Source organism: Streptomyces sp. NPDC023157 (genome assembly GCF_055560575.1).
On sequence record NZ_JBVHIL010000002.1, the window covers coordinates 1,126,864 to 1,183,508 of the forward strand.

Here is a 56,645-nt window from a genome sequence, read left to right on the forward strand (position 1 = left end):
CTGTCCGGAATGCCTCCGTACGCAGAGATACGCGCCACCCGTCTTCCCCTGCGTCTGCGGCACCCCGATCGCGCCCCCGGTGATCCACGGCGCGACCGCCCGGCCCGTCACCCACCGCAACTGGTCCGAGGAATGGGTCACCGTCCTCTGCCCCACCTGCGCCCACCCCTCCGACTGGCCCCACCCCGAGCTGGGCTGCGCGTGCGGGGCGGTGCTGCGGGTGCCGGTGAGGGGGACGGGGTACGCGGAGGGGGCGGAGGGGACGGACGAGGCGGGTGGGCCGGAGGGGCCCGGCGGGCCGGGTGAGCCGGGTGGAGCCGGCGGGACGGACGGTGCGCGCGGGACGGACGGTGCGCGCGGTGCGGATGGCGGGTACGACGGGGGCGGGGCGGACGGTGCGGACCGTGCGGGCGGCGGGGGCCCGGCCGGCGGGTCCGCCGTCGCACCCGCCGACGCCGATGACGGCCGGTCCGCCGCCGACACCACCCCGACCGCCGCACCCGCCACACCCGGGTCGCGGTCCCACGACGCCCCCGAGGCCACCCTCCGGCCGACCGCACGCAGCGGCACCCCGGCGCCCGCCCCCGCCCACTCCCCCGTACCCGACATCGATACCGACGCAGACGCCGACGCCGACACGGACACCGACGCCGACGCCGACATCGACGCCGATGGCTACCCCACCTTCACCCAGCGTCACCCCTCTCCCCCGCACCACACCCTCCCCAGCGCCCAGCAGGCCGCCGCGCTCCCCGCCAGGCCCGCCTTCCGGCCCGTGACGATCAGGACCGCGCGGGACGCGGTCGCGGCGTCCGCCGGATATCTGCGCTGGCTGGGGTTCCGGGACGTCGTGCAGCCGGAGGAGCGGTCGACGGTGGCCGTGGACCTGCGGGGGCCCGGGCTCGTCGCGCAGGTGGACCCGAGCACCCGGCCGACGGGACTGCGGGCCGTGGAGTGCCTCTGGCTGAACGGGCTGAGCAACGGGGCGACCAGCGTCTGCTTCTCCCTCGCGGGCTACACCCCCGAGGCCCACGAGCGCGCCGAGGGCCTGGGCGTCCCGCTCTTCGTGCTCGACCTCACCGGGACCCCGCAGCCCGTCAACGCCCCCGCCGACACCCTCGTCGACACCGGAGCCGCCTAGCATTTCCGGCCATTCACGGGTGACGAGCGGCCCTCCTCCGGGAACAACACACTCGGGGGGTGAACACCATGACGACGGGGACGTGGTGGTTCTTCGGAGTGACACTCGGTCAACTGGCACTCGCGGTCGTGCTGTTGCGTACCCGCAGCAGGGGGCGGCCCGAACTGCCCCCGCAGGCCCTGGCGCTGCTGCGCGGCGGCCCGCGGGCGGCCGTCACCGTCGCACTGGTCGCCCTGCACCAGCGCGGGGCGGTCGCGGCCGGGCGGCGGGGCACGATTCGCGCCAACGGCGGGGCCGGGCGGACCCGCGACCCGCTCCAGCTGGGCGTGCACCGCTCGCTGCAACGAGCGGTCGGTCTGAGGGTGTTGGCCACGCGCCCGAAGGCCCGCCAGGCGCTCGACGCGCTGCGCGCGGAGCTCGGTCGAACGGGCCTGCTCCGCCCGCCCGGCCGGCTGTGGGCGGCACGGATCCTGCTGGCCTGCGTGCCGGTCACCGTGAGCGTGGGCCTGCTCGCCACGGGGGTCACCGCGCCGGCCGTGCTGCTCGGTGCCGTGACGGTGCTCGCCGCCGCGCTGCTGCTCTGCGTGCCGCCGACCACCCGGGCCGCCCGCCGTCTCCTCGCGGGCCTGCGAGCACGGCACCCGCTGCCCGCGCACCGCCGCGAGGTCACGGACGGCAGGGACGTCCTGCTGTACGTGGCGCTGTACGGCGACCCCGCCCTGGCGCTCTTCCTGCCGCACTTCTCCCGTGACGGCGGCCTGCTCGTCCGCCGCGGCGACCGGGACGACGGCTACGCGACCGGCCGCGGCTGGAACCCGGAGAACGGCCCGACCTGCACGAGCGGCGCCCCGGACTGACCGGGTCCCCGCCGATCCGCCGCCACCCGGTTGACGCCTTCTTCACACCGGCGGGGCCATACTGGCGTATGCGCATCCGAGCGGCCGCACCGGCCGAACTCCCCCTGCTCCAGGACATCGAACGCGCCGCGGGCGAGGCATTCCGCCCGCTGGGCATGGAGCACATCGCCGACGACGAACCCCTGCCGCTGGACGTCCTGGAGGGCTACCGCAGCGCGGGCCGGGCCTGGGTCGCGGTGGACGCGGCCGACCGGCCCGTCGGGTACCTGCTGAGCGACACCGTGGACGGCGCCGCCCACATCGAACAGGTCTCGGTCCACCCGGACGCCGCCCGGCGGGGCGTCGGCCGGGCGCTCATCGAGCATCTGGCGTCGGCCGCCCGGGAGCAGGGCCTCGCGGCGCTGACCCTGACGACGTTCACCGAGGTCCCGTGGAACGCCCCGTACTACACCCGGCTCGGCTTCCGCCGCCTGGAGGAGAGCGATCCGGAGCTCAGCGAGGGCCTGCGGGAGATCAGCCGCGCGGAGGCGGCGCACGGACTGGCCGCCTGGCCCCGGGTCTGCATGCGCCGCGAGATCGCGGAGCCGCAGGCCCGGGAGCGGACGCGTTCCGAGGAAGGCCCGGCGGAAGGCCGCGAGGCGCGCCCCGAGGAACGGGCGCGCCTCCGGGAGCAGGCCCGTCCCCAGGAGCAGGCCGTTCAGCCCGCCCCGTAACGCTCCCGCAGCTCCACCTTCCGTACCTTCCCGCTCACCGTCATCGGGAACTCGGCCAGGATCTCCACGCGCCGGGGGATCTTGTAGTGCGCGAGGCGGTCGCGGCAGAAGGCGGTGACGTCGTCCAGGGTGGGCGGGTCGGCCGGGTCGCGCGGGATCACGCAGGCCAGGATCTCCTCGCCGTAGCGTGCGTCGGGGACGCCGACGACCTGGACGTCCGCGATCTTCGGGTGCGCGTAGAGGAACTCCTCGATCTCGCGCGGGTACACGTTCTCCCCGCCCCGGATGATCATGTCCTTGATCCGGCCGACGATCTGGACGTAGCCGTCCTCTCGGAGCACGGCGAGGTCGCCGGTGTGCATCCAGCGGCCCGGGTCGATCGCCTCGGCGGTCTTCCCGGGCTCGTCCCAGTAGCCGAGCATCACGCCGTAGCCGCGGGTGCACAGTTCGCCTGCGGTGCCGCGCGGGGCGGTGAGGCCGGTGCCCGGGTCGACGACCTTCACCTCGACGTGCGGCATGACCCGGCCGACCGTGCCCGTGCGGCGCTCCAGGTCGTCGTCGCGCCGGGTCTGGGTGGAGACGGGCGAGGTCTCCGTCATGCCGTAACAGATGGACACCTCGGCCATGTTCATCTCGGCGACCACCCGCTTCATCACCTCCACCGGGCACGGCGAGCCCGCCATGATCCCGGTGCGGAGGGTGGAGAGGTCGTACGAGGCGAAGTCGGGCAGGCCGAGTTCGGCGATGAACATCGTCGGCACGCCGTACAGGGAGGTACAGCGTTCCTCCTGCACCGCGCGGAGGGTGGCGGCCGGGTCGAAGGACGGGGCCGGGATCACCATGCAGGCGCCGTGCGAGGTGGCGGCGAGATTGCCCATGACCATGCCGAAGCAGTGGTAGAAGGGCACGGGGATGCAGATCCGGTCCTGCTCCGTGTAGGCGATCATCTCGCCGACGAAGTACCCGTTGTTGAGGATGTTGTGGTGGGAGAGGGTGGCGCCCTTCGGGAAGCCCGTCGTCCCCGAGGTGTACTGGATGTTGACGGGTTCGTCGCAGGACAGTGCGGCCGGCCGGACGCCCTCCGGCGCGGTGCGTGCGAGGAGTTCGTCCCAGCTCGCGTCGCCGAAGTAGACCACCTCGCGCAGCTGCGGGCACGCCGGCCGCACTTCCTCGACCATCGCCCGGTAGTCGCTGGTCTTGTGCGCGAGGGAGGCGAACAGCAGGGTGATGCCGGCCTGGTCGAGGACGTACCGCAACTCGTGGGAGCGGTAGGCCGGGTTGATGTTGACCATGATGGCGCCGAGGCGGGCGGTCGCGTACTGCACGAGCACCCACTCGGCGCGGTTGACCGCCCAGATGCCGACACGGTCGCCCTTGCGCACCCCGCTGCCGAGGAGCGCGTCCGCCAGCCGGTCGACGTCGGCGCCGAACGCCGCGTACGTCCAGCGGCGGCCGGTCGGCACGTCGACGAGCGCCTCCCGCTCGGGCCAGGCGGCGACGGCCCGGTCGAGGTTGCCGGCGATGGTGTCGCCGAGGAGGGGCGTGGGGTCGGCGCCGTGCGCGTACGAGAGCGGGGTGGTGGAGGACGGGGCGGGGGCAGAGGAGGGGGCCGGACCCGCAGGGCCGGAGGACGGGGCGGCGGCGGTCACGTGAGGTCCCCCTCGGCGTACTCCGTGCCGCCCTGGCCCTCGGCGGTCAGCCGGCGCAGCTCCACGCGGCGGATCTTGCCGGACACCGTCTTGGGCAGGTCGGCGAACTCGATGCGGCGGATGCGCTTGTAGGGCGCGAGGACCTCGCGGGAGTGCGCGAAGAGCGCCTTCGCCGTGTCGGCGTCCGGCCGCCAGCCCGCCGCGAGGACGACGTACGCCTTGGGGACGGCGAGCCGCAGCGGGTCGGGGGCGGGGACGACGGCGGCCTCGGCGACGGCCTCGTGCTCCAGGAGCGCGCTCTCCAGCTCGAACGGGGAGATCTTGTAGTCGCTCGCCTTGAAGACGTCGTCGGCGCGCCCGACGTACGTGATGTAGCCGTCGGCGTCGCGGGAGCCGATGTCGCCGGTGCGGTAGTAGCCGCCGGCCATCGCCTCGGCCGTACGCTCCGGGTCGCCGTGGTAGCCGGTCATCAGGCCCACCGGGTGGGCGGAGAGGTCGAGACAGATCTCGCCCTCCTCGACGCCGGCGCGCCCGGTGACCGGGTCGACGAGGGTCACCCGGTAGCCGGGGCTCGGCCGGCCCATCGAGCCTTCCTTGAGCCGCTGCCCCGGGCTGTTGGAGACCTGCACGGCCGTCTCGGTCTGGCCGAAGCCGTCCCGGATGGTGACGCCCCAGGCCCGCCGCACGGTCTCGATGACCTCGGGGTTGAGCGGTTCGCCGGCGGCGACGACCTCGCGGGGCGGGGTGGCCAGCTGCCCGAGGTCGGCCTGGATGAGCATGCGCCACACGGTGGGCGGGGCGCAGAAGCTGGTGATGCCGTGCCGGTCCATCTCGGCCATCAGGCGGGCCGGGTCGAAGCGGCTGTAGTTGTGGATGAAGACGGTCGCCTCGGCGTTCCAGGGGGCGAAGAGGTTGGACCAGGCGTGCTTGGCCCAGCCGGGCGAGGAGATGTTGAGGTGCACGTCGCCGGGCTGGAGACCGATCCAGTACATGGTCGCCAGGTGCCCGACGGGGTACGAGGTGTGGGTCTGCTCGACGAGTTTGGGGCGGGCTGTGGTGCCGGAGGTGAAGTAGAGCATGAGCGTGTCGTCGGCGAGGGTGACGCCGTCCGGGGTGAAGTCGGCGGACTCGCGGTAGGCGTGCTCGTATCCGAGCCAGCTCACGCCGTCGCCGCCGACGGCGATCCGGGTGTAGTCGCCGGGCACGTCGTCGAACTTGGCGGTGTCCTCGGCGCGGACCAGCACATGCCGGGCACGGCCGCGCTCGACCCGGTCGCGCAGGTCGGCGGGGCCGAGCAGCGGGGTGGCGGGGATGACGACGGCGCGCAGCTTCATCGCGGCGAGCATGGTCTCCCACAGCTCGGCCTGGTTGCCGAGCATGACGACGATCCGGTCACCGGGCCGGACGCCCTGGGCGCGCAGCCAGTTGGCGACCCGGTTGGAGCGGGCGGACATCTCCGCGAAGCTCAGCCGCGTCTCGGTGCCGTCCTCCTCGACGATGTGGAGGGCGGTGCGTTCGTTTCCGGCGGCGATGACGTCGAACCATTCGAGCGCCCAGTTGAAACGGTCGGGCCGGGGCCAGCTGAACCCCTCGTACGCCGTCTCGTAGTCCTCACGGTGCTGGAGCAGGAAGTCCCGGGCCGCCCGAAACCCCTGGGTCGCGTCCGTCGCGCTCGCTGCCGTCATGTGCCCTCCTCGTTGCGGGACCGGTCCCGGACATCGTGTAATCGGTGACCCAGGTCTCACTACCCCCGTTCGGGGGTGACCGCGCGGATCGGCGGACCGGACCGGCGGTCAGGCAGAAGGAGAGCGCACGGTGCCCGAGCACGTCGAATCGGTGGAGCTGCGCGGCGCCCTGCTGCGGCTGCGCCGCACCACCGGTCTCCAGGTGGTGTTCGGGGGCCTTCTGCACGACGGGCGCGCGCTGCGGATCGCCGAGCTGAACGGGGCGGTGACGCCGGCGCTGCGCGGGTTGACGATCTCGACCGGCTCCGGCCTGGGCGGGAAGTGCCTGGCCCTGTCGCGGCCGTGCGCGGTGACGGACTACGCATCGGCCCGGCACATCACGCACGAGTACGATCTCCCGGTCTCGGCGGAGGGCCTGCGTTCCGTGATCGCGGTGCCCCTCGTCGTACGCCGCAAGGTGCGCGGGGTGCTGTACGGGGCGCTGCGCGACGCCCTGCCGATCGGCGAGCGGGTCTTCGACGCGGCGGTCGCCGCGGCCCGAGACGTGGAGCAGGCCTTCGCCGTACGGGACGAGGTACGGGAGCTGTACGCGCGGGCGGCGAGCCCAGGACCCTCCTGGGAGGAGGTCCGGCAGGCATACGGGGAGCTGCGCGAACTGGCCCCGAAGGTCGCCGACCCGGAACTGCGCGCCCGCCTGCTCGCGGTGTGCGGCCGCCTGGAGACGGCCTCCGGCACCCCCGAGGCCGCCCCGGGGCGCGCGCCGGCGCCGTTGCTGACCCCGCGCGAGACGGACGTCCTGGCGGCGGTGGCCTCGGGGGCGACGAACGCGGCGGCGGCGCAGCGGCTGGGGCTGCGCCCGGAGACGGTGAAGGGCTACCTGCGCTCGGCGATGCGGAAACTGGGGGCACACACGCGCCTGGAGGCGGTGGTGGCGGCGAGACGGGCGGGGGTGATGCCATGAGCGGGCTGCCGTCAGGGGCGCTGCCGTGAGGGGGGCTGCCGTCAGGGGGGCTGCCGTCAGGGGCAGCCGTGAGGGGGGCTGCCGTCAGGGGCAGCCGTGAGGGGGGCTGCCGTCAGGGGCAGCCGTGAGGGGGGCTGCCGTCAGGGGGGCGGGCTTACGGCAGCGTCAGGACGATGTCGTACGGGACCCCTTCCCGTCCCGTGACGCCCAGCGTCCGTTCGGCCTCGGCGGTGAGCGCGGCGCGCTGGGTCCGGGTGACCGGCCCGAACGGCTCGATCGTCAGCGTCGTCCGCTCCTTGCCCTCGTCGAGGCGCCACAGCCCGGCGAGGAACCCGTCGAGGAGGAAGACCCTGTGGGCCTGGTTGGCGGTCCAGGTGCGGCCGTGGTGTTCGGCGGGGACGACGCGGGTGCGGTCGGCGTGGGAGAGCAGGAGGTTGTCGAACTCGGGCAGGAACCGCGCCGGCGCCGGGGTGTCCTCGTCGGGGCGGGGCGCCTCGGGGAGGTCGAACAGCTCGGTGCCCCGCTCGTCGCGGAAGACGAGCAGCCGCGACCGGAGCCGTTCGAAGGCGGGGCGCAGCCGGGTGAGTCCGCACCAGGTCTGGATGTCCCGCACGGAGGCGGGTCCGAAGGCGCCGAGGTAGCGCAGCACGGTCTCGTCGAGGGCGGCGTCGTCGACGACGCTGTCCACCACACCCCCCTCACCGAACCAGGCCCGGACCGTCGTGAGCGCGACCTGCCCGCTCTGCCGCCACAGTCCCCGGGGGGTGACCTGGACCATGAGCAGCAGGCAGCGGGCGGCGATGGTGAGCGCCAGCGGGTCGGCGTCCGGCCACACCTCCAGCAGGTGGGTGCGCAGGTCCTTGGGCGTCCGGGGCCGCTCCTCCACGAAGGCGGTGGCGAGGTCGGTCAGCCGGTCGAGGTCGACGCCGTCGAGCCCCTTGCGGAACATCCGCAGCTCGCGGTCGATGGCACCGGCCTGGACGAGCCGGCGCAGGACGACGGCGTCGCGGGCGGTGTGGGTGTGGACGGTGGACCGGAGGGAGACGATCCGGGCCACGGTGCGGGACTCCATGAGCCCGGACAGCGCCTCGGGCCGGAAGCCGTCGAGGCGGGCGGCGAGGGCGTAGTACGGGGGCTTGGTGTTCTGGGCCTGGAGACCGACGAGGTGGTGCACGGCCTGCTCGGCGGAGAGCGGGGAGGGCGCGAGCAGCAGCTGACGGTCGAGGGTGGCGCGGTTGAGGGCGCGGGTGCTGAGGACCGGGGGCGTCGTCTTCGGGGCCATGGGGAACACGCTAGCGACGATCTAGGTCAGATACCGTCCTCAATGCGCAGGGGATCTCCGGGGAAGACCGCCGACCACGCCCGGATGACGCCCGCCCCGCGCACCCTCCTCGGACATTCCCCCCTATATCCTGCACGGGACAACGCCCGCACCTGCCCGCACCCCCCTCAGGAGGTGAACGCACATGTCCGACCGCCGCCCCCGAGCGACCTGGCGCCGCCAGCCGGAGCAAACGCCCGCGGCACACGGGTCGTCCCCCTCGCCCACCTCTCCGCCCCCCGCGGAGCAGCGCCGGAGCGTCATACAGGCCACCCTCTACCGCGACGGCCGGCACGTCTCCTCCCCCACCACCCTCGCGGAAACCTTCCGCCAGCTGCGCGAGCACCCCGACGGCATGGCCTGGATCGGCCTGCACCGCCCGACGGAGAAGGAACTCCACTCGCTGGCCGCGGAGTTCGACCTGCACGAGCTGGCCGTCGAGGACGCGATGGAGGCCCACCAGCGCCCGAAGCTGGAGCGGTACGGGGACACGCTCTTCGTGGTGCTGCGAGCCGCCCGCTACCTGGACGCGCAGGAGGAGGTGGACTTCGGCGAACTCCACGTCTTCGTGGGCCCCGACTTCGTGATCACCGTCCGGCACGGCGCGGCCCCGGACCTGTCCGCGGTGCGCCGCCGCATGGAGGAGGACCCCGACCTGCTCGCGCTCGGCCCGGAGGCGGTGCTGTACGCGATCCTGGACGCGGTGGTCGACGGCTACGCCCCGGTGGTGGCCGGTGTCCAGAACGACATCGACGAGATCGAGACCGAGGTCTTCGGCGGCGACCCGGCGGTGTCCCGCCGCATCTACGAACTCTCCCGGGAGATGGTCGAGTTCCAGCGCGCCACCCGCCCCCTAGTGGGCATGCTCCACGGCCTGATGGCCGGCTTCGCCAAGTACGGCACGGACGAGGAACTCCAGCGCTACCTCCGCGACGTCGCCGACCACGTCACCCACACCAGCGAACGCGTCGACGGCTTCCGCCAGGCCCTGACGGAGATCCTCACCGTCAACGGCACCCTGGTCACCCAACAACAGAACGCGGAGATGCGCGCACTGGCGGAAGCGGGCTTCGAACAGAACGAGGAGATCAAGAAGATCTCCGCCTGGGCGGCCATCCTGTTCGCCCCCACGTTGGTGGGAACCATCTACGGGATGAACTTCGACACCATGCCGGAGCTGCATTGGGCGGCCGGGTATCCGTTCGCGATCCTGCTGATGGCAGTGGTCTGCACGAGCCTGTACGTGATCTTCAAGAAGCGGGACTGGCTGTAGCGCCCCCCCCCCCCGGACTCTCTGATCAATGTCACATACTCGAACACTGAGGAGTGGCTGTTGGTCGCCCCTGGGGAGAATCCGGGGGGGGAGAATCCACGACGGCGGGGAGTGGACGCTATTCGCCCCCGCTTGGGCCCCACCAAGGGGTCCGGCAGCCGTAGCCGGCACGGCGCTGCGGCGCAGCGCTCTTCAGCGGCACAGCGCCGTGTCGACGGCAGCCTCCACACGCTGGGAGGCTGCGCCCGTCGGGGTGGTGGTTACCGCGATGGCGGCGGCGCGTCCGTCCTCTGTGACGCCTCCTCGTGTCCGGTATCCCAGGGCGGTTCCGCCGTGGCCCCAGTAGACGCCGCCGCATGACAGCGGAGTGCTGGTGAGGCCCAGTCCGTAGCGGACGCCGGGGCCGCGTGCCTCTGCGGGGACGGTGGTGCGCATCTCGGCGAGCTGGGCCGGGGGCAGGAGCTTGCCGCCGAGGAGTGCGGTGTAGAAGCGGTTGAGGTCGCTGTTGGTGGTGATCACCGCACCCGCGGCCCAGGCCATGGACATGTCCATGGTGGTGTAGTCGATCAGAGGTCCGTCGTCCGTTTCCCGTTCGTAGCCCTTGGGGTGGGGCTCGTGGAGGGTCGTCTCTCCGGGGGTGGGGAAGTAGGTGTGGCGCAGTCCGAGGCGTTCGACGATGCGCCGGTCGATCTCCTCGCCTATGGGGCGGCCGGTGACCTTCTGGATGACCAGGCCCGCCACCAGGTAGTTCGTGTTGCTGTACTCCCACTTCACGCCCGGGGAGAAGTGGGCCTTCTGCGCGAGGGCGCCGTCAAGCAGGTCGCGTGGTTCGAAGTAGCGGTACCGGACGGCGGGGAAGTCCGCGAAGACGGGGGAATCCATGTACTCGGGCAGGCCGCTGGTGTGCTGGAGGAGTTGGCGGATGGTGACGTGGCGTCCGTCGATGCCTTCGCCGCGCAGCAGGCCGGGCAGATAGGTGTCGACGGGGGCGTCCAGTGCCAGCTTCTTCTCGGCGACCAGTTGCAGCGTGACCACGGCCGTGAAGGCCTTGGTGTTGCTGCCTGCCCGTACCTGCCCGTCCCTGGGTACCTTCGCGCCGGTCCTGAGGTCGCCGACACCTGCGGTGTACTGACGCGTCCGGCCCTCGCGGTCCACGACGCTCGCCAGCGCGGAGGGCATCTTGTCGTCAGTCACCAGGGCGTTCAGGCTCTTCTGAACGGGGTCAGGCTTGGCGGCGGAGGCCGCGGACGGGAACAGCGCGCCGGCGGTCATGACGACCCCGGTGAGCACGCTCACCGCGAGCAGGGTCTTACGTCGGCCGCCTCGCGGAAGAGCGGGACGGAACCTCGGCGATACATCTGCGTACATGGAACAACTCCTGTCGTGACAGTGGAGAGCAAGCGAGGAACGAGTCGGTACGCGCCCCGGTGACGGTGGCGGTCGCGCCAGTGGCCTGGCGACGCTCGTGGGCACGGGCCCGCCGGGGTATCGGTCGCCGTTCCCGGGAGCGGGAGCGGCGACCGATACCGTCAGGCGCCGGTGGCGGCAGGGGCCCGCCCACCGGCTTGACCCGCTCTCATCGGGCGTCCGCGGCCGCGGTGCGGGAGCGGCGGCTCTTCCGTTGGGTCAGTGAGGTTCTCAGCGGCACAGGGCCGTTTCGACGGCGGCTTGTGCGTGCTGGTCGGTGGCACTGTCGGCCGGCATGGCGGTCAGTGCGATGTTGACCGCACGGCCGTCCTCCGTGACACCTCCCGAGGTGACGTATCCCGGAATGGTTCCGCCGTGGCCCCAGTAGACGCCGCCGCACGGCAACGGCGTGCTGATCAGGCCCAGTCCATAGCGGACGCCCGGGGCGCCTGCGGGGACGGTGGTGCGCATCTGGGCGAGCTGGGCCGGGGGCAGGAGTTCGCCGCCGAGGAGCGCGGAGTAGAAGCGGTTGAGGTCGCTGTTGGTGCTGATCACCGCACCCGCGGCCCAGCCCCAGGACGGGTCGAGTTCGGTGACATCGCGCCAGGGCGAGTCGGCTGTGTCCCGGTGGTAGCCCTTGGCGTGGGGCTCGTGGATGGTCATGTCTCCGGGCGTGGGGAAGTAGGTGTGGCGCAGTCCGATGCGGTCGACGATGCGCCGGTTGATCTCCTCGCCCAGCGGGCGGCCGGTGACCTTCTGGATGATCAGGCCCGCCACCAGGTAGTTCGTGTTGTTGTACTCCCACTTCGCGCCCGGGGAGAAGTGGGCCTTCTGCGCGAGGGCGTTGTCGAGGAGCTCGCGCGGCTCGTAGTACCTCTGCGGATCCTTGAGGACTGCGCCCTTGTCCAGGTATTCGGGCAGGCCGCTGGTGTGCTGGAGGAGTTGGCGGATGGTGATGTGGCGTCCGTCGATGCCTTCGCCGCGCAGCAGGCCGGGCAGATAGGTGTCGACGGGAGCGTCCAGTGCCAGCTTCTTCTCGGCGACCAGTTGCAGCGTGACCACGGCCGTGAAGGCCTTGGTGTTGCTGGCCGCCCGTACCTGCCCGTCCCTGGGTACCTTCGCGCCGGTCCTGAGGTCGCCGACACCTGCGGTGTACTGACGCGTCCGGCCCTCGCGGTCCACGACGCTCGCCGACGCGGAGGGTATCTGGTCGTCAGTCACCAAGGTGTTCAGGCTCTTCTGAACGGGGTCAGGCTTGGCGGCGGAGGCCGCGGACGGGAACAGCGCGCCGGCGGTCATGACGACCCCGGTGAGCACGCTCACCGCGAGCAGGGTCTTACGTCGGCCGCCTCGCGGAAGAGCGGGACGGAACCTCGGCGATACATCTGCGTACATGGAACGACTCCTGTCAGTAGGGGAACAACGTCAGTGGGTCAGTGAGAGGTGGTCGTGGTGCGACGGGGCCTGCCGGTGGATCGGCCTGGTCCTGTCACGGTCGCGGCACATGAAGGAACGGCTTCCGCCCGTGCCCCCGCCCGCCCCAGGACGGGGAGCATGAGAGAGGCGGGACCTGGTTCCGTTACGTGATACGAGGAGACTTTCGGCGGTGCAGCAGCCGGCGGGCGGGCAGCATGACGGCCGCCGTGCCCGCCAGGAACACCGTGCCGAGTACGGCCGCGCAGACCGCGGGGGACACCGACAGCGCGGACAGACCGGTCACCGCGCCGCCGAAGGTCAGCAGGGTCACCGCCGCGACCAGGGAGCCGACGGCGGCCCCCGTACCGAGTACGAGGAAGGTCTCCAGCCGCAGCATCGCCAGAACCTGGCCGCGGGTCGCGCCGATGAGCCGGAGCAGAGCCAGTTCACGACGGCGGGACGCGGTGGCGACGGCCAGCGTGGTCACCACGCCGATCAGGGTGAACAGGGAGATCGCCGCGACCGCGAGCAGTCCGGGCAGGGCCTGCCGGCGTGCCTTCTCGGTGAGAGCCGCGCTGTACTGTCCGGCGGACGTGGCACGGGTTCCGGGGAAACGGTCGAGCACCGGTCGCAGGTCGGCCGCGCCCTTCACCAGGAGGTAGTCGTCGTGGCCCTCGTCGGTGACGTGGGCGGCGACCACATCATGAGGCAGCAGGACATCCCCGAAGCCCTGGCCCCGGTCGTACACGGCCACCACCTTCGGTCGGATCACGGTGCCGTCCCCGAGCCAGAGGGACACGGTCGAACCGACCTTGGCCGCGCTGGCCACGTTCGAACTGAGCGCGACCGTGTTCTTGCCGTGCAGGCCCTTCAGCAGGCCCGCCTTCACGTCCGGGTCCAGATTGGACAGTGCGCCCTTCACGCCTTGGGTGGGCAGGGACTGGAGCTGGGCCGCGACCGACATCACCACGGTGGTGCGTTTCACCGCGGTCACGGTCCCCGGTCCGGCAGTGCCTTCCACCGCCCGGTACATGGCCTGGGGCACGCCCGGCCCGTTCGAGACGAGGACCTGGTCCGCGTGCAGCCCCGCGGCCGCCTGCGTCCGGGTGGCGTTGACCGCGGTGGTCTGCACGAACAGCTGGCTGGCGCCGAAGGAGAGCGCGAGCGCGATCGGCGTGATCACCGACGCGAGTCGCACGGCCGCGGCGGTGGCCGTGTCGGTGGCGAGCCGGCCCGGGACCGGGAACAGGAGACGCATGACGGGGCTGAGGACGACGATTCCCCCTCGGGCGATCGAGGGACCCAGGAGGGCCGCCGCCCAGATGAGGGAGAGTACGAGTCCGCCCATGGCCGCGGTCGCCACCTGCCCGCCGAACGCGAACGCGGTGCCGGCCGAAGCGAGACCGACGACCAGGAGCACCAGGCCGGTGATCGCGCGCCAGCGCGGTAGCCGAGTCGGTTCGGCGGAGGTCTCGCTCACGGCCTGGGCCGGCCGGATACGGGATACACGTCGTGCCGCGAGCCAGGCGGAACCGACCGCGGTGAGCACCGTGAGCGCCAGGGCACCGACGACGGGAAACGGTCCCAGAGCGAGCCCCAGCCCCGCGGGCAGGACCCCCTGCTCGGCCATGAAGCGGTACAGCAGGGTGCCGAGCCCAAGCGACAGCAGACCGCCCAGGAGCGACGCCGGTACCGCGATCTTGAGCGTCTCGCGGACAATCACCCTGCGGACCTGCCGGGGGGTGGCACCGATGGCGCGCAGGACGGCGAGTTCGCGGGTCCGGTCCCGTACGGACGTGTCCAGGAGACCGGTCAGGATCAGCAGCACCACCAGGAGGGCGACTCCGCCCAGCGACGCACAGACGCCGATCAGGTCGAGTCGTGCTGCCGCCACCTCCGGGTTCTCGACGTCGCCACGGTCCGCGCCGGTCGCGACGACGAGACCGGGGGCGGCTGCCCGCAGCGTCTGGGCGGACGTCTCCTTCGTGCCGAGCACGACCAGCGCGTCCGCACGCTCGGGATGGCCGCTGAGGACCTGTGCCGTGCGCTGGCCGAACCAGACTTCACGGCCCGTACCGGACCCGTCGGCCACCAGACCGCTGACGCGGTACGGTTCCGGCGCCTTGCCGCCGACCTGGAGACGGACGGTGTCCCCGACGGCCCCGCCGCTGCCGGAGTCCACCGCGACTTCGTGATCCGCCCGCGGGGCCCGGCCGGCACGCAGTTCGACAGCGGTGAGCACGGTCGCGTCCCAGCCACGGCCGGTCAGCACGGCCCCGTCCGCGGTGACCACCGGCAAGGAGACGTCCGCGACCACCTCGGTGACCCCCGGTGCCGTCCGCACCCGGTCGGCCACCGATACCGGTACCCGGGCTCGTTCCACCAGAGGCCTGACGTCGGTCTGGTCGTCCTTGACGACCTCGACACGCTGGCTCTCGGCGACGACGGCCACGGCGCGCCCATAGCGGTCGGTCGATCCGTGCGCCCGTAGCGCGGACTCCAGCAGGACCCCGAACGCGCCCGTCAGCATGGCCGCGCACACCAGGGCCACCGCCACTCCGGCGGCGATGCCGCGCCTCACAGCGTCCCCCAGTGGGCCAGGACGGTCGCGGCGGAGGGAGCCGTCAGCTCGTCGACGATCCTGCCCTCGCTGAGGAAGACGACACTGTCGGCCCAGGCCGCGGCCGCCGGGTCGTGGGTGACCAGCACGACCGTCTGTCCCATCTCGTCGACCGCGTCACGCAGCAGCTTCAGGACGTGCTCGGCCGACCTCGGATCCAGCGCGGCCGTCGGCTCGTCGGCGAAGACGATCTCCGGGCGGGTGACGAGCGCTCGGGCGACCGCCACACGCTGCTGCTGACCGCCGGACAGACGTGCCGGGAGCCGGTCCAGATGGCCGGCCATCCCCACCCGGTGGACTACTTCGTCCAGCCAGCCCCTGTCCGCCTGGCGGCCGCCGAGGGACAACGGGAGGGTGATGTTGCGCTCGACGTCCATCGAGGGCATGAGGTTGTAGCCCTGGAAGACGAACCCGATCCGTTCACGGCGCAGCCGGGTCAGCTCCGTCTCACGGAGCCCGCCCATGTCCAGATCACCGAGCCGTACCGTTCCGCTGCTGGGCCGGTCGAGGCCGGAGGCGCAGTGCAGGAAGGTGCTCTTGCCCGATCCGGACGGGCCCATGATCGCGGTGAGAGTGCCCTTGCGGAACCCCCAGCTGACCCGGTCCAGCGCGGTCACTTCGCCGTAGGACTGGGAGACCTCCTCCAGGGACACGGCGAACGGCGTGGCCCGGGTCGTCGGCATGGGTTGCATGATGGGTCCTTCGGTTCCTCGATCGGTCAACGGGTACCGAACGTAATCGCGCAAGCCCAGCGGGTGGCAGCGGTCCCGCCCCCGAACCGAGGGTGTAGCGCGGTCCACCTGCCGGGTGTAGCGCGCACTTATGACAAGGGAACCCCGGTGACGTACGGTCTTGCCCCATGCACCTGAAGGCAAGAGCGCTCCACGGCCTGCGATCCACGAGGTATCTGCTGGGTGGACTCGCCACCGCCCTGCCTTCGCTGGCCGGTTACGTTCTGTTGCCGCTCGTCTGCTTCTCGCTGGTCTTCGCGCCGATCCTTCCGTGGGCGGTGCGGCCGTTGCGCGCCTTGACCGATGCGGAACGCCGACGCGCCGAACGCGTTCTCGGCCGCCCCGTGCGCCGGCCCTATCCGACGCCCGAAGGCAACGCCTACCAGCGGACGCGCCAACTGCTGCGGTTCCCGGGTACCCGCAAGGACACGGCATGGATGCTGGTTCACGGCATCGTGGGGCTCGTCCTTCCCGTCCTCGTCCTGGGAGTGCTGTTCAGTCTGCTGCTGACGATCTCCATCCCGCTGTGGTGGTGGACCGTTCCCGGCGGAACCCTCACCCTCCTCGCAGCCCCCCTCACCACCTGGATGCAGGCGATCGTCCTGTCCGCGGTGTGTGCCTGGCTCCTCGCTGCCCTCTTCTTGTGGCTGGCCCCGGCCACGGTGAGGCTGGAGACGTGGATCGCAGAGATCATGCTCGGCACGTGGACCGGCGCCGGCCGGCGGATCGAGGAACTGACCGCCTCGCGCGCGGGGGCCCTCCAGGCCCATGAGGCGGAACTCCGACGGATCGAACGCGACCTCCACGACGGCACCCAGGCGCAACTCGTGGCGGTGGCCATGCGCTTGGCCCTGGCCGACCGCCGGTTCGACAAGGACCCCCGGAGCGCCAGGAAATTGGTGCTCGATGCCAGGGCCACCGTGGACGAGGCACTTGTCCAGTTGCGCACGGTCATCCGCGGCATCCACCCGCCGATCCTCTCCGACCGGGGACTGAACGGAGCCATCCGCTCCCTGGCCGCGGGCCGGCCGATCCCCACCACCCTGGATCTGCCCGAGACCGACCGCCGTCCCCCCGCCGCCGTCGAGGCGGCCGCCTACTTCGTCGTCGCCGAGGCGCTGACCAACATCGCCCGGCACAGCGACGCGAGCCGAGCCGAGGTGTCGCTCCGGTACGACGGCCCCACGCTGCGCGTCGTCGTGCGGGACGACGGGTGCGGCGGGGCCGTACCCGGCTCCGGCTCGGGCAGCGGACTTGCCGGGGTGCGCCGACGGGTCGCCGCCCTGGACGGTACGACGAGGATCGACAGCCCTGTCGGTTCAGGAACGACGATTGAGGTGGTGCTGCCGTGCGGATCGTGATCGCGGAGGACAACGTCCTTCTCCGCGAGGGCCTGATTCTGCTCCTGGAGGATGTCGGGCACGAGATCGTGGCCGTCGTGGGAAGCGGGCCCGAGATTGTTCCCGCCCTGCTGGAACACCGGCCGGACGTCGCCGTCCTGGACGTCCGGCTGCCGCCCGGATTCCGCGACGAGGGGCTGCGTGCCGCCATCGAGGCCCGGAAGCTCATTCCCGGCCTGCCGCTGCTGGTGCTCTCCCAGTACGTCGAGGAGAGCTACGCCGCCGAACTGCTCGGACAGGGCGCCTCGGGGATCGGCTACCTGCTCAAGGACCGTGTGGGACACATCGAGGAGTTCCAGGACGCGCTGGAGCGCGTCGCCGCGGGCGGAACGGCGCTGGACCCCGAGGTCGTCTCCCAGCTGATGAGCCGCCGGGACCCGCTCGACGCGCTGTCCCCCCGGGAACGGGAGGTTCTCGGGCTGATGGCGCAGGGCCTGGACAATCCCACGATCGCCACGACCCTGTTCATCACCGAACGTTCCGTCAGCAAGCACATCGGCAGCATCCTCGCGAAGCTGAACCTGCCGCCGAGCGACAGCGGTCACCGCCGGGTCCTCGCGGTGCTCGCCTACCTGAACGCCTGACCTGCGTCGCGGACGCCGTCCCGTACGGCTGTCCCGTGCGGCCGTCCCCGTACGCGAGTCCCGTACGGGACGTGTCCGTCACCGCATGGGTGTAGCGGGCTACACCTCAGGATCGGGGGGACGGTCCGATGTGCCGACCGGGGGCGCGGAGAGAAGGTGAACAGCGTAAGAGTTCCCACCCCTGCCGCCCCTCGGGCCGCCGGGGGCGCACAACAGGAGGATCCCTGATGAAGCCCGTGCTCTGGCTGCTGCTCTCCGTCTCCACGGTGGCGGCGGTCTACGTCAGCACCTTCGCCCACTACACCGGCACCACGAGGGTCCTGGCCAGCGTCGGCACCGGCGTCGTCTTCGCCGGATCAGCGCTGGGACTGTGGCTGACCAGCGGCGAGAAGTGACCCATAGCGGCGAGAGCGCGTGAGGAGGGGGTGTCCGGCAGCGAGCCGGACACCCCCTCCTCACGCGTGACGCGGAGAACGGACACCCCTTCAGGAGGTGTAGTCCGCACCCCTCCCGAACGGGGAGTCATCCCTGTCGTTCCGAGAAGACGCCGTTCATAGGCTCTTTTGTACGGACACAGGGCCTTCCTTCCCTCGCCTCTACGGAGAAGCAATTGATGCGCTCGCTCACTCGGACCACGCGACGGCACACGGTGATCGCGGTATCGGCAGCCTGCCTGCTCGTTCCCCTGGCGGCCTGCACACCGGACGACGGACCGCGACCGGCCGCTTCCGCCGCCTCGACCGGGGGCGCGGCCTCGCACGCTCCGAAGAACGACGGGAAGCGCGACGGGCGAGGGGACGAGCGGCTGGACCGCGCCACGATCCTGGAACTCCAGGAGGACATGCAGGGCAAGCGGCTGACGTCCGGAGAACTGACCCAGGCATACCTGGACCGGATCCATCGCCTCAACCCCCGCCTCCATGCCGTCGTCACCGTGAACCCGGACGCACTGGACCTCGCGCGCAAGAGCGACGAGCGGCGCCGCGCCGGTGAAGTGCGGGGGCCGCTGGAAGGCATCCCCGTTCTCATCAAGGACAACATCGACACCGCGGACCGCCAGCCCACCACCGCCGGCTCCACGGCCCTGTCGCACTCCAAGCCGGCACAGGACGCCTTCCTGGTGAAGAAGCTGCGCGACGCGGGTGCGGTGATCCTGGGCAAGGCCAACATGTCGGAATGGGCCAACTTCAGGTCCCCCGGGCAGATCGCCGGATGGAGCGCCACTGGCGGCCAGACCCGTAACCCCTACGTACTCGACCGGAGCCCCTGCGGATCGTCCAGCGGCTCCGCGGTCGCCGCCGCAGCCGCCCTGGCCGCTGTGACCATCGGCTCCGAGACCGACGGCTCCATCGTGTGCCCCGCGAGCGCCACCTCCACCGTCGGCGTCAAGCCCACCCTCGGCATGGTCAGCCGCAGCGGCATGATCCCCATCACCAGCCGCCACGACACCGCCGGCCCGATCGCCCGCAACACGACGGACGCCGCCCTGGCGCTCTGGGCCATCCACGGATCGGACACCGCCGACACGGCCACCTCGGACGCCGACACCGCCCTCCCCTCCGACCACCGCGGGGTGCTCAACCCGAACGCCCTGCGCGGCAAGCGCATCGGCGTGTGGCGCAAGGGACACATGGGCATCGACCCGGACGTGGACCGTGCCTTCGACGCGGCAGTCCAGCGGCTCCGAGCGCTCGGCGCAACCGTCGTCGAGGGCGCGGACGTGGCCGACTCCAAAGACATGATGCAGAAGGACATGCTTCCCGCCGTGCTGACCGAGTTCAAGCACGACCTCAACGCCTACCTGGCCGCCACCCCGGGCCCCCACCCCAAGAACCTCACCGAACTCATCGCGTTCAACAAGCGGAACTCCACCGTCGAGATGCCGAAGTTCGGCCAGGAGCTCTTCGAGATGGCCGACAAGACCGACGGGGATGTCAACGCACCGGCCTACCGTCAGCACCGCGACGCCGCGACTCGCCAGGCCCGTCAGGCCATCGACGGCGTTCTCGCCGACCACCGGCTCGATGCCATCGTCACCCCCACCGGCCTCCCCTCTCCCACCGTCGAAGCACTCGACCCCACCCCCTTCGAAAGCTCCACCCGCAACTCCGCAGTGGCCGGCTACCCCCACATCACCGTGCCGGCCGGCTACGCACGGGACACACTGCCGCTGGGCCTCTCCTTCCTCGGAACGCGCTACAGCGACGCGAACCTGCTCAGCTACGCCTACGCCTTCGAGCAAGCCACCCCGATCCGCAAGACGCCCACCTACCTCCCGACCCTGCCCGGGCGGTCCTGAAGGGTGTTGCAGAAGGCTCCGATCCGGGCATCTTCCCTGTTTGGGCGGGGCGCTGAGGGCTGAGCCGTTGCGGGTGAAGACGTTCACGGGTCTGCGGATGCGGCAGTTCGCCCCGCTGTTCGGCTGCTCGCCCGCGACGGTGTGCCGCGTCATCCAGCGGCTGCGACCGCTACTCGCGATCGAGTTCGGCATCACTGGGAAATCCTCGGAAACGAGCAAACTCGCAGCTCGGCACAGGACTTGCACCGATCCGCACAGGTCAGCGCCCTGAGGGTGACGACTTCAAAAAATCTCCTCGTAGGCGGCCATCCTCTTCGCCCCCACACTCGTGGGAACGATCTACGGCATGAACTTCGAAACACATGCCGGAGCTCCATTGGGCGGCCGGGTATCCGTTCGCGATCCTGCTGATGGCCGTGGCGTGTACGAGCCTGTACGTCTACTGCCACGCAATGGGCTTACCCCGTCAGCAGGGCTGCTGCCGACAGTCACCGCCTGACGGGGCACTGAGCGCAGGGAGGGCTGGTTGGAACCGAGGAGCGCCGCGGCTGCGGGAATGGATTTCCCGTACACCGCACGTACAACGTGCTACATCGAGGTCCACGAAGACGGCAGGGTGACACACGGGTACGATCGCGCCGTCTACGAGCGGGCCTTGGCCGCCACGGCTGTGGGCTCTCGACCGAGGCGATGGCACCGTGCGACAACACTCCTTGGTTCGTACGCGGCGTGGCGTGCGGAGACGTCCTCACCACCCACCCGGACGAGGACGGCGTTCGCTGGGCGGGCCAGGTGGTCTCGCCGTCGCAGAACTGCACGATCCGGCTGATCGTGCTGCGTGACAAGGGATCTGGCGCGGCGCGGCAAAGCGTTCTGAACGCCTTCGCGGAACTGGGAGTGGGTGGAGAGGGGATCGAGCGGTTCTGCATGGTCGCTCTCGATGTGCCGCCGGAGGTGGACCTCGCGAAGGTCCAGCGGCTCCTCGATCACGGCGTAGCCCAGGGGTGGTGGGACATGGAAGAGGGCTGTATCACCGATGCCTGGCGGGCAGCGCGGGCCCGATGAGATGCGCACGCTCCGGCCACCCGCCGACAGTGTCAGCACAAGTCCCGTCCGGGCAGAGGTAGAGCGGCCTGCGTTGCATCCGTCGGGCGGCCGCTTCGAGCCCAGCCCGCTCCTGGGCTCGGCGGGAGGTATCCGGGGCTGTGAAACTGCGGTCCTACGTTCCGTCGGCCGATCAGAGCGACGGGAAGCAGAGTCACACAGTCGGCAGCCGCTTGGTGGTCGCCGGTCAGTAGTCGAATGCGTCGAGGTGCCGGCGCAGCAGGTCACCGATGTCTTCGCGGCCCCCTTCGACTGGCAGCGGCGAGGGGGTGTCCTCGCCGTTCGCCATGGCGAGGCTGCTGGCGAAGCGCACGAGGTTGGGCGCCGGGGCGAAGGAGTCGCGCAGCCAGACGGCGAAGGTGCCGGCTTCGTCCGCCGTCACATCGGTGAGGGTGATGTAGGCGTAGTCGGGGGCGGTGATAGCCGCGGTGCCGTCCAGCCACACGTCAGGCGCCAGCTCGATCTCGAAGTCCAGCACGGTCATCTCGTGGACGCCGGACCTCCGGTGCCCGATGGTGGGGTCGGGGAACGCCTCGCGCAGCGCCCGCTCCAGGGAGTCCAGCGTGGCGTGCCAGGCTCCGCCGTCCCCCTCGGGGGGATAGAAGGCGAAGTTCGTCCGGATGTTTCGTTCCGTGGCCATGGTCTTCCTTGTTCTCAGGGGACGTACCGCGTCGAGCCGGGCGTGCCCGTCATCGCCATCATGGACTGCCAGTAGACGGCGTTGTCCCGCCCGTTCGTCACGATCTCCAAGCCCCGGATCTCGCTGTTCGCGGGGTTGGCCATGGCCTGCTTGTAGCGGACGAGTTCCTTTTCGTCACCCGCGTACATGGAGTCGACGACGGGGTCCCAAGCGATCTTCCCCTGGTTGTTGATCTTCACAGGCTTTGCCAGTGTCTCCTCGACTCGGTCGAGGGTGCGGAAGCTCTTCTTGGTGCAGTCCGGGTCTCGTACGTGCTTCGCCTCGACGAGGTGGCCGTCGAGGGGGCGTATGCCGTCCACCATCAGTCCGCGCTTGCTCCCGAGCAACGGCACTTCTCGCTCGGGGTAGCCGGCCACGCGGAGCTGGTAGGCGTTGTCCGGGGCCGCCGGGCCACCGCCGCCGGCCAGGCCGCCGGGCCGGAGGGTACTCGCCCACGAGCGGAACTGCTGCTGCTCTGCCGCCGTGAGCAGACGGGTCGTCCCAGGGACCGGTGGAATCGGGTCGACGAAGGAGATTCCCGGGTCGACAGGGTTGATCATCGGAGCCAGGGCCGGCACCTGCCCGGTGTACGACGCGAGGACGACCGGGACGGGTACGGGAATTGGCGCGGGAATGAGGGGCGGCAGGAACGGGAGTCCCGGGATGGCGGGCGCTGCCGGCGGATCGGCCGCGGGGAGCTTGATGCGCGCGGCGGATGAGTCCAGCGCATGGCCCACGGAGCCGAGGTCCCGGATCCAGGAGTCCCCGAGCACGGCGTCGAGCAGTCCGCCGTCGTATCCGTTGCCCCCGAACATCAGCTGGTCCCAGGGCATGTCGACCGCGAAGAGGTCCAGCTTGCGTTCGGCGATCTTCCCCTTGGCAGCGTCCACGTGCTCGGCGTACCGGTCGCATGCCTTGGCGATCTGCGCGCAGGCAGCGACGAGGTTCGTCACCAGCGGCTCGCCTTCCTCCGCCTTCCCCGGTGGGCAGGTGAGGCCGAGGCTGTGCTTGACGTACGCCTGGAAGGCGTCGGCGGCCTCGCCTGAGTGTGCCTTGCTCGCGGTGAGGGCGTACGCCTGCGCGTCCTCCAGGAAGCGTTGCATGAGCACCCCGGCGTGACGCCAGGAGCCGGCGACGTCCCGGATCTTCTCCGGCGAGCCACGGAAGCGGTCGCTGCCGCCGCCGGGGGCGTACTGCTCGTACCAGGCGGTCTCCCCCACCACCTCGGGGAGCTCCTGGCCCAGCCCGAGGTAGTTCTCGGTGCAGTCGGCACCGGGGTCGCCCATCCCTGCGGTGAGGTCGGCCTGCCGTCCTAGGAAGGCCGAGACTTGTCGGCTCTCCTCGGCCATGAACTCACGGGCGTTACGCATCAGCCCCTTGCTCGTCTCGCCAAGGACGTAGGAGCTGAAGCCCATCTTGTCGAGCGTCGCGACGGCTGCCGAGACATACACCTTGGCAAAGGCTCGCCCAGCCTCGTCGTCACCTGCCATCCCGTGCTGCCGCGCCAGTTCGTGGCCGACGGCGATAGCCGTGTCACGCGCTCCCCGCATCGTGTCGAGAAGCCCCATGGACCCGCGGATCATTCCTTCCGCGATGAACTTGACGTCCGGAGCGAGACCGGTCACCGTCGCACCCCCTTGCAGACGTGAATCGTCAACCTATCTCAGGCGGATGCCGTCGTCTGGGCGATGTCAGCTGCTCGGCTCATTGCTTTCGGCGAACAGGCGGAAACCGAGCAGTGGAACCTCGTCCGGGTCGACGTCCTCGGGCAAGGGCCGGCCTTCCAGGAGGAAGCCGAAGAAGGCGCGCAGGGCTTCGTTGCCCAGTTCCAGGGGGTGGAAGGGCAGCGCGTAGGGCTCCTCGTCCCAGTCAAGGGCCTCTAACCGGCCGGAGGCCAGCAGGAGACCAGTCGTTGCCACCTCACCTCAAGCGGGTCGGTCACCCTCCGGAGGGCCACCACCCAGTACCGACAGTTGGTCGTGCCGGCTGCCCACTACGGCATGAGCCAGTGCCTGCTGCCGTTCAGCCTCTCCGAGCAGCGACAATCCACCACCACCGGCAACTGCCGCTGGGGAGAGTATGGGGAGAACGCCCTCGGCGGGGTTCAGCGGCACAGGGCGGTGTCCACGGCGCGTTCGAGATGTCTCCGGGCCGCCTCGTCGGTGCGCTGCATGGTGACCGCGACGTTGGCGGCGCGGCCGTCGTCGGTGGCGCCGCCCCGGGTCTCGTACCCGGGGAAGCTGCCGCCGTGGCCCCAGGAGAGGCTGCCGCAGGGCAGCGGCCTGCTGACGAGTCCGAGTCCGTAGCGGGCTCCGGGGCCGAAGGTCGCTTCGGCGGGGACGGTGGAGCGCATCTGGGCGAGCTGGGGTGCGGGCAGGAGGCGGCCGGCCAGGAGTGCGCTGAAGAAGCGGTTGAGGTCGGAGCCGGTGGAGACCATCTGGCCTGCCGCCCAGCCCCAGGAGGGGTCGATCTCCGTGATGTCGCGCAGCGGCGCGTCCGCCGATTCCCGGAGGTAGCCGTGGGGGTGGGGCTCCCGGATGCCCTCGTCGCCGGGGGCGGGGAAGTAGGTGTGGCGCAGTCCGATGTGCTTGATGACGCGCCGGTCGATCTGTTCGGCGAGGGGGCGGCCGGTGACCTTCTGGACGATCAGGCCGGCGAGCACGTAGTTGGTGTTGCTGTACTTCCAACTCGTCCCGGGGGCGAAGTCGGCCGGGTGCTGGAGGGCTGTGGTGAGCAGTTCGCGGGGGGCGTAGTACCGGACCTCGTCCCCGAGGTAGTTGCTGTAGTCGGGGAGTCCGCTGGTCTGCTGGAGGAGGTGGCGGACGGTGATGCGCCGTCCGTCGATCCCCTCCCCGCGGACGAGGCCGGGCAGGTACGTGTCGATGGCGGCGTCCAGGTCCACCCGCCGTTCGGCGACCAGTTGGAGGACGACGACCGCGACGAAGGTCTTGGTGTTGCTGCCGATCCGTACCTGGCCGTCGGCGGGTACCGGTTCGCCGGTGACCAGGTCGCCGACCCCCGCGGTGTAGGTGCGGGTACGGCCGCCGCGGTCCCGGACGCTCGCCAGCGCGGCGGGTATCCCGTCGTCGCGCACCAGCGCGTTCAGGTTCTGCTGGACGGCGTCCGGCCGGGCGGCAGAGGCCGTGGCGGGCGGGGTGAGGGCACTCAGGGCCATGACGGCGATGGCCGTCGCGGAGGCGGCGGGCAGGGCTCGGCGCCGCCTGCCGCCCCGTCGGCGGGTTGAGGAACGAAGGCCCTGCCGGGTCTGCGCACGCATGAGTCAACTCCTGGGGAATCGATGGGTTGTCGTTCTGATCGCCCGGCCGCCCTGCCGGGCGCTGCCGAGTGCCTGAGTCATCCGCACAAGGCCCTGTCCACGGCGTCCTTCACGTGCTGCGTGGCCGCTTCGTCCGTCGGGATGCTGGTGACCGCGACGCCGGCGGCGCGGCCGTCTTCGGTGACACCGCCCCGGGTCTCGTACCCCGCGATGTCGCCGCCGTGGCCCCAGTAGACGCCGCCGCACGACAGCGGCCTGCTCGTGAGTCCCAGCCCGTAGCGGAGGCCGGAGGTTCCGGCGGGTACGGTCGTGCGCATCTCGGCGAGCCGGGCCGCCGGGAGGAGGCGCCCGGCGAGGAGTGCCGCGAAGAAGCGGTTGAGGTCGGAGTTGGTGGAGATCAACTGGCCTGCCGCCCAGCCTACGGAGGGGTCCATCTCCGTGAAGTCGCGCAACGGTCCGTCCGCCGGGTTGCGGTGGTAGCCCCGGGGATGCGGCTCCCGGATTGTCATCTCTCCGGGCGCGGGGAAGTAGGTGTGGCGCAGCCCGATGCGCTTGACGATGCGCCGGTCGATCTCTTCGGCCAGGGGGCGGCCCGTGACCTTCTGGACGATCAGACCGGCCAGGATGTAATTGGTGTTGCTGTACCCCCACCTTGTTCCCGGAGCCGCGTCGGCCTTGTAGCGGAGGGCGATGTCGAGCAGCTCACGGGGCTCGAAGTACCGGTTCCTGATCTCGTCGTCGTCGACGTGGACGCCGTACTCGGGGAGTCCGCTGGTGTGCTGGAGGAGCTGGCGGACGGTGATGTGGCGCCCGTCGATCCCCTCCCCGCGGACGAGGCCGGGCAGGTAGGTGTCGACGGAGGCGTCGAGGCGGATCTTCCCTTCCCCGACCAGTTGAAGGACCACGACCGCCGTGAACGTCTTGGTGTTGCTGCCGATCCGTACCTGGCCGTCCTTGGGCACCTTCGAGCCGGTGGACAGGTCGCCGACTCCTGCGGTGTAGGTGCGGGTGCGGCCGTCGCGGTCCTGGACGCTCGCCAGGACGGCGGGCATACCGTCGTCGCGCACCAGGGTGTTCAGGGCCTGCTGGACGGCGTCCGGCCGGTCGGCGAAGGCGGCGGGCGGGGCGAGGGCGCCCAGGGTCATGACGGCGAGGGCCATCGCGGATGCGGCGGGCAGGGCCCGTCGTCGCCTGCCACTCTGCCGGCGGGTCTGAGCACGCATGAGTCAGCTCCTGGGGAATCGTCTGGTCGGGGTGTCGGAGCACGATCCTGGATTCCAGGGCCCTTTGACCGCATCGCGGGAAGGCGGGAGATGTCGCTCCCCCGATCGGGGGAGGCTGCTGGTCGGCTGCCCCGCGATACTGGCGATCATGATCAGGGGAATCCGGCCGCTGCTGCGCGGCTCCACGTACGCGGGTGCGCTGTTCGCCTACTGCGGCGCGCTGGCGAGCCTTCCGCTGCTGCCTCTCGCCCTGTTGCCGGCCCTGTCGTGGCGGTCCGCACCCGAGAGCGCCCGGATCGTCCTGGTCCTGCTCGTCTGGGCGGTGCTGGTCGGCCTGGTCGGACTGGTGCGCTCCGCAAGGCGGGCGCTGGTCGCGGCCGCCCGCCGGATGCTGCGGGTGCCGCTGCCCGATCCGGTGACCGGTCGGCGGAGCTCCGGTTCCCTCGGCCTCGACCGCTGGCGGACCCCCTTCTGGCTGGTGCTGCACGTGGCCGTCGGGTGGACGGGGGCGCTGGCGAGCGGGGTGCTGTTCGTCATGGGCCTCTCCCTGCCGGGGAACTGGCTCGGCGGCGAGGCGCGGCTGAGTCTGTTCGGCACGTCCGTCCGGGCTTCGGGCGGGTGGAGCTGGGTGGTGGCGGCCGTGTGCGTCCTGCTGGCGTTGACCGTCTGCGTACTGGTGTCGAAGGCCTTGCGATGGGCGGCGCCACGGCTGCTGGGGCCGTCGGCGGCCGAGCGTCTCGCGCTGGCGGCCGAACGGGAGCTTCTGCTGGCCGAACGCAACCGGCTGGCCCACGAGTTGCACGACTCCATCGGGCACACGCTGACGGCGGCCACCATCCAGGCGGCGGTGGCGGGCGAGATGCTCTCGGCCGACCCGGCGGCGGCGCGGGCCGCCATGCGCAGCATCGAGGAGTCGACGCGGGCCGCGCTGGAGGACCTGGACTACGTACTGGGCGTGCTGCGCGAGGAACAGTCGGGGACGGCGCCGGCCCGGACCCTGGCCGACCTCCCCGAGCTGCTGGACCGGCTGCGGCACACGGGGGCGGTGGTGGAAACGGAGCTGTCGGGCGAGCTGGCGCAGGTCCAGGGGACGCTCTCCCGGGCGGCGTACCGGATCCTCCAGGAGGGGCTGACCAACGCGCTGCGGCACGGGGCGGGCGGCCCGATCAGGGTCCGGGTGGCGGCCGGGCCGGACGGACTGGACATCACGGTGGTCAACCGGACGGGGGCGGGGACGGGGACGGGCACACGCGTCTTCCCTGCCTCCGGCCACGGTCTGCCCGGACTGGCCGAACGCGTCCGGCTGCTGCGCGGTGAGTTCCGGACCGGTCCGGACGGGACGCAGCACTGGCGACTGGCCGTACGGCTGCCGGCACAGGTGTCGGCGTGAGTGGATCCGACGCGGGCGAAGGCACGACCCCGCCCGCCGTCACGCTCCTCATCGCCGACGACGACGAGGTGACGCGCAGCGGGCTGCGCGTGCTGCTCGCCGCACAGCCGGGGATCACGGTGGTCGGCGAGGCCGCCGACGGCGTCGAGGCGGTCGAACGGGCCCGGCGCCTGCGGCCGGACGTGGTCCTGATGGACGTCCGGATGCCGCGCCGCAACGGGATCGAGGCCACCCGTCATCTGCTGGCCGAAGTGGCCGACCCGCCGAAGGTCGTGGTGATCACCACCTTCGAGAACGACAGCTACGTCACCGCCGCCCTCAGCGCGGGCGCCGGCGGCTTCGTCCTCAAGCGCCTCCCGGTCCGCCGGATCGCCGAGGCGGTACGGGTGGTGGCGGCGGGCGAAGCGGTCCTCTTCCCGGCCGCACTGGGCCGCATGGTCGCCCCCCGCCCCCTGGGCTCCGCCGAGGCCCTGCCGAGCGCCGCCCTGACCGGCCGGGAGGAGGAGGTACTGCGCCTGATGGCCACGGGGCTCTCCAATCCGGAGATCGCGGAGTCCCTCACGGTGAGCCTGGAGACGGTCAAGACCCACGTCGGAAACGTGCTGACCAAGCTCGGCGCGCAGAACCGGACCCATGCGGTCGTGATCGCGTACGAGTCCGGCCTGGTGGTCCCGGGCTTCACCGGATGACCGGCTTCCGCGGTCGCCCGGCAGCGGCGGTTCCCCCTTCTGGAATACCCCAGGGGGGTATATGGTTGTGATCATCGTCCAGAGTGGACGACGCCACGGCGCACCCCCCGGGGAGACACACCATGAAGAACCACACCGGCCACACAAGCCACGACGGTCACGGTGCCCACGGCAGCCACGCAGGCCAGACAGGCCGTGACGGTCACGCAGGCCACGCAGGCCACGGCGGAGGTCAGCCCGGCGGGCTGTCGGTCTCGGCGGGCGGGTACACCCTGGAGGTCGACTCCACGATCCTCGCCGCCGGTCCACGGCAGCACGTCGGGTTCCGGGTGATCGGCCCCGAGGGGCGGCGGGTGACCGAGTTCGTCGCCGAGCACGAGAAGGATCTGCACTTCATCGCCGTCCGGCGGGACACGGCCGGATTCCAGCACGTGCACCCGGTGCGGGACGAGAAGGGCGACTGGAGCACCGAGCTGGACCTGGCGCCCGGGGACTGGCGGTTCTTCACCGACATCCACCCGGTCGGGCACGACGGAGCCCTGACGCTGGGGATCGACGTCGCGGTCGCCGGACCGTACGACCCGCGACCGCTGCCCGAGGCCGCCCGGACCGCGCGGATCGGCGCGTACAGCGTCGCCCTCGACGGCGCGCTCGTGCCCGGCGAGGCGAGCGAGCTGACGCTCACCGTCAGCCTCGACGACCGGCCCGTCACCGACCTGGAGCCGTACCTGGCCGCCTACGGGCACCTCGTGGCCCTGCGCGTCGGCGACCTGGGCTACCTGCACGTCCACCCGGAGGGCCACCCCGGCGACGGCGTCACCGCGCCCGGGCCCGAGATCAGCTTCATGGCGGTCGCGCCCTCGGCCGGCACGTACCGCCTCTACCTGGACTTCCAGCACGACGGCGTCGTCCGGACCGCCGAGTTCACCGTGCACACCACCGACGCCGCGCCCGCGCACGGCGACCACCACCAGGGGCACGACGGGCACCACGCACACCACTGATCCGCCCGACCCGCCCCACACCCGGAAGAGCCGCACCCATGTCTGAGAAATCCCCCGCCTGTACGCGCGGGGCGCGGTCCCCGCCCCGGGGCCGCGCCCCACCGCATGGACCCGGAAGGAACCCGCCATGCGCCTGTTCGGCATCCGCGACTACCGCCATCTGTTCGGCGCCCAGGTCATCGCCCTGTTCGGGACCGGGCTGACCACGGTGGCCCTCGGACTCCTCGCCTACGACCTCGCCGGTCCGCGCGCCGGCGCGGTACTCGGCACGGCACTGACGATCAAGATGCTCATGTACGTGGCCATCGCGCCCCTGGCCGCCGCGTACGTCGACCGGCTTCCCCGAAGAACCTTCCTCTTCCTCCTCGACGTGATCCGCGGCGCGGTGGTCCTGGCCCTGCCGCTGGTCAGCGAGGTGTGGCACATCTACGTGCTGATCGGCCTGCTCCAGGCCGCCTCCGCGGCGTTCACCCCGACGTTCCAGGCCGTCATCCCCGACATCGTCGCCGACGAGGCCGACTACACACGCGCCCTGTCCGCCTCCCAGGTCGCCTCCACCATGGAGAGCCTGCTCAGCCCCGTACTGGCCGCCGTCGCCCTGACGTTCCTGAGCTTCGACCGGCTGTTCCTGGGCACCTCCGCCGGATTCCTCCTCTCCGCCGCGCTCGTCCTGTCGACCCGTATCCCCGACGCCCGCCCCAGCGGCCACACCAAGGCGTGGGACAAGGCTGCGGCCGGGATCAGGACCTTCCTCAGGACGCCACGGCTGCGCGGCGTCATGGCGCTGAACCTCGTGGTCGCGGCGGCCGGGTCGATCGTCGTCATCAGCACGGTCAACCACGTCCGTGACGAACTCGGCGGCACGCAGTCGGACGTCGCCTGGATGCTCGCCGCCTCCGGCACCGGCACCCTCCTGGCCGCCCTCGTCCTGCCCCGCGTCCTCGACCGGGTCCCCGCCCGCACCGTCATGACGGCCGGCGCCGGGGTCCTCGCCGGCAGCACGGTCGCCGCCGTCACGCTCACCGCGACCGGTCTCCTCACCTGGACCGGCACGGCGATCGTCTGGAGCGTGATCGGCGTCGGCATGGCCCTGGTCATCACGCCGACCGGCAAGGTCCTGCGCGCGTCCGTGGCCCGGAACGCGATCCCCGAGGCGTTCGCGGCCCAGTTCTCCCTGTCGCACCTCGCCTGGCTGATCACCTATCCCGTCGCGGGCGGGCTCGGCGCCACCGCCGGGTTCACCCTCACCTGGTCCGTCCTCGCGGCCCTCGCCGTGACAGGGGCGATCGGCGCCCTCCTCCTGTGGCCGCGCCACGACGGACGGGGAACCCCGACCGGCCTCATCCCACCCGCCCGGCACACGCGCCCCACGGACCGGTCCACCCTGACCAAGGCCGCGTGAAGCACCCCGCAGGGCACGTGGCGCGCGAGGCTCCCGGAAGCGGGTACCGTCCTTGTCATGTTCTTCCAGACGCCGATTTACGAGTGAGAGCGTGACGGGCCCCCGCTGACGTGCCGCAACGTCGCCGCGCCCGTCCCCCACCGGCGAATCCGTAGATCATCTTCACCTCACCACCGGGAGAACCCGTGACCGACAGCAAGAACATCAACAACCCCGTGGGCCAGGGCGGCGGCCAGCGCAAGCGCCAGTCCCGCGCCGAGCGGCAGAACAACGGTCCGCACCGCAACCTGGACCGCCAGGGTGCCGCCGACCAGAAGGCGGAGCTGGTGCGCAAGATGCGCGAGAAGGTGCGTGCCGCCGAGGACGCCGGGCAGACGGACGAGGGCACCGCGACGCGGAGCTGACGCGACGCAGAGCCGACGCGACGACGCCCGCCCCGCTGTCACCAGGACGCGGGGCGGGCGTGTGCGTGTGAGGGGTCAGCCCAGGGGCAGGTCGAGGCGGGCCTCGGTGCCGGCGGTGGAGCCGACGCGGAGGGTGGCCAGCGCCGGGAGGCGTCCGAGTAGAGGGCGTCCTTGGCGTTGACCGCCAGCATGATCCGGTGGTCGGCTGCCACGTCGTAGGCGGCTGCCTGGAGGTTCCAGGACACGGTGGTGGGTTCGCCCGCCGTCGCGTTCACCTGGCTCGTGATCCGCGGCCAGCCGGGTACGGCGTTGTCGGCGCCTCGAAGTGCTCCTGGGCGTAGTCGATCGCCGTGCAGGGCGAGGCGCAGGTAGAGGCCCGCGAAGATCGTCCAGCCCGGCGGCGTCCACCCGGACGGCACGATGACCACGGGGCGGGGCCGTCGTTCTCTTCGCCGTGGGTGCTCATCTGGTGCCGCCTTTCGTGGTGGACGAGGAGGGGGGTGGGGTGGCTCGGCGCCATGATCGCCACCGGGCCCGTCCGTGCGCCGGCACCCTGCGCCCCGTTCACCTGAACGGGTGGCCCTGGGCCGGATCGCTTGACGGGCGTCCGCTTCTCTCGCCGTGCCGATCTCCGGGGCACGTCGCAGGATGGAGGGTGAGCTGACGGCACCGGGGCGAGGAGCGGGGTGGATGGAGCGGGCGGGCGAGAGTGCGGGGCAGGTGGGGGCGGAGATGGGGCCCGATGCCGGGGCCGGAGAAGGAGCGGGCGGAGGGACGGGAGACGGGGTGGGAGACGGGACAGGAGACGGGGTGGGGAGTGGAGTCGGGGGTGCCGGGGAGCTGGGGGAAGCCGTGCTCGATGCCGTGTTCACCCAGTCGGCCGTGGGTCTGCACGTGCTCGACACCGAGCTGCGGGTCGTGCGCGTCAACCCGGTGGCCATGGGGATGCGCGGGGTGCGCGAGGAGGATGTCGTCGGGCGTTCGGCCGCCGAGGCGTACGCGTTCCTGGGGGTGACCGTCGACGAGGGCGTGCTGTCCGAGGTGCTGGCGACGGGGAGGCCCGTGCGGGACGCGCTGGTCCGGAGCCGGCCGCCCGCCGACCCCGGCCGCGAGCACGTCGTGTCCGTGTCGGTCTACCGGCTCCACGACGACGCGGGCCGGGTGGTGGGGCTGGTCGCCACCTCGGTGGACGTGACCGAGCGGGAGCGGGCGAACGCCCGGCTGCGGCTGCTGCACGAGGCGCGCGAGCGGATCGGGCGCACCCTGGACGTCGAGCAGACCGCCCGCGAGCTGGTCGACGTCGCGCTCGACGGCCGCTTCGCCGACGTGGTGGTCGTGGCCCTGACCGACGCCGTCCTCCAGGGTCAGGATCCGGAACTCGCCGGTACGGAGGGCATGTTGATGCGCTGTGCCGCCGTCGGGGCCAGGGACGCGGGCCGGCCGGCGCCGACGCCGGGGTGCGTGCTGCTCCCGGGTCTGTTCGGCGACCCGTTCCCGGTCACTCCCGCTCTGGTGCCCGCGGCGGACTCCGTACGGCTGGTGGCGCCGCTGGCCGTACGGGGGCAGGTGTTCGGGGCGGTGTCCTTCGAGCGGCTGCCGGGCACCGAGCCGTTCCTGCCCGCCGACCTCGACCTCGCGCACGGCATCATGACCCGCGCCGCGACGGCGCTGGAGAACGCGCTGCGGTTCACCCGCGAGCACGTCGTCATGACGGCCCTGCAGAGCTGGCCCCTGCGCCAGGAGCGGGAGACCCAGCGCGCCGCCGAGATCGCCCAGCGCCGCCGGGCGGGCGGCACCGGTGCCGGCTCCTGGTGCGACGCGCTGCCGCTCCCCGGGGCCCGGGTGGCCCTGGTGGTGGGGCAGGTCGAGCACCCGGGGCCGAGCGCCGTCGCCACCATGAGCCGGCTGCGGACCGCCGTCCACAGCCTCACCACGCTCGACCTCGACCCGCACGAGCTGCTCGCCCGCCTGCACGCGACGGTCCTCCGACTCGCCCGCGAGCAGGGTGACCCGCAGAGTGACGCGCCGGGCGACCCGCGCACCGCCGACGAGCCCACGGCGCACTGCACCTTCGCCGTGCACGACCCCGTCCACGGGCGGCTCGACATCGCGCGGGCCGGGGCCTCGCTGCTCACGATCGTCCGTCCGGACGGCTCCGTCGACACCGCGCCGCTCCCCGAGGGGCCGCCGCTCGGCGAGGAGGGGCCGCCGTTCGCCAGCGTCGGCCTCGTGCTGCCCGAGGGCAGCACGATCTGCCTCGCCTCACCCGCCACGTCGCGGGAGGAGGGCCCGACCACCGCCGAGGTCGTCGCCGCGCTCGCCGAGCCGGACCGCGACCCGGAGGCGATGGCGGACGACGTCGCCGCGCTGCTCTCCCCCGACCGGGTCCTGCTCGTCGCCCGGACCCGGCGGCTGCCGTCCCGGGACCTCGCGGTCTGGCCGGTGCCCGCCGAGCTCCGGGCCGTCGGACCCGCGAGGCGGCAGGCCGAGCGGCGGGTGAGGGAGTGGTGGCCGGACGCCGACACGTTCCCCGTCGAGGTCGTCGTCAGCGAACTCGTCACCAATGCCGTCCGCTACGGCACCGCGCCGATCACCCTGCGCCTGGTCCGGGGCGGGACGACGCTCGTGTGCGAGGTCGACGACGCCGCCCTGACCGCGCCGCACCTCCGCCACGCCAAGGCCGTGGACGAGGGCGGCCGCGGCCTGCACATCACCGCGGCGCTCGCCACCGGCTGGGGCGTGCGGTACCGGGAGGACGGCAAGACGGTGTGGGCCGAGCTGGACCTCCGGCCGCCGGGGAGCGGTTAGCGGGACACGGCCGCGGGCCGCCGGCCGCGCACCCCTCGACAGGCACCGCCCGCCCCCGTGCCACCCTTGATCACCGCGCCCCGGAGCACCGTCGAAGGGCGCGGACGAGGTCGCGGACGGGGTCACGGGGAGGGGTCATGGCGGAACGGATGCCGGTGGAGGAGTACCTGGAGGGGTACGTCGAGGTGCTGGCCGGTGTCTGCGCCACGGGCAGGCGGCTGACCCGTGAGGAGCTGGAGGCGCTGCGGGCGCGCGGGGAGCGGGCCGCGGAGGCCGGGCTCGGGCTGCGGTTCCTCGTACGGGCCCATCTGTCCGCCGCGCGGCAGGTGCGGCCGGGCGGGGCGCGGACCGACGGCGACCGGCTGCTCGCCGCCGTCGAGCAGGCGGTTGACGCGTTCGCGGAGGGGCACGAGCGGGCCCAGACCCTGGCCGTACGCCAGGAGGAGGCCGCGCGGCGCGAGTTCATCGACGATCTGCTGTACGGGCGGAGCGATCTGGGGCGGCTCGCGGAGCGGGCCGAGCGGTTCGGGCTGCTGCTCTCGCACGCGCACGCGGTGGCCGTCGCCCAGGGGCCGGAACCGTACGCCGACGGGTTCCCGGTCTCCCGGGCCGTCGAGTCCTCGCTGTTCGCCCGGTTCGGCGACCGGCGGGTCCTGCTGACCACGAAGGACGGGCGGCTGATCTGTGTCGCGCCCGCCGACGAGCCCGATGTGCTCGGCCACTTCGCCAAGCAGGCGTACGCGGCGACCGACGGCGGCCTGGTCGCCATCGGGCGGGCGCATCCGGGTCCGGGCGGGGTCGTCCACTCGTACGAGGAGGCGCTCAACGCCCTCGACCTGGCCGCGCGCCTGGGGCTTGAGGGGCCGGTGCTGCACGCCGCGGACCTGCTGGTCTATCCCGTCCTGACGCGGGACCGGCAGGCCATGGCCGACCTCGTGAGCACCGTGCTCGGTCCGGTCCGGCAGGCCCGGGGCGGTGCACGGCCGCTCCTCGACACCCTGACCGCGTACTTCGACAGCGGGTGCGTCACCACCGAGGCGGCCCGCCGCCTGTCGCTGAGCGTGCGCGCCGTCACGTACCGGCTCGACCGCATCCACCGTCTGACGGGGGTCGATCCCGCCGACCCCACGCAGCGGTACACGCTCCAGACCGCCGTCATCGGCTCCCGGCTGCTGGGCTGGCCCGAACGGGAGCTGTGAGGCGGCATCAAGAACGCGTAAAGATTGCCGGACTCCGGCAATGAATCCTCCCCCGGGTCGATGAAACGATTCCCCCGACGACAGGCAGCGCACCGCGGCCGAAGGGGGCAGAGGCATGGCATGGTTTCTCGGTCTCGGCATCGGCGGCCTCGTGCTGCTCGTCCTGAGCCTGCTCCTCGACGGGGTGCTGGAGAGCGTCCTCGACGGCTTCGGCGGGGCTCTGGACGGACTCGGCGGGGGACTCGACGGGTTCCTGTCGTTGCCGGCGATCGCCGGTTTCGTGTCGGCGCTCGGGTTCACGGGGGCGATCGTCCTCGGGACCACCGGTCTGGGGGCCGTGGGCGCCACGGGGGTGGGGGCCGGCGCGGGCGCCGTCGTCGCGTGGGGGGCGGGCCGGTTCAGCCGGATGCTGATGCGCGACGCCGGCGCGGCCGCCCCGAAGGGCGCGGACCTCACCGGTAGTTCGGGGTCCGTCGTCACCGCCATTCCGGCCGGCGGCTACGGCGAGGTGCTGCTCCGGCTCGCCGGACAGCCGGTGAAGTACGCCGCGAAGGCCGACGCGCCCGTCGCGCGCGGCGCCGAGGTCTGGGTCGAGGGTGTCCTCTCGCCGACCTCCGTCACGGTCCGCCCGGTCGAACGCTGACGGCTGCCGCGCACACCACCGCCCTCTCCTCCCCCGCCTGTTCCGTTCCGTTCCGCTCGAAGGGGGTCTCTCGTCATGAGCCCTGTCCTCTTGTCCGTCGTGGGCATGGTCGTGCTGCTCGTGCTGCTCGGTCTCGTCGTCATCACCCGGTACAAGGTCGCCGGCCCCAGCGAGGCGTTCATCGTCACGGGCCGCCGCGGCAAGAAGTCCACCGACCCGGACACCGGGCAGGTGTTCACCGACAACAGCGGCCAGAAGGTCGTGGTCGGCGGCGGCGTCTTCGTCATCCCGTTCGTGCAGCAGAAGTTCAGCCTCGACCTGTCCAGCCGGCACATCCCGATCGCCGTGCGCGGCGCCGTCACCCTGCGCGGTGTCAAGGCCAACCTGGACGGGGTAGCGATCGTCAAGGTCGGCGGCACCGAGGACTCCATCCGCGCCGCGGCCCAGCGTTTCCTGATGCAGCAGGACGGCATCGTCGGCTTCACCCAGGAGGTGCTGTCCGGCGCGCTGCGCTCGATCGTCGGCCGCATGTCGGTCGAGGACATCATCCGTGACCGGGCCGCGTTCGCCGGGCAGGTCGCCGAGGAGGCGGAGGCGAGCCTGTCCGGGCAGGGTCTGGTGCTCGACGCCTTCCAGATCCAGGACATCACGACCGAGGGCTCCTACCTGGAGGACCTCGGCAGGCCGGAGGCCGCCCGCGCCAAGCAGGAGGCCGACATCGCCGAGGCGAGCGCCCGGCGGGCGGCCGAGCAGGCCCGGCTGAAGGCGGAGGAGGAGATCGCGGTCGCGCAGCGCACGCTGTACCTGCGGCAGGCCGAGATCAAGGCCGAGACCGACGCGGCGGCCGCCCAGGCCAACGCCGCGGGCCCGATGGCGGAGGCGGCCCGGCAGCAGCAGATCCTGGCCGAGCAGGAGAAGGTCGCCGAGCGGCAGGCCGCCCTGACGGACCGGCAGCTCGACACCCAGGTCCGCAAGCCGGCCGACGCCAAGCGGTACGAGGCGGAGCAGCAGGCCGAGGCGCAGCGGGTGGCGCGGGTCAAGCAGGCGGAGGCCGAGCGGCTGGCCGCGATCGCGGCGGCCGAGGCGGAGGCCGCGCGGTCCCGTCTGACCGGTGAGGGCGAGAAGCAGCGCCGTCAGGCGCTGGCCGAGGCCGAGGCCATCGAGGGGGTCAAGCGCGGCGAGGCCGAGCGCGCCCGCCGTGCCGCCATCGCGGACGCCGTACGCCTGGAGGGTGACGCGGAGGCCGCGGCCATCGCGGCGAAGGGCGCGGCCCAGGCCGAGGCGATGCGGAAGCAGGCGGAGGCGTTCGACCGGTACGGGGACGCGGCGATGCTCCAGATGATGGTGGAGGCGCTGCCGCAGATCGTCGCCAAGGCGTCCGAGCCGCTGTCCGCCGTGGACAAGCTGACCGTCATCTCCACCGACGGCGCCGGCAGCCTGGCCCGTACCGTCACGGACAACGTCGCCCAGGGCATGGAGCTGCTCTCCTCCACCACCGGCGTCGACCTGGCCTCGCTCCTCCAGGGCATCTCCCGGCAGAAGGCGGTACCGGCCCAGGCGGCCCCGGTGCCAGGCCCGGCGCCGACGCCGGTCGGCAACGGGGTCATCGAGATCACCGACTAGCCCGGGGCCGCGGTCGGGCGGGCGGCGGGTGTCATGCCGCCGCCCGCGCGACCGCCCGCCGGTGCCTGAGGTTGATCGCGGCGGCCTTCGCCAGGATCGCGGGGTTCAGGAACCGGAGCGGGCCGATCAGGCGGGAGGCGAACAGGTACATGTGCCGGGCCATCGCCTCGTCGCGCGCCGCCGCCGAGAAGACCAGGCGTTCCATGGGGTTGAACGGCCGGGACGAGGCGAAGTCGGCGGCGATCTGCTGGTGGCCGCGGAGCCGGCGCTGGTGTCCTCGGGCGTAGGACTCCAGGGCCTTGTCGAGGGCGCCGAAGGCACCCCCGGCCGCGCCCGCGCCCGTATCCCCGCCCGTTCCCGTGCCCGGCGCGCCCCCGCCCGCCACCGCCGGAGCGATCGCGTCCGTCAGCCAGCGCGCCGACTGGAGGGCCCAGCCGCAGCCCACGCCCCACAGGGGGTCGCCGGTGAGGGCGGCGTCGCCGATGAGCGCGACGCCCGGCGCGGCCGGCTTGCGGCTGTGCAGCGGGTAGTCGACCGTGCCGACGATCTTCGAGACGCGCTCGGCGGAGTCGATCGGCGGCGCGTCGGGGAGGCCGCGGACGAAGGAGAGGAAGCTGCCTTCCAGGTTCTCCCGGAAGGCCGGCAGCCGCTTCTTGTCCGGGAGGACGGCGAGGGCGGTCACGCCGTCGTCGTTCGGGAAGGCGTACGCCATGTCGGGCTCCAGGAACCACGTCTGGCCTATCCCGCCCTCCAGCGGCAGGTTGCGGAAGTGCGCGAGGTAGCCGAACCGGCGGTTCTCGTGCCGCCGGGCGGGTATCCCGGCGAACTTCGCCACGGCCGAGTCCTTGCCGTCGGCGCCGACGACCAGGCGGGCCCGGATCTCGCGCTCGCCGTCGGGGGTCGACACGCGCACCCCCGCGGTGCGCCCGTCCTCTTGGAGCAGCCCGGTCACCTGGTGCCCGAGGAGCAGGTCGACGCCGGGGGGCTCGGCCGCGCGGGCCCTGATCATCGGGTCGAGGACGCTGCGCCGGACGTTGTACGCGTACGGCAGCTCGGGCCCGCCGGGTGCGGCGCGCGGCTCGATCCATCCCCAACGGGTGTACCAGCGGGCTTCGTTGCGGACTGCCCCGGCCTTCTCCAGGGCGGGGACGAGTCCGATCTCGTCCAGGACCGGGTAGGCGTTGGCGGTGATGGAGTGGGTGCAGAGCACCTTGTACGCGGCGGGGTCCGAGCGGCGTTCCAGCAGGGCGACGCGGACCCCGCGGCGGGCGAGCAGGATGGCGGCGGCGCTGCCGGCGAGGCTGGCGCCGCTGATGACGACGTCGTAGGCGGGTCCCGCGCCCTCAGGGCTGGTCATGCGCTGATCGCTCCCTTCGGGGTGTGGTGCCGTTCATGGGAGTGGCACGGTGCCACGACTGTCAGGCACATGCCCAACTATAGGGAGGGGAAGCGGGAGTGACGGGTGATCAGCGGACGCCATCGGCGCGCCGATCACCGCGGGCGGAGGGCCAGTGGCCCCGTACCCCCGGCGGTCGACGCGCCGCGCGTCCTCGTCTCAGCCGATCGTCCACTGCTGGCGTGAACTCCCCGTGTCCGCCTGCTGCGTGACCGGTGAGCCGTCGGCCGTGGTCGCCGTGGTCATGAGCAGGCCGCTGCCGACCGAGGCCAGCGTGTACGCGCCGTTCGCCAGGCGGGTGGCGGTCCAGCGCTGGTTGGGGCCGCCGTGGCAGGTCCACTGGATGACCTTGGCGCCCGCGCCGGCGGATCCGCTCTCGACGTCGGCGCACTTGCCGGAGTGCCCGTTCCTCAGCTCGTAACTCCCGTCGGTCTGGCGGGTGAAGGTCCACTTCTGGTTGGTGCCGCCGTTCGCGGTCCAGGTGATGAGCTGGGTGCCGTTCGCGGTGCTGCGGTCCGGGTCGTCGAGGGCCTTGCCGCCGGTGGTGACGGTGTGGACCCCGTCGAGGGAGCCGCCGCCGGGGACGTCGCCGGTCGCGGTGAGCGTCAGGGTCTGCTCACCGGCCGTGCGGCCGCCGCCGACGGGGCTGCCGGTGGTGTCGGTCCAGGCGCGGACGGGCGTGGTCTCGGCGGTGCGGCTGGTGTCGCCCGAGAGGCCGAGGACGAGCCCGCTGTAGCGGTTGACCAGCTTGTACGTGCCGGTGGGCGCGTTGTCCGCGGCGGCGGTGCCACGGCTGACGAACCACTCCTGGCCGGTGGTGGAGCCGCCGGGGCCGGCCGGGGTGACCGTGGGCTTCGTGCCCCAGGCGCGGCTCGTCAGGTCGGTGGCGGAGACGCCGAGGAGCTGCCCGGTGGCGGCGTTGGCGATCCGGTAGGAGCCGTCGCCCTTCGCGGTGAAGGTCCACGATTCGAGCGCGGAGCCCGTGGCGGCGGCCACCGAGGTGGTGGCGGAACCGCCCTGGACCTGGGCGAGGACCCGCCCGGCGGCGCTGCCGATGCGGTACGCCTTGGTGGTGTCGACGGGGGCGGCGGGCGCGCTCGTACCGATGCTCAGGTTGACGTACTCGCCACTCGCGCCGCCCGAGCAGCCGAAGGAGCAGTACGCGCGGAAGTCCTTGCCGACGGTCCCGGAGCCCGTCCTGCTGCCGCTGTCGAGGAACCAGCGGTACCAGGACGCGGTCTTGTATCCGCCGGTGTCGCCGAGCCGGAACCACTTCTGGGTGGTCAGGTCGTCGGTGGCGTACAGCTCCTGCGGGGCGTTGCCGCTCTGGTCGATGCCCTGCGGCTCGCCGATGTAGAGCCCGAGGTACGCGTTGTACGTGATGTCCATGACGAACAGCGGGGAGGTGGCGGGCGCCAGCCCCGCGGCGACCTGCTGGCCGACCGTGCCGCTGGTGGACGGGGAGTACTCCTTGGCCGTCGGGACGTATCCGGTGGCGCTGCCCGCGCCGACCGGGACCATGGTGCTCTCGCGCCCGCCGACGCCGGCCTCGGCCCAGGCGCCGCCGTACCACTTCTTCCAGGAACCGGGGGCCATCTTGCCGGCGATGGGGGCGCGGGCGACGTGCCCGTAGAAGGCGCGCCAGCTGCCGCCCTTGTCCACGATCCGGGAGCCGTAGAAGACGTAGAAGTAGCCGGACGCGGTGTCGACGAAGAGCCGCGGGTCACCGGTGCCGTAGTGGTAGGTCTGCTGCGGGAAGGCCGCGGTGTCGCCGCGCTTGGTGCTGTACGGCGAGGTGATGACGTGGTCCTTGACGGTCCAGGTCTTCCCCTGGTCCTTGGAGACGGCGTAGTCGATGCCGTCGTAGTGGAGGCCGTCGGCGAAGGGCTGCGGGGTGAACTCGTTGTGCACGAGTCCGTACCAGTCGCCGGTGTCGGGGTCGACCCACAGGCCGGTGAGGTCGCAGTAGTTGCGGTGGGCGTAGCCGCTGCCGGCGGGGGCCTGGGTGGACTCGACGCCGGTGGGGCTGTTGTCGCAGCGCCATGTGGTGTCGTTGTTGCGGTCGTTGGTGTTGGCGGGGTTCACCGCGTCGCTGAGGGTGCCGGAGCGGTTGGCGGTGTCGAAGTTCGTGCCGGTGTAGAAGGTCCAGCTGCGCCCGTCGTTCGCGCCGTAGAGCGCGTGGGCCTGCTGGTAGTAGAAGGTGCCGTCCTTGTCGAGGTACGGGCTCGCCGGGGTGTCGTCCGGGCGGGTCCAGGAGCCCTTCGCGCCGACGGTGACGGTGTACGTGGCGGCCGACGGGACGGCCTGGGGCGCCGGGGCCGCCGGGACCGCCGAGGCGGCCGGTGTCGCCGCGAGCGAGCCGCCGGCGGCGACGGCCAGTGCCGCCGCGGCGAGCACGCTCACGAGTCTGCTGCGCGGAGCTTTCACGAGTACTCCTCGGGTGAAGGGGTCAGGTCGGTGACGCGACTCGCGGTGCTGAAGCCGGGATGTTATCGATGCCAAGCGGGCCGGACTTCGTCCCGCTTTTCTCCACAACGACGGTGCTGTACAGGGCGGTTAGGCCCCCCGGCGATGGCCGAAACTATGGCAGAGACTGTTATCGATGCCAACAGTCGGCGCCGACCCTCGGCGCCGACCCTGGGTGCCCCCGGGCCCGGGGCGCTACCATCGGCGGCGGACGGCGGGAGGGGAACGATGGGCAGACGGAGCACGGTGGAAGGCGCACGCCCACCGGGGATGGCGGATGTCGCCCGGGTCGCCGGGGTCTCGGCGCAGACGGTGTCGCGCGCGCTCGCCGGGCACCCCCACGTGCAGGAGCGGACCCGCGCGAAGGTGCTGGCCGCCGTCGAACAGCTCGGCTACCGGCGCAACAACGCCGCCCGCGCGCTGTCCTCGGGGCGCAGCCGCACCCTCGGGGTGGTGACCCTGCAGACCAACTTCTACTCCAGGGCCGCCGTCACGACGGGCATCGAGAACGCGGCCCACGCGGTGGGTTACGCCATCAGCACCGCCACCACGACCTCGCTCGACACCTCCGCCATCGAGAACGCGCTGTCCCGCCTCGCCGAGCAGGACGTCGAGGGGATCATCCTCTCGGTGCCGCTGATCCACAGCAGCCCCCGGATCGAGCAGCTCACCCGCTCCACCCCCACCCTCACCACCGACGGCTCGCGCACCGACGCCACCGCCGTCGTCGCCCTCGACCAGGCCGAGGCCGCCCGGATGGCCACCCGGCACCTGCTGGACCTCGGGCACGAGACGGTCTGGCACATCGCGGGTCCCGACGAGTGGCTGGAGGCGGGCCTGCGCCGGGACGGCTGGCGGTCCGCCCTGGAGGCCGCGGGGCGCTCCGTACCGCCGCCGCTCGAAGGGGACTGGACGCCCGCGTCGGGCTACCGCAACGGCCTGGTGCTCGCCAGGATCCCCGACGTCACGGCGGTGTTCGTGGCCAGCGACGAGATGGCCTTCGGCGTGGTCCGCGCGCTGCACGAGGCCGGCCGGCGGGTGCCGGACGACGTCTCCGTGACCGGCTTCGACGACATCGAGCTCGCCGCGTACTGCTCGCCGTCGCTGACCACCGTCGCCCAGCCCTTCGAGGAGATCGGCGCCCAGGCCGTCACCGATCTCCTGCGCCGTATCGCGGCCCCCGGCTCCCTTCCCGAGCCGCGTTCCGTCGCACCCCGCCTCGTCGTGCGCGCGAGCACGGCGCCGCCGCCCCATCGGACGACCGGAAGCACGTGATGACGGAAGCATCGGAGCCGCGCCTGCGCAGGCAGCCGCGGCAGGCACGCAGCCGGGCCCGGGTCGAGGCCATCCTCGCCGCGGCCGACCGGATCCTCTCCCAGGAGGGGTACGAGGCCCTGACCATGCGCCGGGTCGCCGAGGAGTCGGGCGCGCCGGTCGGCAGCATCTACCAGTTCTACGCCGACAAGAGCGCCGTGGTGGACGCGCTCGGGCGACGCTACCTGGAGGGGTTCGAGCGGGCGATCGACGACCTCGTCGAGCGGGCGCTCGCGGACGAGCTGACGGACCTGGTCGGCACGATGGTCGACGTCTACGCGGACCTGTTCCGCGCCCAGCCGGGCGGGATGGCGCTCTGGGCCGGGCGGCACCTCAGCCCCGAGCTCGCGCGGGCCGACGAGGCGAGCAACGCGCTGGTCGCCGCGGGGCTCCAGCGCATCGTGGAGCACCTGACCGGAGGCCCCGGCGGGGAGCCGGCGCGGCGCGCGACCCGCATGGTGGTGTGGGCGGCCAACGCGGTGCTGCACGAGGTGTTCAAGGGCGGCGGGGAGCCGGACCGGGAGACCGTGGACGAGCTGAAGCGGATGCTGGACGTCTACTGGGCGGACCTGCGCCGACGCCTGACAGAGGCGGCTCGGCCCTGAGGGGAGCGGCCTCGCCGGCGCGTGCGCATCCGTAGAACATGAACAAGGGTTCATGTTATGTTGCGGCCCGCCGCGCACCCCCGCGGCCGAACGTGTGCGACTCCGCATCAGCGCGATGAAGGCAGGTGCCCGTGACTCCGAGCTCCACCGACCCCACCCGACTCCCCACGTTCCCGGCGGACTTCGTCTGGGGGGCGTCGACCGCCGCGTACCAGATCGAGGGCGCGGCGGACGAGGACGGCAAGGGCGCCTCGATCTGGGACACCTTCGTACGCCGCCCCGGAGCGGTCCGCGACGGGCACACCGGCGAGGTGGCCTGCGACCACTACCACCGCTTCGGTGAGGACGTCGCGCTGATGCGCCGGCTCGGCCTCGACGCGTACCGCTTCTCGCTCTCCTGGCCGCGCATTCTGCCGACCGGTGCGGGAAAGGTGGAGCCGCGCGGTCTCGACTACTACGACCGGCTGGTCGACGCCCTGCTCGACGCCGGGATCGAGCCCACCCCCACCCTGTTCCACTGGGACCTGCCGCAGGCCCTGGAGGACGAGGGCGGCTGGCTGAACCGTGACACCGCCCACCACTTCGGCGCGTACGCGGCCGTGGTCGCGGAGCGGCTCGGCGACCGGGTCAAGCGGTGGATCACCCTCAACGAGCCCTTCGTGCACATGTCGTTCGGCTATGCCTTCGGCGTCCACGCCCCCGGCCGCACCCTCATGCTGGACGCCCTGCCCGTCGCCCACCACCAGCTCCTCGGCCACGGACTCGCGACCGCCGCGCTGCGGGCCGCCGTCCCGGACGCGCGGGTCCTGGTCGCCAACAACTGCACCCCGGTGCGGCTGCGTTCCGACGCCCGCACCGACGCGGACGCCGCGGCCGCCGAGGCGTACGACAACCTGCACAACCGGCTCTTCAACGACCCGCTCCTGCACGGCACTTACCCCGATCTCTCGGCGTACGGGATGCCCGACCCGACCTGGGGCGGCCTGGTGCGCGACGGCGACCTCGCCACGATCGCCGCCCCGCTCGACGGGCTCGGCGTCAACTACTACAACCCGAGCTGGATCACCGCCCCCGTGGACCCGTCGCTCGGGCTGCCCTTCGACCTGGCCGAGTCCGAGGAGCCGTACGAGCGGACCTCGTTCGGCTGGCCGGTCGTCCCGGACGGCCTCACCGAGCTGCTCACCGGCCTGAAGGCCCGCTACGGCGACGCCCTGCCGCCGGTGTGGATCACCGAGAACGGCTGCTCGCAGCAGGCCGGGACGGACGACCAGGCCCGCGTCGACTACCTCGCCGGCCACCTCGCCGCCATCGGCCGGGCCATGGACCAGGGCGTCGACGTGCGCGGCTACTTCACCTGGTCCCTGCTCGACAACTTCGAGTGGGCAGAGGGCTACCACCAGCGCTTCGGCCTGGTCGAGGTCGACTTCGCCACCCAACTCCGCACCCCGCGCGCGAGTTTCGAGTGGTACCGCGCCCTGATCGCCGCCCAGCGGGCATGAGCGAGGGAGCCGGGATGGCCGACGCGGGGGGCCCTGGAGGGCCGAGAGGCAGGGGGGACGCGGGGGCGGGGGCCGGAGCGGGCGCGGAGGCCGGGGCGGACCTGGTGGCCGGAGCGGGCCCGACGGCCGGAGCGGACCTGGTGGCCGGAGCGGGCCTGGTGGCCGGAGCGGGCCTGGTGGCCGGAGCGGGCCTGAAGACCGGGCCGGATCCGGCGGCCGGGCCCGGTGGCTCCGCGCTGCTCGGTGAGCCCACCGTCCCCGTCGGGGCCGGGTGGACGGTGGGGCTGTCGTTGGCCACGCTCGCCGTCTTCATGGCCTTCATGACCCCGATCCAGATCCTGCTGCCGCTCCAGCTGGAGCGGATCGACCCGCAGGACAAGAACACCGCGCTCTCGCTCGTGACCGGGCTCGGCGCCCTCGTCGCCGTCCTCGTCAACCCGCTCGCCGGGGCCTGGTCGGACCGCACCACGAGCCGGTTCGGCCGGCGCCGCCCCTGGACACTGGGCGGCGCGCTCGCCGGGGCGGCGGGGCTCGTGTTCACCGCCGGTCAGCACACGGTCGCCGGGGTCGCCGTCGGCTGGTGCCTGGCGCAGGCGGGCCTGAACGCGATGCTGGCCGGGGTCACCACGCCGATCGCCGACCGGGTGCCGCTCGCCCAGCGCGCGCAGGTCTCCGGCTGGACCGGCCTCATGCAGTCCATCGGCCTCGTCCTCGGCGCGCTGATCACGACCCTGCTCGTCACCGGCGTCGGCTCGGGCTACGTCACCCTCGCGGTGCTCACCGTCGCCCTGGCCCTCCCGTTCGTGCTGCGCCACGGCGAACCGGCGCTGCCCCGGGCCCTGCGCCCCGCCTTCGACGCCCGCGCGTTCGCGAGGTCGTTCTGGGTCAGCCCCCGGCGCCACCCGGACTTCGGGTGGGCCTGGCTGAGCCGATTCCTGATCAACCTGGGCAACGCCCTCGGCACGCTCTACCTGTTCTACTTCCTCGCCGACGCCGTCCACTACGGCGACCCCGGCACCGGCGTGCTGATCCTCACCGGGGTGTACACGCTGAGCGCCGCCGCCACAGCCATCCCCGTGGGTGCGTTCTCCGACCGGGTCGGGCGCCGCAAGGCCTTCGTCGTCGTCTGCTCCGTCGTGATGACCGCCGCCGCGCTGCTGCTCGCCCTGCTCCACACCTGGCCGTCCGCCCTGCTGGCCGCGGCCGTCCTGGGGGCCGGGTACGGGATCTACCTCGCCGTCGACCAGGCCCTGGTGACCCAGGTGCTGCCGCGGGCCGCCGACCGGGCCAAGGACCTCGGCGTCATCAACATCGCCAACTCCGGCCCCCAGGTCCTCGCGCCCGCGCTCGCCGCACCGGTCATCGCCCACCTCGGCGGCTACACCGGTCTCTACATCGCCGCGGCCCTGGTCATCCTCCTCGGCGGCCTCCTCGTCACCCGGATCCGCGGCGTGGCCTGACGGACCCGCCGCCACCCGGCCGTCACCGGTTACGGGCTGCCCTGGCCGCCCGCCCGGGCGGCCGGGTCCGCGGCGGCCGGCTGACTCCAGTACGGGGCGAGCGCCCCTTCCTTGTACGGGGCGGGGCTCACGCTGAGCTCGCCGGCGAAGGGGCGGTCGAGGACGAAGACCAGCAGCAGGCTGAAGCCGACGAGTCCGGCCACGGCGGAGACGAAGAGCAGCTGGATGCGCAGGCGGCGCATGCCGTACAGGAAGGTGAGGGGGATGAGGACGATCGCGCCGCCGAAGGCCAGGACCTGGAGCAGCGGCGGGAGTTCCTGCTCCGCCATGGTCAGGCGGGCCCGGCGCTGCCCGGCGACGTCGTTGAGGCGGCCGACGGCCTCCTCGTAGAAGACCTCCTCGCGGGCGGTCTTCGGCTCGTACGCCTGGAGCGCGTCGAAGACGGTCTGCAGCTTCTCACCCGTGGCGCCGTAACTCGGCTGCCCCGCGCGCATCCGGGGCCACTGGTCCTCCACGACCGCGTGGACGTAGCCGCTGAGCGCGGCGTCGACGTCGGCGCGGACAGGGGCGGGGAAGGCGGCGGCGTCCCGGGCGATGAGCGCGACGTCGGTGGCCTCGGTCGCGACGATGGTCTGCGTGCTGTCCAGCTGCGTCCAGAGCGTGACGATGACGAAGGCGAGGATGATCCCGTAGATCGCGCCGAACATCCCGAGCGTCACACCCACCATCTCGTTGTGCTCGCCCTCGGCCAGCGACGGGTACCTGCGGCGGGCCAGCACGCTGCCCGCGACGGCCAGGGCGATGGTCCCGCCGACGGTGACGACGGTCAGGGTGAAGGTGCTGAAATGATTGAGCAGCCAGAGCGACATGTGCGGGAAGTCTAGGCTTCGTTCATCGGCCGGAGACGCCCGGAAGGGTCCCGGGGCCGCTTTCCACACCATCGAGTGAGAGGGGTCCGCGGTGCCGTCGTACAGCATGGGGCAGGCCGCGAAGCTGCTCGGCGTGAGTGCGGAGACCGTGCGCCGCTGGGCGGACGGCGGGCGGCTCCCTGTCGCACGGGACGGCGCGGGCGCCCGGGTCGTCGAGGGCGCCGATCTGGCCCGCTTCGCCGTGGAGCGGGGGGCCGGGCCGCACGCGGTGCCCGAGGACTCCGTGCCGACGTCGGTGCGGAACTCCTTCGTGGGGATCGTGACGGCGGTACGGGTCGACGACGTGGCCGCGCAGGTCGAGGTGCAGTCCGGTCCGCACCGGCTCGTGTCGCTGGTGACGCGGGAGGCGGTCGAGGAGCTGGGTCTCGCCGTGGGGGTCACCGTCACCGCGCGGGTGAAGTCGACCAGCGTCCACATCGACCTGCCCTGACCCGGCGCCGCCTGCCGCGCCGTCTCAGCGGCACAACAGGGCCGCCCGCAGGTCGAGTTTGTGGTCGAGCCGGGACAGGTCACGTCCGGTGAGGGCCTCCACGCGCTCGATGCGGTAGTGGACCGTGTTCACGTGCAGGTGCAGGGCCTCGGCGGTCCTGGCCCAGGAGCAGTCGTGCGCGAGGAAGACCTCCAGGGTCTCCAGGAGGGTCGCGTGCGACGCCCGGCCGGGGCCGAGGAGCGGGCCGAGGACCGTCGCGCGGTACACCTCCCGTACGGCGGCGGGGATCCCGGCCACCAGGGAGTCCAGGCCGCGCAGGTCGTCGAGGCCGGCGAGGCGCTGCCCCGAGGGTGCGGCGGCGCGGGCGGCGGCCAGCGCGTAACGGGCCTGCGCGAGCGCGGTGTCGAGCGCGTCCGGGCCGGTGACGGGCTCGCCGACCCCGGCGTGCAGGGCGTCCCCGGGCCGGCAGGCGTGCACCAGCGGCCACGCCTCACCGAGCACCGCCCGCAGCTCCGCCGCCGCACCCTCTCCGTGCGCGACGACGGCCATCGCCTCGCCGCCGGGGCACTCGGCGACGACGGAGGTGAAGGCGGCGGGAGGGAGATGGCCCAGCGCCTCCGCGAGGGCGGCGGCGGCCTCGGAGGCCGTGGCGGCGGAGAGTGCGGTGTCGGAGAGTGCGGTGTCGGAGGGCACAGCGTCGGAAAGCGCGTCGGCGGCGGCCGTAGCCCCCGCGGCCACAGCCTCGACGAGCTGCGCCGCCGCCTCGACCCCACCGTGGCCCGCCGCCGCCTCGGCTCGTCCCCTCTCACCCCCCTCACCTCCCTCGCCCCTCCCGGTCCGCCCGGTCCACCCGGTCCGCCCCGGGGCCCGGCCGAGGCCCGCGCCCGGCTCCAGGCTCGCCGCGACCAGCGTGTAGGCGCGCCCGTCGCCCAGGCCGCAGGCGGTGAGCGCGCCCCGTATCCGGTGCGCGTCGGGGTACGGGGCGCCCAGCGCGGCCAGGAGTTCGGCCGAGGCGGTCGCGCGGGCCGCGCGGCGGCGGTCCTCGCGGCGCCGGTGGCGGCCGAGGAGCTCGGCGATCTCCTGGAGGACCCGGGGCGGGACCTGCCCTTCCTCGGGCAGGTGCAGGTGCCAGGCGTCGAAGGCCGTGTCGTCGTCGGCCTCGACCCGGACGGTGGTGCCCCGCGTACCGCGCAGGAGTTCCGCGGCCCGCCGGGCCGGCAGCGGCGCGGCGCCGCCGGCCCGGGCGACCGTACGGCCGCTGCCGGTGAGCAGGTGGCAGTCGGGGGTGCCGAGGTGGGCGAAGGCGCGGTCCGTCAACTCGGCGATGGAGGCGCCGTGTTCGAGGGCGCGGTCGAGGTCGGCGCGGACGTTCTCCGGCAACGCGTAGTGGTCGGTGGGGCGGCGGCTGAGCTCGCCCCACTGGCGCAGGCAGACGGCCTCGGTGACCGCCCGGAAGCTGGTGTGCGCGGGGACGGCGAGCAGGGCGACGCGGTGCCGGCGGCAGGCGTCGACGACCTCGTCCGGCACTCCGCCGTGGGTCTCCTCCCCGGCGAGCAGGGCCACCGCGCCCGCCGCGCTGAGCCCCGACACGAACCGGTCGGCCTTGGCCGGGTCGCCCTCCCGGCTCCACCAGGGCAGTCCGCTGAGCACGATCTCGCCGGCCTCCAGGAACCGTGCCGGGTCCTCCAGGTCCGTGGCCGTCACGCCGCCGACCTCCTGACCGAGCAGGGCCCGGTCCCCCCAGACCAGCGCGAGGTCGAGACGGTCGAGGCGGAGAAGATGGTCGACCTGCATGCGGAACTCCTTGCCCCCTGAGGAATGCGCACGGGTGAACGCGCGCGTCTCCACCTCACATGCGCAAGGTGAATACGAGACGATCCATCGTAGATGCCACGCCAGGCCGCGAGAACGCCTCTCGTCCGAACACCCAGGCCCCGGCGGCCGGGTACGGAGCTTCCCGGAAAGCCCCGGGAGCCTGTTGGCCGTTCCTCCGAGCTTCCTCTCATTCGCGATGGAGGGTCCTCCATACTTGTTGCAGATGAGAGCGGAACGGCCCTACCGTGTCGCACATGCAGTCCTGCCGGGAGTGGAAGTCGGCCGCACCTGACGCCTGAGCCCTCATGCAGTACTTCCGTCCGCCCGAAGGAGTTCAGACCCTCATGTCCCTCACGCTCACCAGACGCCGTACCGCCGCCGCCGTGGCCACCGTCGCGCTGCTCGTACCGCTCGCGGCCTGCTCCGGCACCGGCGGCAAGGACAAGGCCACCGGCGGATCCACCACCGCCCCCGACACCAAGCTCACCGTGCTGGCCGCCGCCTCCCTCACGGACGTCTTCAAGACCGCCGGCGCCGCCTACGAGAAGACCCACCCCGGCACCACGGTCACCTTCTCCTTCGCCGGCTCGCAGGAACTCGTCGCCCAGGTCGCCCAGGGCGCACCGGCCGACGCCCTCGTCACCGCCGACACCAAGTCCATGGCCAAGGCGAGGAACGACACCGGCACCCCCACCGTCATCGCCAGGAACCGCCTCGTCATCGCCACCGGCGAAGGCAACCCGCACAAGGTCGACGAGCTGAAGGACCTCGCCGACCCCCGGCTGAAGGTCGTCCTGGCCGCGCCCGAGGTGCCCGCCGGCAAGTACAGCAAGAAGATCCTCGACGCCCAGAAGATCACCGTGAAGCCGGTCTCGCAGGAGCCGAACGTCCGCGCCGTCCTCAGCAAGGTCGAACTCGGCGAGGCCGACGCCGGACTCGTCTACAAGACCGACGCCGAGAGCGCCAAGGACAAGGTCGACGCCATCGGGATCCCCGACGCGCAGAACGCGATCGCCGAATACCCCGCGGCCACTCTCAACGACTCCAAGAACGCGAAGGCCGCCGCCGCGTTCGTCGCCTGGCTCAGCACCCCCGAAGCCCAGAAGATCCTCCAGGACGCCGGCTTCCAGAAGCCCTGACGGCCACCGGCCCCGCGCGGAGGAGTGGCTCTCGCCGCGCGGGGAGCACCGGTCGGGAAAGGCCCTGCGCGCCGTACGCGGTGTTCGGCGCGCAGGGGCCGACCCTCCGGGACACCGCGGACGGCCCCCGCGTCACGCCGGCGTCGCGGAAAGCCGCAGGTCAGTGGCCGACGCCGGGGCCCCTGCCGGGTTGACGGCGACGGACGGCGACTGACGGCGGGGTGACGGCCGTCGGGGTGGCGCTAGCTCTCCGCGAACACGACCACCGCGTCGCGCTCCCCGAAGACGAGCGGGGCCGTACGGGGCGGGTTGAGGAAGATGCCGTAGGTGGGGGCCTCTTCGGCGTGCCGGGCGAGACGGTAGCCGATGGCGGTCTCGCCGCGGCGGCGGGCGGCCTCGACGACGGTGGCGAAGTTCGCCTCGGCGCCGAGGATCACGTAGTCGCAGGCCGGTTTGAGGTAGATCTCCGAGCCCTCCGGGTCGAAGAGGTCGGCGAAGACCGCGTACAGGTCGCGGTTCTCGGTGAGCTGGGTGAGCAGGAGGCTGATCACCTTGGTGCTGACGATGAAGTCGTCGGCCTTGGTGACCTGGGCGACCTCGCGGTTGGCGTCGTCGTGCATCTCCGTGACGATCGAGTACGGATCTCCCAGGCCCACCTCGATGTCCCGCAGGTGCAACAGGGTGACGAGCGTGCGGTCGTCGGCCCGGCCGGGGGCGATGGTGTCGTCCGAGAGCACCACGATGTGCTGGTAGCCGCCCAGGTCCAGGGCTTCCAAGGAGGACCGGCGGGTCGGCTCGCAGCGCTTGAACCCGACGGTGAGGTGGGCCAGTCGCCCGTGCAGGGCGGCCTCCGGGCGGCGGGGGGCGGCGATGTCGAGGGTCGAGCCGGGTTCGACGAAGCTGTCGAGCAGGTCGACCAGCTTCGCCGTGCGGGAGTTCTCGCCGATGAGGAGGGTCCGGTCGAGGTGCGGCGGCTGGACGGGCGCGGTCGTGATCGCCGTCTCGACGACCGGTGCCGGGGTCTCGGCCCGGCGGATCAGGAGGTCGTCCTCGGCGACCATGAGCAGCTGGTCGCCGGGGGCGATGACGGTGTCCATCGGCGGGTTGACCAGGACCTGGCCGTCGTTCCTGTGCAGCCCGGCCGGCACTCCGCGCGCGTAGGCGCCGAGGGCCTGCCCGTACGTGGCGCCGACCAGGGACGGTTCGTCGCGGAAGTAGAACTCGTTGCCGACGAAGCTGAGCAGTTCGTTGAAGACGGTCGACAGGCCGGTCTGCCGGTGCGCCTGCGCGATCAGGCGGACCGCGATGTCCTCGGCGTCGATCACCATGGCCGTCCCGCCGGCCGCGAGGCGGGCGGCGGCGAGGTTCTCCGAGTCGTGCACGGCCGCGACGACATGGGGGCGTACGGGCTTCCACGTACGGCTGTTGAGCAGCAGCAGCACCTTGATGACGTCGACGTCGCGGTCGTCGCCGGACGGCGGCAGCACCATGATCGACTTGGCGGTGTCGGGGCTGACCAGCTCCAGATCGGCCCGGACGAGCGGGTTGCCCGAGCGGCACACGACCCGGGTGCGCCCCGGTTCGGGGATGCGCTCGCGGATCGCGTCCTCCATGGCGACCTTGTCCCGGTCCGCGAGGATCACCACGCACGAGCGGCGTTCGCTCTGGTTCGCCTCGACGAGCTCGGCGACCACCGTGAAGACCTGCTCCGACCAGCCGAGCACGATGGTGTGCCCGCGCTCCATCAGCTGCGAACGGCCCTTGCGCAGTTGGTTGATCCGCTGGTTCAGGCCGGTGGTCAGCACACCGATGAGGGCGCTGACGATGAAGATGCCGCCGATCGTCACGGCCAGCATCAGACCGAGGAAGACCGGGCCGCCCGTGTCCCCGCCCATGGTGCCGGGGTCCAGGGTGCGCAGCAGGCTCATCCAGGCGACGCCCGCCCAGCCGCCGTTGTCCTCGGCGTCGGTGTCGGTGAACAGGACGACCAGCGTGGAGGCCACGCCGATGAGCAGCAGCGAGGCGAGCGCCAGCCAGCTGATCAGGGCGGGCGTGCCGCGGTCCATCGTGCCGTCGAACCAGTACCGGAACCGGGCCCGAAGCCGTTCGCGCACCACTTGCCGCCCCTCCCCCTGTTCCCCGGGAGAGGTCCGGGAAATGACAAAGGCAAGGAAGTCGCAGACTCCTTGCCACTATCAAGATATAGCGCACAGGGGGGCTTGCGGCAAGACCCGGTACAAGGCGCAGAATGGGCGGCCGATTCCATAAGCGGACGGAATGGGCATATCTCGTGAGTGGGTGTTCCGAAATGACGGACGTGATCGTGGTCGGCGGCGGGCCGACCGGCCTCATGCTCGCCGGTGAACTGCGGCTGCACGGCGTACGGGTGCTCGTCCTGGAGAAGTCGGCCGAACCGCTCGGGCACTCCCGGGGGCGCGGGCTGCACGCCCGGAGCGTCGAGGTGATGGACCAGCGCGGGCTGCTCGGCGGATTCCTCGCGGAGAGCGAGAAATTCCGGGTCGGCGGATTCTTCGGCGGCATCCACAAGGCGTGGCCGGAAGGCCTGGACACGGCCCATCCGTACGGGCTCACCACCCCGCAGCACGTGACCGAGCGGCTGCTCGAAACCCGTGCCGTCGCGCTCGGCGCCGAACTGCGGCGCGGCCACGAGGTGGTCGGGCTCGACCAGGACGACACCGGGGTGGACGTCCGGCTCGCCGACGGCACGCGGCTGCGCGCTCGCTATCTCGTGGGGTGCGACGGCGGGCGCAGCACGGTGCGCGAACTGGCCGGCATCGGCTTCCCCGGCGAGCCGTCGACGGTCGAGACCCTGCTGGGCGACATGGAGGTGACGGCGGACCGGGCGACGGTCATGGGCGTCGTCGAGGAGGTACGGAAAACCCAGCTGCGGTTCGGGGCCGTCCCGGACGTCGACGGGCACGCGGGCCTGTACCGCATCGTCGTGCCCGCCGACGGCGTCGCCGAGGACCGGGCGACCCCGACGACCCTCGACGAGTTCCGGCGGCAGCTGCGGGCGCACGCCGGCACCGACTTCGGAGCGCACTCACCGCGCCGGCTCTCCCGCTTCGGGAACGCCACCCGGCAGGCCGAGCGCTACCGCTCCGGCCGGGTGCTGCTGGCCGGGGACGCGGCCCACATCCATCCGCCGACCGGCGGGCAGGGCCTGAACCTCGGCGTGCAGGACGCGTTCAACCTCGGCTGGAAGCTGGCCGCCGAGGTCGACGGCCGGGCACCGGAGGGCCTCCTCGACAGCTACCACACCGAGCGGCACCCGGTCGGCGCCCGCGTCCTCGACAACGCCCGCGCGCAGATCACGCTCATGGGGACGGACGACCCCGGCGCGGCGGCGCTGCGGGCTCTGCTGTCGCGGCTGATGGACTTCGACGAGGTGAACCGGTACATGACCGGGATGGTCACCGCGATCGACATCCGCTACGACTTCGGCGACACCCACCCGCTCGTCGGCCGGCGGATGCGGGACGTCGCACTGAAGCGGGGACGCCTGTACGGGCTGACGCACGCCGGACGCGGGCTGCTGCTCGACCAGACCGGCCGGCTCTCGGTGACAGGCTGGGCGGACCGCGTCGACCGGGTCGTGGACCTCGTCAACGCCGCCGACGCCGACGTCTTCAAGGGCTCCGACGACACACCCGGCCCGCCCGCGGTGCTGCTGCGGCCGGACGGGCACGTGGCCTGGGTCGGCGAGGACCAGGGGGAGCTGGTGGCGCGGCTGGAACGGTGGTTCGGCGCGGGCGCGGGCGACGGCGGAGCATGACCCGAGGCGGCCGGCGGCGCGGCCGAGGTCACCGCCGGAGACCGACGCCGGGTGGCCACCGGCGGTGCAGCCGAAGCCGCTCCCGGCGGCTGACACGAGGTAGCCGCCGTCTGCGAAGGCCTGGCGCTCCTCCTGTGACGTTCCGTCAGGCGATGCTCCCCGCGCGCGCGTCGAGGATCCCCAGCAGCCTGGTGACCTCGTGGGTCATCGCCGTCCGTCCCGCGCCGAGGTAGCGGCGGGTGTCGGCCAGGGCCCGGTCCGCGTCGAGGACTTCGCGGGCGGCGCGGGTGAAGACCCGGTTCAGGTGGGTGGCGATGTTGACCTTGGTCATGCCGTGGGCGACGGCGGTGGCCAGGTCCTCGTCGCCGACGCCCGACGAGCCGTGCAACACCAGCGGCACGGGCAGCCGCGCGCGCAGGGCCGCGATGAGGTCGAAGTCGAGGGCGGCGTCACGGGTGGCCATGGCGTGCGAGGTGCCGACGGCGACCGCGAGGGCGTCCACGCCGGTGGCGGCGACGAACTCCGCGGCCTCGGCCGGGTCGGTCCGGGCGCCCGGGGCGTGGACGCCGTCCTTGCCGCCGACCTCGCCGAGTTCGGCCTCGACCCACACCCCGGAGGCGTGACACAGGGCCCGTACCCGCGCGGTGGCGCGGACGTTCTCCTCGTACGGCAGCGTGGAGGCGTCGTACATGACGGAGGAGAAACCGAGCGCGACGGCCTCCTCGACGAGTCCGGCGGAGGTCGCGTGGTCGAGGTGGACGGCGACGGGGACCCCGGCGGCCCGGGCGACCGCCAGGGTCGCGGTGCCGATCGCGGTGAGGGCGCCGTGGTAGCGGGCGGTGTTCTCGCTGACCTGGAGGATCACCGGCGTGCCGGCGGCCTCCGCGCCGGCCACGATGGCCTGGGCGTGTTCGAGCTGGATGACGTTGAAGGCGCCGACGCCGCGACCGGCGGCCGCGGCCGGTCCGACGATGTCGCCCGTTCCTACGAGGGGCATGACGGTTCTGCTCCTTGGTCGGCTGAATGCGGGTGCGAGTGGGGGCGGGTGTGGACGCGGATGCGGGGCCTGACGTCCCCGCCGCCGGAAGGGGGTCGGCGGCGGGGAGGCAGGTGACCGGCCGGGCGGGGTCAGGGACCGCCCGGCCGGGGTCAGGGCTTGGCTGGTCCGGGGCCAGAACTGACTGGCCGGGCCCAGGCGTCGGCCAGGAGCGGCCCGGCCCAGGTCAGGGCCTCCCGGTCCGCGTCACGACTCCGCCAGCACGATCGATCGGGTCAGGCCCCGGGGCTGGTCGGGGTCGAGGCCTCGGCGGGTGGCGAGGGTGACGGCGAGGCGCTGGGCGCGGATGAGGTCGGCGAGGGGGTCGGTGTCGGAGACCGAGGCGTACGCGCCGGTCGGGGCGATCTGGTCGAGGAGTCCGGCGGGCGGCGCGCCGAAGAACCAGACGGTGCTGGTGGGGCCGGTGACGCTGATCGGGCCGTGCCGGTACTCCATCGCCGCGTACGACTCGGTCCAGGCCCCGGCGGCCTCGCGCAGCTTGAGCGCGGCCTCGTTGGCGAGGCCGATGGTCCAGCCGGTGCCGAGGAAGGTGAACTGGCCGGATTCCACGGCGGCTTCGGGCAGCGGCTCGGCGACGGCCCGTTCGGCCTGCTCGACGAGGTCGTCCGGCACGAGGCCGAGGGCGGCGCGCAGCAGGACGAGGGCGGTGGTGGCGAAGCGGGTCTGTACGACGGACCGTTCGTCGGCGAAGGACAGGTCGACGACGGTGCCGGCGGCCCGGACGACGGGGGTGTCGAGGTCGCCGGTGAGCGCGACGGTCGGGGTGCCTTCGGGGACCCGGGCCAGGGCGGCGAGGACCTCGGTCGTGGTGCCGGAGCGGGTGAGGGCGACCACCCGGTCGTAGGAGCGGTTCGCCGGGTACTCGGACGCGGCGAAGGCGTCGGTCTCGCCGAGGCCGGCGGCTTCGCGCAGCACGGCGTACGCCTGGGCGATGTAGAGGGAGGTGCCGCAGCCGACGACGGCGACGCGTTCGCCGTCGGCGGGCAGGCCGGCGGGCTTGGTCTCCAGTGCGCGGCGCCAGCAGGCGGGCTGGCTGGCTATCTCCGTGTCGACATGACTCATGGCGGCGCCTCCCCGAACCAATGATGATTGAAGTTGTCTCCTTTATAGAGTCCGCGCGCAACTTTGAGCAAGCACGTGCAAGGAATGCTCATGTAGCGGGGAAGGGGCGTTAGGCTCGGCCCCCGAGGTCACGAGGCGAGGAGAACGGTGATGAGCACGCACGAGCGCTGGACGC

The 56,645-nt window shown here is 72.5% G+C and carries 46 protein-coding genes and 3 pseudogenes (1 of these 49 running past the window's edge); 29 read left to right on the top strand and 20 right to left on the bottom strand.

Going from position 1 to position 56,645, the window contains the following annotated elements:
• Positions 1-79 precede the first annotated feature (79 nt).
• The 3 genes from ACZ3ZE_RS10735 to ACZ3ZE_RS10745 all read left to right on the top strand — a co-directional run bounded on the left by ACZ3ZE_RS10735 (position 80) and on the right by ACZ3ZE_RS10745 (position 2,711).
• Entirely contained in the window at positions 80-1,141 is a 1,062-nt protein-coding gene (locus tag ACZ3ZE_RS10735; protein WP_467258426.1) for a hypothetical protein, read from the top strand.
• Between the two features lie 68 nt (positions 1,142-1,209).
• Positions 1,210-1,998, top strand: a complete 789-nt coding sequence (locus tag ACZ3ZE_RS10740) for a TIGR04222 domain-containing membrane protein (protein ID WP_363290951.1) — start codon at positions 1,210-1,212, stop codon at positions 1,996-1,998.
• A gap of 68 nt (positions 1,999-2,066) precedes the next feature.
• Entirely contained in the window at positions 2,067-2,711 is a 645-nt protein-coding gene (locus ACZ3ZE_RS10745) for a GNAT family N-acetyltransferase (RefSeq protein WP_361174956.1), read from the top strand.
• Here ACZ3ZE_RS10745 and ACZ3ZE_RS10750 read toward each other — a convergent pair.
• A complete protein-coding gene (locus ACZ3ZE_RS10750) occupies positions 2,696-4,234 on the bottom strand; it encodes an AMP-binding protein (protein WP_467258583.1) in 1,539 nt (512 codons plus the stop codon). The genes ACZ3ZE_RS10745 and ACZ3ZE_RS10750 overlap by 16 nt on opposite strands.
• A gap of 122 nt (positions 4,235-4,356) precedes the next feature.
• Positions 4,357-6,045, bottom strand: a complete 1,689-nt coding sequence (locus ACZ3ZE_RS10755) for an AMP-binding protein (protein ID WP_361174959.1) — start codon at positions 6,043-6,045, stop codon at positions 4,357-4,359.
• 130 nt (positions 6,046-6,175) lie between these two features.
• Here ACZ3ZE_RS10755 and ACZ3ZE_RS10760 point away from each other — a divergent pair, with 130 nt between their 5' ends.
• Entirely contained in the window at positions 6,176-7,006 is an 831-nt protein-coding gene (locus ACZ3ZE_RS10760; RefSeq protein ID WP_361174962.1) for a helix-turn-helix transcriptional regulator, read from the top strand.
• Positions 7,007-7,160: 154 nt separating this feature from the next.
• Here the strand turns inward: ACZ3ZE_RS10760 and ACZ3ZE_RS10765 are convergent, their stop codons facing one another.
• Entirely contained in the window at positions 7,161-8,288 is a 1,128-nt protein-coding gene (locus ACZ3ZE_RS10765; protein WP_442305144.1) for a winged helix DNA-binding domain-containing protein, read from the bottom strand.
• A 184-nt stretch (positions 8,289-8,472) separates the two neighbouring features.
• Between ACZ3ZE_RS10765 and ACZ3ZE_RS10770 the strand changes: the two genes are divergently transcribed.
• Entirely contained in the window at positions 8,473-9,600 is a 1,128-nt protein-coding gene (locus ACZ3ZE_RS10770; protein WP_361622898.1) for a magnesium and cobalt transport protein CorA, read from the top strand.
• Positions 9,601-9,792: 192 nt separating this feature from the next.
• On the opposite strand, the gene ACZ3ZE_RS10775 is transcribed toward ACZ3ZE_RS10770, so the two are convergent.
• The 4 genes from ACZ3ZE_RS10775 to ACZ3ZE_RS10790 form a co-directional block, all read right to left on the bottom strand.
• Entirely contained in the window at positions 9,793-10,905 is a 1,113-nt protein-coding gene (locus ACZ3ZE_RS10775) for a serine hydrolase domain-containing protein (protein WP_467258586.1), read from the bottom strand.
• Between the two features lie 333 nt (positions 10,906-11,238).
• Entirely contained in the window at positions 11,239-12,306 is a 1,068-nt protein-coding gene (locus ACZ3ZE_RS10780) for a serine hydrolase domain-containing protein (protein WP_467258589.1), read from the bottom strand.
• 280 nt (positions 12,307-12,586) lie between these two features.
• Positions 12,587-15,004, bottom strand: coding sequence for an ABC transporter permease (locus ACZ3ZE_RS10785; protein WP_467258428.1), 2,418 nt, complete (start codon positions 15,002-15,004; stop codon positions 12,587-12,589).
• Positions 15,001-15,735, bottom strand: coding sequence for an ABC transporter ATP-binding protein (locus tag ACZ3ZE_RS10790; RefSeq protein ID WP_442305142.1), 735 nt, complete (start codon positions 15,733-15,735; stop codon positions 15,001-15,003). Before ACZ3ZE_RS10790 ends, ACZ3ZE_RS10785 begins: the two co-directional genes overlap by 4 nt.
• A gap of 167 nt (positions 15,736-15,902) precedes the next feature.
• On the opposite strand from ACZ3ZE_RS10790, the gene ACZ3ZE_RS10795 reads away from it, so the two are divergent.
• The 7 genes and pseudogenes from ACZ3ZE_RS10795 (at position 15,903) to ACZ3ZE_RS10825 (ending at position 21,122) form a co-directional block, all read left to right on the top strand.
• Positions 15,903-17,135, top strand: a complete 1,233-nt coding sequence (locus ACZ3ZE_RS10795) for a sensor histidine kinase (protein WP_361622904.1) — start codon at positions 15,903-15,905, stop codon at positions 17,133-17,135.
• Positions 17,123-17,758 carry a response regulator transcription factor gene (locus tag ACZ3ZE_RS10800; RefSeq protein WP_361178173.1) on the top strand — a complete coding sequence of 212 codons (636 nt, stop codon included), beginning with the start codon at positions 17,123-17,125 and terminating at the stop codon, positions 17,756-17,758. The genes ACZ3ZE_RS10795 and ACZ3ZE_RS10800 overlap by 13 nt, the downstream gene beginning before the upstream one ends.
• A gap of 227 nt (positions 17,759-17,985) precedes the next feature.
• A complete protein-coding gene (locus ACZ3ZE_RS10805) occupies positions 17,986-18,153 on the top strand; it encodes a hypothetical protein (RefSeq protein WP_361178175.1) in 168 nt (55 codons plus the stop codon).
• 218 nt (positions 18,154-18,371) lie between these two features.
• A complete protein-coding gene (locus ACZ3ZE_RS10810) occupies positions 18,372-20,057 on the top strand; it encodes an amidase (protein WP_361622907.1) in 1,686 nt (561 codons plus the stop codon).
• A 40-nt stretch (positions 20,058-20,097) separates the two neighbouring features.
• Positions 20,098-20,241, top strand: a pseudogene (locus tag ACZ3ZE_RS10815) (helix-turn-helix domain-containing protein); the annotation flags it as partial.
• 117 nt (positions 20,242-20,358) lie between these two features.
• A pseudogene (locus ACZ3ZE_RS10820) lies at positions 20,359-20,497 on the top strand (CorA family divalent cation transporter); the annotation flags it as partial.
• Positions 20,498-20,689: 192 nt separating this feature from the next.
• Positions 20,690-21,122, top strand: a pseudogene (locus ACZ3ZE_RS10825) (DUF4265 domain-containing protein).
• A 226-nt stretch (positions 21,123-21,348) separates the two neighbouring features.
• On the opposite strand, the gene ACZ3ZE_RS10830 reads toward ACZ3ZE_RS10825, so the two are convergent.
• The 5 genes from ACZ3ZE_RS10830 to ACZ3ZE_RS10850 all read right to left on the bottom strand — a co-directional run bounded on the left by ACZ3ZE_RS10830 (position 21,349) and on the right by ACZ3ZE_RS10850 (position 26,340).
• Positions 21,349-21,801 carry a hypothetical protein gene (locus ACZ3ZE_RS10830; RefSeq protein ID WP_363290897.1) on the bottom strand — a complete coding sequence of 151 codons (453 nt, stop codon included), beginning with the start codon at positions 21,799-21,801 and terminating at the stop codon, positions 21,349-21,351.
• Positions 21,802-21,815: 14 nt separating this feature from the next.
• Positions 21,816-23,465, bottom strand: a complete 1,650-nt coding sequence (locus ACZ3ZE_RS10835) for a restriction endonuclease fold toxin-2 domain-containing protein (protein ID WP_467258430.1) — start codon at positions 23,463-23,465, stop codon at positions 21,816-21,818.
• A gap of 66 nt (positions 23,466-23,531) precedes the next feature.
• Positions 23,532-23,759, bottom strand: a complete 228-nt coding sequence (locus ACZ3ZE_RS10840; RefSeq protein ID WP_467258433.1) for a DUF6928 family protein — start codon at positions 23,757-23,759, stop codon at positions 23,532-23,534.
• A gap of 185 nt (positions 23,760-23,944) precedes the next feature.
• A complete protein-coding gene (locus tag ACZ3ZE_RS10845) occupies positions 23,945-25,117 on the bottom strand; it encodes a serine hydrolase domain-containing protein (protein WP_467258436.1) in 1,173 nt (390 codons plus the stop codon).
• A gap of 77 nt (positions 25,118-25,194) precedes the next feature.
• Positions 25,195-26,340 carry a serine hydrolase domain-containing protein gene (locus ACZ3ZE_RS10850; protein ID WP_467258439.1) on the bottom strand — a complete coding sequence of 382 codons (1,146 nt, stop codon included), beginning with the start codon at positions 26,338-26,340 and terminating at the stop codon, positions 25,195-25,197.
• Positions 26,341-26,488: 148 nt separating this feature from the next.
• Here ACZ3ZE_RS10850 and ACZ3ZE_RS10855 point away from each other — a divergent pair, with 148 nt between their 5' ends.
• From ACZ3ZE_RS10855 to ACZ3ZE_RS10875, 5 genes are all read left to right on the top strand, one after another.
• Entirely contained in the window at positions 26,489-27,730 is a 1,242-nt protein-coding gene (locus tag ACZ3ZE_RS10855) for a sensor histidine kinase (protein ID WP_361178190.1), read from the top strand.
• The gene (locus ACZ3ZE_RS10860; protein ID WP_467258442.1) at positions 27,727-28,419 is read left to right on the top strand and encodes a response regulator transcription factor; all 693 of its coding nucleotides are present in this window, start codon (positions 27,727-27,729) and stop codon (positions 28,417-28,419) included. The genes ACZ3ZE_RS10855 and ACZ3ZE_RS10860 overlap by 4 nt, the downstream gene beginning before the upstream one ends.
• Positions 28,420-28,541: 122 nt before the next feature.
• On the top strand, positions 28,542-29,423 hold the full coding sequence (locus tag ACZ3ZE_RS10865) for a hypothetical protein (RefSeq protein WP_361178196.1): 882 nt from the start codon (positions 28,542-28,544) through the stop codon (positions 29,421-29,423).
• Between the two features lie 127 nt (positions 29,424-29,550).
• The gene (locus ACZ3ZE_RS10870; RefSeq protein ID WP_467258444.1) at positions 29,551-30,825 is read left to right on the top strand and encodes an MFS transporter; all 1,275 of its coding nucleotides are present in this window, start codon (positions 29,551-29,553) and stop codon (positions 30,823-30,825) included.
• 185 nt (positions 30,826-31,010) lie between these two features.
• Complete coding sequence (locus ACZ3ZE_RS10875; protein WP_361178201.1) at positions 31,011-31,229, top strand: DUF6243 family protein; 219 nt, start codon at positions 31,011-31,013, stop codon at positions 31,227-31,229.
• Positions 31,230-31,267: 38 nt separating this feature from the next.
• Here the strand turns inward: ACZ3ZE_RS10875 and ACZ3ZE_RS10880 are convergent, their stop codons facing one another.
• Positions 31,268-31,657 carry a hypothetical protein gene (locus ACZ3ZE_RS10880; RefSeq protein WP_467258447.1) on the bottom strand — a complete coding sequence of 130 codons (390 nt, stop codon included), beginning with the start codon at positions 31,655-31,657 and terminating at the stop codon, positions 31,268-31,270.
• 424 nt (positions 31,658-32,081) lie between these two features.
• Between ACZ3ZE_RS10880 and ACZ3ZE_RS10885 the strand changes: the two genes are divergently transcribed.
• The 4 genes from ACZ3ZE_RS10885 (at position 32,082) to ACZ3ZE_RS10900 (ending at position 37,502) form a co-directional block, all read left to right on the top strand.
• Positions 32,082-34,037 carry a SpoIIE family protein phosphatase gene (locus ACZ3ZE_RS10885; protein ID WP_467258450.1) on the top strand — a complete coding sequence of 652 codons (1,956 nt, stop codon included), beginning with the start codon at positions 32,082-32,084 and terminating at the stop codon, positions 34,035-34,037.
• A gap of 137 nt (positions 34,038-34,174) precedes the next feature.
• On the top strand, positions 34,175-35,236 hold the full coding sequence (locus ACZ3ZE_RS10890; protein WP_361178208.1) for a PucR family transcriptional regulator: 1,062 nt from the start codon (positions 34,175-34,177) through the stop codon (positions 35,234-35,236).
• Between the two features lie 115 nt (positions 35,237-35,351).
• A complete protein-coding gene (locus tag ACZ3ZE_RS10895) occupies positions 35,352-35,879 on the top strand; it encodes a hypothetical protein (RefSeq protein ID WP_361178210.1) in 528 nt (175 codons plus the stop codon).
• Between the two features lie 75 nt (positions 35,880-35,954).
• The gene (locus ACZ3ZE_RS10900) at positions 35,955-37,502 is read left to right on the top strand and encodes a flotillin family protein (protein ID WP_467258452.1); all 1,548 of its coding nucleotides are present in this window, start codon (positions 35,955-35,957) and stop codon (positions 37,500-37,502) included.
• A gap of 31 nt (positions 37,503-37,533) precedes the next feature.
• On the opposite strand, the gene ACZ3ZE_RS10905 is transcribed toward ACZ3ZE_RS10900, so the two are convergent.
• Positions 37,534-38,859, bottom strand: coding sequence for an NAD(P)/FAD-dependent oxidoreductase (locus ACZ3ZE_RS10905; protein ID WP_467258455.1), 1,326 nt, complete (start codon positions 38,857-38,859; stop codon positions 37,534-37,536).
• Between the two features lie 198 nt (positions 38,860-39,057).
• Complete coding sequence (locus ACZ3ZE_RS10910) at positions 39,058-41,325, bottom strand: RICIN domain-containing protein (protein WP_467258458.1); 2,268 nt, start codon at positions 41,323-41,325, stop codon at positions 39,058-39,060.
• Between the two features lie 309 nt (positions 41,326-41,634).
• Here ACZ3ZE_RS10910 and ACZ3ZE_RS10915 point away from each other — a divergent pair, with 309 nt between their 5' ends.
• The 4 genes from ACZ3ZE_RS10915 (at position 41,635) to ACZ3ZE_RS10930 (ending at position 46,242) form a co-directional block, all read left to right on the top strand.
• Positions 41,635-42,639, top strand: coding sequence for a LacI family DNA-binding transcriptional regulator (locus tag ACZ3ZE_RS10915; protein WP_361622940.1), 1,005 nt, complete (start codon positions 41,635-41,637; stop codon positions 42,637-42,639).
• Positions 42,639-43,283 carry a TetR/AcrR family transcriptional regulator gene (locus ACZ3ZE_RS10920; RefSeq protein WP_361178221.1) on the top strand — a complete coding sequence of 215 codons (645 nt, stop codon included), beginning with the start codon at positions 42,639-42,641 and terminating at the stop codon, positions 43,281-43,283. The genes ACZ3ZE_RS10915 and ACZ3ZE_RS10920 overlap by 1 nt, the downstream gene beginning before the upstream one ends.
• 125 nt (positions 43,284-43,408) lie before the next feature.
• Complete coding sequence (locus ACZ3ZE_RS10925; protein ID WP_467258461.1) at positions 43,409-44,782, top strand: GH1 family beta-glucosidase; 1,374 nt, start codon at positions 43,409-43,411, stop codon at positions 44,780-44,782.
• Between the two features lie 158 nt (positions 44,783-44,940).
• Positions 44,941-46,242, top strand: a complete 1,302-nt coding sequence (locus tag ACZ3ZE_RS10930) for an MFS transporter (RefSeq protein WP_467258592.1) — start codon at positions 44,941-44,943, stop codon at positions 46,240-46,242.
• Between the two features lie 29 nt (positions 46,243-46,271).
• Here ACZ3ZE_RS10930 and ACZ3ZE_RS10935 read toward each other — a convergent pair whose 3' ends face one another.
• A complete protein-coding gene (locus ACZ3ZE_RS10935) occupies positions 46,272-47,111 on the bottom strand; it encodes a bestrophin-like domain (RefSeq protein ID WP_361178225.1) in 840 nt (279 codons plus the stop codon).
• A 91-nt stretch (positions 47,112-47,202) separates the two neighbouring features.
• Here ACZ3ZE_RS10935 and ACZ3ZE_RS10940 point away from each other — a divergent pair, with 91 nt between their 5' ends.
• Entirely contained in the window at positions 47,203-47,601 is a 399-nt protein-coding gene (locus tag ACZ3ZE_RS10940; protein WP_361178227.1) for a TOBE domain-containing protein, read from the top strand.
• Between the two features lie 24 nt (positions 47,602-47,625).
• On the opposite strand, the gene ACZ3ZE_RS10945 is transcribed toward ACZ3ZE_RS10940, so the two are convergent.
• Positions 47,626-49,395, bottom strand: coding sequence for a helix-turn-helix domain-containing protein (locus ACZ3ZE_RS10945; RefSeq protein WP_467258464.1), 1,770 nt, complete (start codon positions 49,393-49,395; stop codon positions 47,626-47,628).
• A gap of 365 nt (positions 49,396-49,760) precedes the next feature.
• Between ACZ3ZE_RS10945 and modA the strand changes: the two genes are divergently transcribed.
• Complete coding sequence (gene modA / locus ACZ3ZE_RS10950; RefSeq protein WP_467258467.1) at positions 49,761-50,555, top strand: molybdate ABC transporter substrate-binding protein; 795 nt, start codon at positions 49,761-49,763, stop codon at positions 50,553-50,555.
• Between the two features lie 242 nt (positions 50,556-50,797).
• Here modA and ACZ3ZE_RS10955 read toward each other — a convergent pair whose 3' ends face one another.
• Positions 50,798-52,669: a CASTOR/POLLUX-related putative ion channel gene (locus ACZ3ZE_RS10955; protein ID WP_361622952.1), complete on the bottom strand. Its 1,872-nt coding sequence runs from the start codon at positions 52,667-52,669 to the stop codon at positions 50,798-50,800.
• A 194-nt stretch (positions 52,670-52,863) separates the two neighbouring features.
• On the opposite strand from ACZ3ZE_RS10955, the gene ACZ3ZE_RS10960 reads away from it, so the two are divergent.
• Positions 52,864-54,351, top strand: coding sequence for an FAD-dependent monooxygenase (locus ACZ3ZE_RS10960; RefSeq protein ID WP_467258468.1), 1,488 nt, complete (start codon positions 52,864-52,866; stop codon positions 54,349-54,351).
• A 145-nt stretch (positions 54,352-54,496) separates the two neighbouring features.
• On the opposite strand, the gene ACZ3ZE_RS10965 is transcribed toward ACZ3ZE_RS10960, so the two are convergent.
• Together ACZ3ZE_RS10965 and ACZ3ZE_RS10970 are read right to left on the bottom strand one after the other, a co-directional pair.
• Positions 54,497-55,348, bottom strand: coding sequence for a class II fructose-bisphosphate aldolase (locus ACZ3ZE_RS10965; RefSeq protein WP_361178239.1), 852 nt, complete (start codon positions 55,346-55,348; stop codon positions 54,497-54,499).
• 246 nt (positions 55,349-55,594) lie between these two features.
• Positions 55,595-56,470: an SIS domain-containing protein gene (locus tag ACZ3ZE_RS10970; protein WP_361178241.1), complete on the bottom strand. Its 876-nt coding sequence runs from the start codon at positions 56,468-56,470 to the stop codon at positions 55,595-55,597.
• Between the two features lie 150 nt (positions 56,471-56,620).
• On the opposite strand from ACZ3ZE_RS10970, the gene ACZ3ZE_RS10975 reads away from it, so the two are divergent.
• On the top strand, positions 56,621-56,645 hold the 5' end (the start) of the coding sequence (locus ACZ3ZE_RS10975) for a DeoR/GlpR family DNA-binding transcription regulator (protein ID WP_361178243.1). It continues 761 nt past the right edge of the window; the window shows 25 of its 786 coding nt (coding positions 1-25); it begins with the start codon at positions 56,621-56,623; its stop codon lies off the right edge, out of view.

Excerpts from the sequence above, each read along its gene's own strand:
- ACZ3ZE_RS10830 (WP_363290897.1), bottom strand. The coding sequence starts at position 21,801 with ATGGCCACGGAACGAAACATCCGGACGAACTTCGCCTTCTATCCCCCC.
- ACZ3ZE_RS10970 (WP_361178241.1), bottom strand. The coding sequence starts at position 56,470 with ATGAGTCATGTCGACACGGAGATAGCCAGCCAGCCCGCCTGCTGGCGC.
- ACZ3ZE_RS10845 (WP_467258436.1), bottom strand. The coding sequence starts at position 25,117 with ATGCGTGCGCAGACCCGGCAGGGCCTTCGTTCCTCAACCCGCCGACGG.
- ACZ3ZE_RS10965 (WP_361178239.1), bottom strand. The coding sequence starts at position 55,348 with ATGCCCCTCGTAGGAACGGGCGACATCGTCGGACCGGCCGCGGCCGCC.
- ACZ3ZE_RS10790 (WP_442305142.1), bottom strand. The coding sequence starts at position 15,735 with ATGCAACCCATGCCGACGACCCGGGCCACGCCGTTCGCCGTGTCCCTG.
- ACZ3ZE_RS10755 (WP_361174959.1), bottom strand. The coding sequence starts at position 6,045 with ATGACGGCAGCGAGCGCGACGGACGCGACCCAGGGGTTTCGGGCGGCC.
- ACZ3ZE_RS10780 (WP_467258589.1), bottom strand. The coding sequence starts at position 12,306 with ATGACCGCCGGCGCGCTGTTCCCGTCCGCGGCCTCCGCCGCCAAGCCT.
- ACZ3ZE_RS10855 (WP_361178190.1), top strand. The coding sequence starts at position 26,489 with ATGATCAGGGGAATCCGGCCGCTGCTGCGCGGCTCCACGTACGCGGGT.
- ACZ3ZE_RS10850 (WP_467258439.1), bottom strand. The coding sequence starts at position 26,340 with ATGCGTGCTCAGACCCGCCGGCAGAGTGGCAGGCGACGACGGGCCCTG.
- ACZ3ZE_RS10900 (WP_467258452.1), top strand. The coding sequence starts at position 35,955 with ATGAGCCCTGTCCTCTTGTCCGTCGTGGGCATGGTCGTGCTGCTCGTG.
- ACZ3ZE_RS10810 (WP_361622907.1), top strand. The coding sequence starts at position 18,372 with ATGCGCTCGCTCACTCGGACCACGCGACGGCACACGGTGATCGCGGTA.
- ACZ3ZE_RS10935 (WP_361178225.1), bottom strand. The coding sequence starts at position 47,111 with ATGTCGCTCTGGCTGCTCAATCATTTCAGCACCTTCACCCTGACCGTC.
- ACZ3ZE_RS10915 (WP_361622940.1), top strand. The coding sequence starts at position 41,635 with ATGGCGGATGTCGCCCGGGTCGCCGGGGTCTCGGCGCAGACGGTGTCG.
- ACZ3ZE_RS10740 (WP_363290951.1), top strand. The coding sequence starts at position 1,210 with ATGACGACGGGGACGTGGTGGTTCTTCGGAGTGACACTCGGTCAACTG.
- ACZ3ZE_RS10770 (WP_361622898.1), top strand. The coding sequence starts at position 8,473 with ATGTCCGACCGCCGCCCCCGAGCGACCTGGCGCCGCCAGCCGGAGCAA.
- ACZ3ZE_RS10805 (WP_361178175.1), top strand. The coding sequence starts at position 17,986 with ATGAAGCCCGTGCTCTGGCTGCTGCTCTCCGTCTCCACGGTGGCGGCG.
- ACZ3ZE_RS10890 (WP_361178208.1), top strand. The coding sequence starts at position 34,175 with ATGGCGGAACGGATGCCGGTGGAGGAGTACCTGGAGGGGTACGTCGAG.
- ACZ3ZE_RS10920 (WP_361178221.1), top strand. The coding sequence starts at position 42,639 with ATGACGGAAGCATCGGAGCCGCGCCTGCGCAGGCAGCCGCGGCAGGCA.
- ACZ3ZE_RS10895 (WP_361178210.1), top strand. The coding sequence starts at position 35,352 with ATGGCATGGTTTCTCGGTCTCGGCATCGGCGGCCTCGTGCTGCTCGTC.
- ACZ3ZE_RS10870 (WP_467258444.1), top strand. The coding sequence starts at position 29,551 with ATGCGCCTGTTCGGCATCCGCGACTACCGCCATCTGTTCGGCGCCCAG.
- ACZ3ZE_RS10865 (WP_361178196.1), top strand. The coding sequence starts at position 28,542 with ATGAAGAACCACACCGGCCACACAAGCCACGACGGTCACGGTGCCCAC.
- ACZ3ZE_RS10960 (WP_467258468.1), top strand. The coding sequence starts at position 52,864 with ATGACGGACGTGATCGTGGTCGGCGGCGGGCCGACCGGCCTCATGCTC.
- ACZ3ZE_RS10795 (WP_361622904.1), top strand. The coding sequence starts at position 15,903 with ATGCACCTGAAGGCAAGAGCGCTCCACGGCCTGCGATCCACGAGGTAT.
- modA (WP_467258467.1), top strand. The coding sequence starts at position 49,761 with ATGTCCCTCACGCTCACCAGACGCCGTACCGCCGCCGCCGTGGCCACC.
- ACZ3ZE_RS10945 (WP_467258464.1), bottom strand. The coding sequence starts at position 49,395 with ATGCAGGTCGACCATCTTCTCCGCCTCGACCGTCTCGACCTCGCGCTG.
- ACZ3ZE_RS10905 (WP_467258455.1), bottom strand. The coding sequence starts at position 38,859 with ATGACCAGCCCTGAGGGCGCGGGACCCGCCTACGACGTCGTCATCAGC.
- ACZ3ZE_RS10745 (WP_361174956.1), top strand. The coding sequence starts at position 2,067 with ATGCGCATCCGAGCGGCCGCACCGGCCGAACTCCCCCTGCTCCAGGAC.
- ACZ3ZE_RS10765 (WP_442305144.1), bottom strand. The coding sequence starts at position 8,288 with ATGGCCCCGAAGACGACGCCCCCGGTCCTCAGCACCCGCGCCCTCAAC.